This is a genomic window from methane-oxidizing endosymbiont of Gigantopelta aegis, from assembly GCF_016097405.1.
GTDB lineage: Bacteria > Pseudomonadota > Gammaproteobacteria > Methylococcales > Methylomonadaceae > Methylomarinum.
Genome location: NZ_JAEHGD010000002.1, coordinates 477,574 through 535,244, shown reverse-complemented (window position 1 = coordinate 535,244; position 57,671 = coordinate 477,574). Strand labels below are relative to the sequence as shown.

51 protein-coding genes, 3 tRNA genes and 6 pseudogenes (2 of these 60 only partly in view) are annotated in these 57,671 nt (G+C 45.9%); 19 read left to right on the top strand and 41 right to left on the bottom strand.

Annotation, left to right across the window (positions count from 1 at the left end; all coding sequences use genetic code 11):
* The 3 genes from JEU20_RS15390 to rpiA all read left to right on the top strand — a co-directional run.
* A protein-coding gene (locus tag JEU20_RS15390) for an IS630 family transposase (RefSeq protein ID WP_245395261.1) crosses the window boundary here: on the top strand, nt 1-31 show its final stretch. It extends 620 nt beyond the left edge of the window; 31 of the gene's 651 nt are visible here — the last part of the coding sequence; its start codon lies beyond the left edge, outside the window; its stop codon occupies nt 29-31.
* A 134-nt stretch (nt 32-165) separates the two neighbouring features.
* Nucleotides 166-633, top strand: coding sequence for a peroxiredoxin (locus JEU20_RS13475; RefSeq protein ID WP_198246734.1), 468 nt, complete (start codon nt 166-168; stop codon nt 631-633).
* Complete coding sequence (rpiA, locus tag JEU20_RS13470; protein ID WP_198246646.1) at nt 630-1,307, top strand: ribose-5-phosphate isomerase RpiA; 678 nt, start codon at nt 630-632, stop codon at nt 1,305-1,307. Before JEU20_RS13475 ends, rpiA begins: the two co-directional genes overlap by 4 nt.
* A 4-nt stretch (nt 1,308-1,311) precedes the next feature.
* Here rpiA and JEU20_RS13465 read toward each other — a convergent pair whose 3' ends face one another.
* The 12 genes and pseudogenes from JEU20_RS13465 to JEU20_RS13410 all read right to left on the bottom strand — a co-directional run bounded on the left by JEU20_RS13465 (nt 1,312) and on the right by JEU20_RS13410 (nt 13,848).
* Nucleotides 1,312-1,566, bottom strand: coding sequence for a LapA family protein (locus JEU20_RS13465; RefSeq protein WP_198246645.1), 255 nt, complete (start codon nt 1,564-1,566; stop codon nt 1,312-1,314).
* A gap of 22 nt (nt 1,567-1,588) precedes the next feature.
* Nucleotides 1,589-1,894 carry an integration host factor subunit beta gene (locus tag JEU20_RS13460; protein ID WP_198246644.1) on the bottom strand — a complete coding sequence of 102 codons (306 nt, stop codon included), beginning with the start codon at nt 1,892-1,894 and terminating at the stop codon, nt 1,589-1,591.
* A 57-nt stretch (nt 1,895-1,951) separates the two neighbouring features.
* Nucleotides 1,952-3,619 (bottom strand): 30S ribosomal protein S1, encoded by a 1,668-nt coding sequence (gene rpsA, locus JEU20_RS13455; protein WP_198246643.1) that lies wholly within the window; start codon nt 3,617-3,619, stop codon nt 1,952-1,954.
* Nucleotides 3,620-3,721: 102 nt separating this feature from the next.
* Complete coding sequence (gene cmk, locus JEU20_RS13450; RefSeq protein ID WP_198246642.1) at nt 3,722-4,402, bottom strand: (d)CMP kinase; 681 nt, start codon at nt 4,400-4,402, stop codon at nt 3,722-3,724.
* Entirely contained in the window at nt 4,399-5,703 is a 1,305-nt protein-coding gene (gene aroA / locus JEU20_RS13445; RefSeq protein WP_198246641.1) for a 3-phosphoshikimate 1-carboxyvinyltransferase, read from the bottom strand. Before aroA ends, cmk begins: the two co-directional genes overlap by 4 nt.
* A gap of 2 nt (nt 5,704-5,705) precedes the next feature.
* Nucleotides 5,706-6,581, bottom strand: coding sequence for a prephenate dehydrogenase (locus JEU20_RS13440; RefSeq protein ID WP_198246640.1), 876 nt, complete (start codon nt 6,579-6,581; stop codon nt 5,706-5,708).
* A complete protein-coding gene (hisC, locus tag JEU20_RS13435) occupies nt 6,574-7,683 on the bottom strand; it encodes a histidinol-phosphate transaminase (RefSeq protein ID WP_198246639.1) in 1,110 nt (369 codons plus the stop codon). Before hisC ends, JEU20_RS13440 begins: the two co-directional genes overlap by 8 nt.
* Complete coding sequence (gene pheA, locus JEU20_RS13430) at nt 7,683-8,768, bottom strand: prephenate dehydratase (RefSeq protein ID WP_198246733.1); 1,086 nt, start codon at nt 8,766-8,768, stop codon at nt 7,683-7,685. The genes hisC and pheA overlap by 1 nt, the downstream gene beginning before the upstream one ends.
* Nucleotides 8,769-8,772: 4 nt before the next feature.
* Complete coding sequence (gene serC, locus JEU20_RS13425) at nt 8,773-9,852, bottom strand: 3-phosphoserine/phosphohydroxythreonine transaminase (protein WP_198246638.1); 1,080 nt, start codon at nt 9,850-9,852, stop codon at nt 8,773-8,775.
* Nucleotides 9,852-12,428, bottom strand: coding sequence for a DNA gyrase subunit A (gene gyrA / locus JEU20_RS13420; protein WP_198246637.1), 2,577 nt, complete (start codon nt 12,426-12,428; stop codon nt 9,852-9,854). The genes serC and gyrA overlap by 1 nt, the downstream gene beginning before the upstream one ends.
* A 414-nt stretch (nt 12,429-12,842) precedes the next feature.
* A pseudogene (locus JEU20_RS13415) lies at nt 12,843-13,509 on the bottom strand (IS5 family transposase); the annotation flags it as partial.
* A 262-nt stretch (nt 13,510-13,771) separates the two neighbouring features.
* Nucleotides 13,772-13,848: transfer RNA gene (locus JEU20_RS13410), tRNA-Met, on the bottom strand.
* A gap of 337 nt (nt 13,849-14,185) precedes the next feature.
* On the opposite strand from JEU20_RS13410, the pseudogene istA reads away from it, so the two are divergent.
* A pseudogene (istA, locus tag JEU20_RS13405) lies at nt 14,186-15,729 on the top strand (IS21 family transposase).
* Nucleotides 15,686-16,455: pseudogene (gene istB, locus JEU20_RS13400) on the top strand (IS21-like element helper ATPase IstB). The pseudogenes istA and istB overlap by 44 nt, the downstream one beginning before the upstream one ends.
* Here the strand turns inward: istB and JEU20_RS15985 are convergent.
* Nucleotides 16,425-16,747 (bottom strand): annotated as a pseudogene (locus JEU20_RS15985) (hypothetical protein). The pseudogenes istB and JEU20_RS15985 sit on opposite strands and share 31 nt — an antisense overlap.
* Nucleotides 16,748-16,811: 64 nt before the next feature.
* Between JEU20_RS15985 and JEU20_RS13390 the strand changes: the two are divergent.
* A pseudogene (locus tag JEU20_RS13390) lies at nt 16,812-18,367 on the top strand (IS3 family transposase).
* A 51-nt stretch (nt 18,368-18,418) separates the two neighbouring features.
* Here JEU20_RS13390 and JEU20_RS13385 read toward each other — a convergent pair.
* The 15 genes from JEU20_RS13385 to JEU20_RS13320 all read right to left on the bottom strand — a co-directional run bounded on the left by JEU20_RS13385 (nt 18,419) and on the right by JEU20_RS13320 (nt 28,835).
* Complete coding sequence (locus tag JEU20_RS13385; RefSeq protein ID WP_245395260.1) at nt 18,419-18,859, bottom strand: DDE-type integrase/transposase/recombinase; 441 nt, start codon at nt 18,857-18,859, stop codon at nt 18,419-18,421.
* Nucleotides 18,796-19,125: a helix-turn-helix domain-containing protein gene (locus tag JEU20_RS15385; RefSeq protein WP_245395259.1), complete on the bottom strand. Its 330-nt coding sequence runs from the start codon at nt 19,123-19,125 to the stop codon at nt 18,796-18,798. Before JEU20_RS15385 ends, JEU20_RS13385 begins: the two co-directional genes overlap by 64 nt.
* Nucleotides 19,079-19,609, bottom strand: a complete 531-nt coding sequence (locus tag JEU20_RS13380) for a transposase (RefSeq protein WP_198246635.1) — start codon at nt 19,607-19,609, stop codon at nt 19,079-19,081. Before JEU20_RS13380 ends, JEU20_RS15385 begins: the two co-directional genes overlap by 47 nt.
* A 33-nt stretch (nt 19,610-19,642) precedes the next feature.
* Nucleotides 19,643-20,191, bottom strand: a complete 549-nt coding sequence (locus JEU20_RS13375; RefSeq protein WP_198246634.1) for an SAM hydrolase/SAM-dependent halogenase family protein — start codon at nt 20,189-20,191, stop codon at nt 19,643-19,645.
* Complete coding sequence (gene ttcA / locus JEU20_RS13370; protein WP_198246633.1) at nt 20,191-21,084, bottom strand: tRNA 2-thiocytidine(32) synthetase TtcA; 894 nt, start codon at nt 21,082-21,084, stop codon at nt 20,191-20,193. The genes JEU20_RS13375 and ttcA overlap by 1 nt, the downstream gene beginning before the upstream one ends.
* Before the next feature lie 69 nt (nt 21,085-21,153).
* A tRNA-Pro gene (locus JEU20_RS13365) sits at nt 21,154-21,230 on the bottom strand.
* A gap of 75 nt (nt 21,231-21,305) precedes the next feature.
* On the bottom strand, nt 21,306-21,659 hold the full coding sequence (locus tag JEU20_RS13360) for a MerR family transcriptional regulator (protein ID WP_198246632.1): 354 nt from the start codon (nt 21,657-21,659) through the stop codon (nt 21,306-21,308).
* A complete protein-coding gene (ihfA, locus tag JEU20_RS13355; protein WP_198246631.1) occupies nt 21,643-21,939 on the bottom strand; it encodes an integration host factor subunit alpha in 297 nt (98 codons plus the stop codon). The genes JEU20_RS13360 and ihfA overlap by 17 nt, the downstream gene beginning before the upstream one ends.
* Before the next feature lie 5 nt (nt 21,940-21,944).
* Nucleotides 21,945-24,317, bottom strand: a complete 2,373-nt coding sequence (gene pheT, locus JEU20_RS13350) for a phenylalanine--tRNA ligase subunit beta (protein ID WP_198246630.1) — start codon at nt 24,315-24,317, stop codon at nt 21,945-21,947.
* A 14-nt stretch (nt 24,318-24,331) separates the two neighbouring features.
* Nucleotides 24,332-25,351, bottom strand: coding sequence for a phenylalanine--tRNA ligase subunit alpha (gene pheS / locus JEU20_RS13345; protein ID WP_198246629.1), 1,020 nt, complete (start codon nt 25,349-25,351; stop codon nt 24,332-24,334).
* A 186-nt stretch (nt 25,352-25,537) separates the two neighbouring features.
* Complete coding sequence (rplT, locus tag JEU20_RS13340; RefSeq protein WP_198246628.1) at nt 25,538-25,900, bottom strand: 50S ribosomal protein L20; 363 nt, start codon at nt 25,898-25,900, stop codon at nt 25,538-25,540.
* Nucleotides 25,901-25,918: 18 nt separating this feature from the next.
* Nucleotides 25,919-26,116: a 50S ribosomal protein L35 gene (rpmI, locus tag JEU20_RS13335; RefSeq protein ID WP_198246627.1), complete on the bottom strand. Its 198-nt coding sequence runs from the start codon at nt 26,114-26,116 to the stop codon at nt 25,919-25,921.
* 135 nt (nt 26,117-26,251) lie between these two features.
* Nucleotides 26,252-26,776 carry a translation initiation factor IF-3 gene (infC, locus tag JEU20_RS13330; RefSeq protein ID WP_198246732.1) on the bottom strand — a complete coding sequence of 175 codons (525 nt, stop codon included), beginning with the start codon at nt 26,774-26,776 and terminating at the stop codon, nt 26,252-26,254.
* 21 nt (nt 26,777-26,797) lie between these two features.
* On the bottom strand, nt 26,798-28,705 hold the full coding sequence (thrS, locus tag JEU20_RS13325; RefSeq protein WP_198246626.1) for a threonine--tRNA ligase: 1,908 nt from the start codon (nt 28,703-28,705) through the stop codon (nt 26,798-26,800).
* A gap of 53 nt (nt 28,706-28,758) precedes the next feature.
* Nucleotides 28,759-28,835 (bottom strand) — tRNA-Val (locus tag JEU20_RS13320).
* Between the two features lie 556 nt (nt 28,836-29,391).
* On the opposite strand from JEU20_RS13320, the gene JEU20_RS13315 reads away from it, so the two are divergent.
* From JEU20_RS13315 to JEU20_RS13305, 3 genes and pseudogenes are all read left to right on the top strand, one after another.
* Entirely contained in the window at nt 29,392-29,562 is a 171-nt protein-coding gene (locus JEU20_RS13315; protein ID WP_198246625.1) for a transposase, read from the top strand.
* 66 nt (nt 29,563-29,628) lie between these two features.
* Nucleotides 29,629-30,386, top strand: a pseudogene (locus JEU20_RS13310) (IS1 family transposase).
* Nucleotides 30,379-31,041 carry an IS5 family transposase gene (locus JEU20_RS13305; protein WP_198246624.1) on the top strand — a complete coding sequence of 221 codons (663 nt, stop codon included), beginning with the start codon at nt 30,379-30,381 and terminating at the stop codon, nt 31,039-31,041. Before JEU20_RS13310 ends, JEU20_RS13305 begins: the two are co-directional and overlap by 8 nt.
* Before the next feature lie 152 nt (nt 31,042-31,193).
* On the opposite strand, the gene JEU20_RS13300 is transcribed toward JEU20_RS13305, so the two are convergent.
* Together JEU20_RS13300 and JEU20_RS13295 are read right to left on the bottom strand one after the other, a co-directional pair.
* On the bottom strand, nt 31,194-31,556 hold the full coding sequence (locus tag JEU20_RS13300) for a hypothetical protein (RefSeq protein WP_198246623.1): 363 nt from the start codon (nt 31,554-31,556) through the stop codon (nt 31,194-31,196).
* A gap of 20 nt (nt 31,557-31,576) precedes the next feature.
* On the bottom strand, nt 31,577-31,777 hold the full coding sequence (locus JEU20_RS13295; RefSeq protein ID WP_198246622.1) for a hypothetical protein: 201 nt from the start codon (nt 31,775-31,777) through the stop codon (nt 31,577-31,579).
* Between the two features lie 231 nt (nt 31,778-32,008).
* On the opposite strand from JEU20_RS13295, the gene JEU20_RS13290 reads away from it, so the two are divergent.
* On the top strand, nt 32,009-32,758 hold the full coding sequence (locus JEU20_RS13290; RefSeq protein ID WP_198246621.1) for an IS5 family transposase: 750 nt from the start codon (nt 32,009-32,011) through the stop codon (nt 32,756-32,758).
* 91 nt (nt 32,759-32,849) lie between these two features.
* On the opposite strand, the gene JEU20_RS13285 is transcribed toward JEU20_RS13290, so the two are convergent.
* On the bottom strand, nt 32,850-34,517 hold the full coding sequence (locus tag JEU20_RS13285; RefSeq protein ID WP_198246620.1) for an alkaline phosphatase family protein: 1,668 nt from the start codon (nt 34,515-34,517) through the stop codon (nt 32,850-32,852).
* 241 nt (nt 34,518-34,758) lie between these two features.
* Between JEU20_RS13285 and JEU20_RS13280 the strand changes: the two genes are divergently transcribed.
* Nucleotides 34,759-35,313 carry a hypothetical protein gene (locus JEU20_RS13280; protein WP_198246619.1) on the top strand — a complete coding sequence of 185 codons (555 nt, stop codon included), beginning with the start codon at nt 34,759-34,761 and terminating at the stop codon, nt 35,311-35,313.
* A gap of 34 nt (nt 35,314-35,347) precedes the next feature.
* Here the strand turns inward: JEU20_RS13280 and lpxB are convergent, their stop codons facing one another.
* From lpxB to JEU20_RS13265, 3 genes are read right to left on the bottom strand one after another with little or no spacing between them, the layout of a single operon-like run.
* Nucleotides 35,348-36,502: a lipid-A-disaccharide synthase gene (gene lpxB, locus JEU20_RS13275; protein ID WP_198246618.1), complete on the bottom strand. Its 1,155-nt coding sequence runs from the start codon at nt 36,500-36,502 to the stop codon at nt 35,348-35,350.
* Nucleotides 36,503-36,505: 3 nt separating this feature from the next.
* Nucleotides 36,506-37,597: a DegT/DnrJ/EryC1/StrS family aminotransferase gene (locus tag JEU20_RS13270; RefSeq protein WP_198246617.1), complete on the bottom strand. Its 1,092-nt coding sequence runs from the start codon at nt 37,595-37,597 to the stop codon at nt 36,506-36,508.
* A complete protein-coding gene (locus JEU20_RS13265) occupies nt 37,594-38,544 on the bottom strand; it encodes a Gfo/Idh/MocA family protein (protein ID WP_198246616.1) in 951 nt (316 codons plus the stop codon). The genes JEU20_RS13270 and JEU20_RS13265 overlap by 4 nt, the downstream gene beginning before the upstream one ends.
* A gap of 181 nt (nt 38,545-38,725) precedes the next feature.
* On the opposite strand from JEU20_RS13265, the gene JEU20_RS13260 reads away from it, so the two are divergent.
* The 5 genes from JEU20_RS13260 to JEU20_RS13240 all read left to right on the top strand — a co-directional run bounded on the left by JEU20_RS13260 (nt 38,726) and on the right by JEU20_RS13240 (nt 47,340).
* Nucleotides 38,726-39,085, top strand: coding sequence for a hypothetical protein (locus JEU20_RS13260; protein ID WP_198246615.1), 360 nt, complete (start codon nt 38,726-38,728; stop codon nt 39,083-39,085).
* Nucleotides 39,086-39,262: 177 nt separating this feature from the next.
* Nucleotides 39,263-40,552, top strand: coding sequence for a TolC family protein (locus JEU20_RS13255; RefSeq protein WP_198246614.1), 1,290 nt, complete (start codon nt 39,263-39,265; stop codon nt 40,550-40,552).
* Nucleotides 40,553-41,761 (top strand): efflux RND transporter periplasmic adaptor subunit, encoded by a 1,209-nt coding sequence (locus JEU20_RS13250; protein WP_198246613.1) that lies wholly within the window; start codon nt 40,553-40,555, stop codon nt 41,759-41,761.
* Between the two features lie 12 nt (nt 41,762-41,773).
* On the top strand, nt 41,774-44,905 hold the full coding sequence (locus JEU20_RS13245) for an efflux RND transporter permease subunit (protein ID WP_198246612.1): 3,132 nt from the start codon (nt 41,774-41,776) through the stop codon (nt 44,903-44,905).
* A gap of 128 nt (nt 44,906-45,033) precedes the next feature.
* Nucleotides 45,034-47,340: a heavy metal translocating P-type ATPase gene (locus tag JEU20_RS13240; RefSeq protein WP_198246611.1), complete on the top strand. Its 2,307-nt coding sequence runs from the start codon at nt 45,034-45,036 to the stop codon at nt 47,338-47,340.
* A 15-nt stretch (nt 47,341-47,355) separates the two neighbouring features.
* Here the strand turns inward: JEU20_RS13240 and JEU20_RS13235 are convergent, their stop codons facing one another.
* On the bottom strand, nt 47,356-49,503 hold the full coding sequence (locus JEU20_RS13235) for a cation:dicarboxylate symporter family transporter (RefSeq protein WP_198246610.1): 2,148 nt from the start codon (nt 49,501-49,503) through the stop codon (nt 47,356-47,358).
* 331 nt (nt 49,504-49,834) lie between these two features.
* On the opposite strand from JEU20_RS13235, the gene JEU20_RS13230 reads away from it, so the two are divergent.
* Entirely contained in the window at nt 49,835-50,761 is a 927-nt protein-coding gene (locus JEU20_RS13230; RefSeq protein WP_198246609.1) for a glycoside hydrolase family 17 protein, read from the top strand.
* Here JEU20_RS13230 and JEU20_RS13225 read toward each other — a convergent pair.
* Nucleotides 50,751-52,305 (bottom strand): IS3 family transposase gene (locus JEU20_RS13225; protein ID WP_198246608.1). Its coding sequence is split into 2 segments (ribosomal slippage): nt 50,751-51,347 and nt 51,349-52,305, totalling 1,554 coding nucleotides; the frame shifts between segments, so codons are not numbered across the junction. The two genes, JEU20_RS13230 and JEU20_RS13225, sit on opposite strands and share 11 nt — an antisense overlap.
* Between JEU20_RS13225 and JEU20_RS13220 the strand changes: the two genes are divergently transcribed.
* Nucleotides 52,281-54,101, top strand: a complete 1,821-nt coding sequence (locus JEU20_RS13220) for a glycosyltransferase family 2 protein (protein ID WP_198246607.1) — start codon at nt 52,281-52,283, stop codon at nt 54,099-54,101. The two genes, JEU20_RS13225 and JEU20_RS13220, sit on opposite strands and share 25 nt — an antisense overlap.
* A 139-nt stretch (nt 54,102-54,240) precedes the next feature.
* Nucleotides 54,241-55,629 (top strand): OprO/OprP family phosphate-selective porin, encoded by a 1,389-nt coding sequence (locus JEU20_RS13215; RefSeq protein WP_198246606.1) that lies wholly within the window; start codon nt 54,241-54,243, stop codon nt 55,627-55,629.
* Between the two features lie 43 nt (nt 55,630-55,672).
* On the opposite strand, the gene JEU20_RS13210 is transcribed toward JEU20_RS13215, so the two are convergent.
* From JEU20_RS13210 to JEU20_RS13190, 5 genes are all read right to left on the bottom strand, one after another.
* Nucleotides 55,673-55,957 (bottom strand): GIY-YIG nuclease family protein, encoded by a 285-nt coding sequence (locus tag JEU20_RS13210; protein WP_198246731.1) that lies wholly within the window; start codon nt 55,955-55,957, stop codon nt 55,673-55,675.
* Nucleotides 55,958-55,969: 12 nt separating this feature from the next.
* Nucleotides 55,970-56,242: a hypothetical protein gene (locus JEU20_RS13205; RefSeq protein WP_198246605.1), complete on the bottom strand. Its 273-nt coding sequence runs from the start codon at nt 56,240-56,242 to the stop codon at nt 55,970-55,972.
* An 85-nt stretch (nt 56,243-56,327) separates the two neighbouring features.
* Entirely contained in the window at nt 56,328-56,777 is a 450-nt protein-coding gene (gene rnhA / locus JEU20_RS13200) for a ribonuclease HI (protein ID WP_198246604.1), read from the bottom strand.
* Nucleotides 56,774-57,487 (bottom strand): class I SAM-dependent methyltransferase, encoded by a 714-nt coding sequence (locus JEU20_RS13195; protein WP_198246603.1) that lies wholly within the window; start codon nt 57,485-57,487, stop codon nt 56,774-56,776. The genes rnhA and JEU20_RS13195 overlap by 4 nt, the downstream gene beginning before the upstream one ends.
* Nucleotides 57,488-57,576: 89 nt before the next feature.
* Nucleotides 57,577-57,671 carry the final stretch of a TIGR02647 family protein gene (locus tag JEU20_RS13190; RefSeq protein ID WP_198246730.1) on the bottom strand. The gene runs 136 nt beyond the window's last position, so 95 of the gene's 231 nt are visible here — the last part of the coding sequence; its start codon lies off the right edge, out of view; it ends in the stop codon at nt 57,577-57,579.

The window sequence follows — 57,671 nt, the reverse complement described above, 5'->3', positions numbered from 1 at the left end:
AACTGAGAATTTTCAAATTATCGGTGCATGATGGTTTGCTCTATTTTCATGTGCGGAGAGTATATCCTGCAGTTCCTGATAGATTCCCTTGCAAGTTTATGGTTTATTTTCAGAGCCGCATCGGTAATAATCAAACCGAAGCTCCATCATCCCGAGGAATACATCATGTTAAAAAAAAACCAGCCTGCTCCTGATTTTAGCTGCCCTAATCAACACGGCGAAGTTGTTCGTTTATCTGACTTTAAAGATAAACACAATGTCGTTCTTTATTTTTATCCTAAAGATGACACCCCAGGCTGCACCATTGAAGCCAATGATTTTACCGCCCTGGCTGATGAGTTTGCCGCGACAAATACTGTAATTCTAGGCGTCAGCAAAGACTCTTGCGCCAGTCACGTTGATTTCATCAAAAAATATGGCCTTAAAGTAGACTTATTGTCTGATGAAAGCGGTGAGCTATGTGAAAAGTATGATGTTTGGCGTGAAAAGGAAAAAAATGGCGTTAAAAAAATGGCTATTTTACGCTCCACCTTTATTATCGATAAAAACGGCAATATCGTAGATGCACTGTACGGTGTTTCGCATGAGGGCCACGCCAATGAAGTTCTGGATAAAGTCAAAAAGCTTCAATGAATAACAAACAACGTGTCGCCAGACACGCGCTTCAGTGGATAACAGACAATATGATAATAGGGCTTGGCACAGGCTCTACAGCCGATTGCTTTATCGAAGCACTAGCGCATAAATACAAACAGGAAAATGTGCATATCCATGTCGTTGCCAGCTCGATTGTCAGCATGATCAAAGCACGCGACTTAGGACTGCCACTGGTATCGTTAGAACAACTCGAACATATTGATATTTATGTAGATGGGGCCGATGAAGTAGCGCCAGATAATACCTTATTAAAAGGCCAGGGCGCTGATCTGGTTAGAGAAAAACTCTTGGCCACCGCAAGCCATCAATTTATTGCACTGGTCGATCAGAGCAAACAAGTACCTTCTATCGGTAACAAATTCCCGATTCCTATCGAAGTCATGCCCTTTGCTTGGCAAATGGTTAAATACCAACTCGAAAAACAGGGTGCAAAAGGAAAGCTTCGTCAACAAGGTAATGGATTGGCCGTATCATCCTACGGCAGCTTGATTCTTGATATGAAATTTCCTGAGCAAGTAGACCTTCAAAAGATTGAACATATTTTGAATACAACGCCGGGAATCATAGAGCATGGTATTTTTTCGCCCCAAGCTGATATTGTCGTACTTGCAACAGAAAACGGCGTGCAGGAAATACAAAAGCCGTCCTGAAATCCTATTCAGCGTGTTTTTCTTTAGCCAATTGACGACTCAACTGACTGTATTGAGCTTTCAGCTTCATGATATTAACCATGGCAACCAAATAGCCAATAATGATGCCACCAAATAATTCTACGGTCAAAGCAACCGTCAAAGGTAAGGAAATCTTAAAGAAGTAGAGATTGATCTCTACGCTTTGAAAATTAAGAACAGAAAATACCAGCGCAACAAAAAAGATTGAAATAAATACAAGTGTTGCCAATAATTTCATACGTTTTGCTGCGCCAATAAAGTTAATCGATTATTTTGTATTTCTCACGAGAGGCATCGACTCGATCACGCAATTCCTTGCCTGGCTTGAAGTGTGGCACAAATTTTTCAGTTAACGAAACAGACTCACCCGTTTTGGGATTACGCCCAATTCGTGGTGGCCTGTGATGTAACGAAAAACTGCCAAACCCGCGAATTTCAATCCGTTCACCACTTGCTAATGTTTCACTCATCTGATCGATGATACATTTTACGGCCAATTCCACATCTTTCAATGCCAAATGTGGTTGTTGTCTGGCAAGTGCTTCAATTAATTCTGATTTTGTCACAGTCTATTCCGAAAAAAGAAAAAGAGGTATGACTTAAGCCATACCCCTTTCCAGGCATTATTTTTCGATCTGTTGCTTGAAAAGATCACCTAAAGTCGCTGAACCAGCCGCAGCTTGCTGACTGTAATCCTTCAGTGCATTCTTTTCTTCTTCCTGATCTTTGGCTTTAATTGACAAAGAAATCGTTTTGTTTTTCTTATCGACACCGATAAATTTAGCTTCGATTTCATCACCAACATTCAACAACGTCCGTGCATCTTCAACACGATCACGCTGAATTTCAGATGCTCTCAGGTAGCCTTCAATATTGTCACCGAGTTCGATAACAGCTCCTTTGGCATCAACCTCTTTAACCTTACCTTTAACCAGGCTGCCTTTTTCATGCGCTACAATAAAGTTCTGGAATGGATCTTGCTCTAACTGTTTAATCCCTAAAGAAATACGCTCACGCTCTGGATCGATGGCCAGAATGACCGTTTCGACTTCATCACCTTTCTTGTATTTACGAATGGCTTCTTCGTCGCTCTCATTCCAGGAAATATCAGAGGTATGAACCAAGCCGTCAATACCGCCTTCCAGACCAATGAAGATACCGAAATCGGTGATTGATTTGATTTTGCCAGTGATTTTATCGCCTTTTTTATGCAATGCAGCAAATTCATCCCATGGATTCTGGCGACACTGTTTCATACCCAGTGAAATCCGACGGCGTTCTTCGTCAATTTCCAAAACCATGACTTCAACTTCGTCACCCAGTTGGACTACTTTAGCAGGATTGACGTTTTTGTTTGTCCAATCCATTTCAGAAACGTGAACCAGACCTTCAACACCTTCTTCAATTTCAACAAAGCAACCGTAATCGGTCAGGTTGTTGACCTTGCCGAATACACGGCTGCCAGCAGGATAGCGACGGGCAATATTTTGCCATGGATCTTCTTCCATTTGCTTCATACCCAGTGAAACACGGGTTTTTTCTTTGTCGAATTTAAGAACCTTAACTTCGATTTCCTGGCCAATTTCCACACACTCGGAAGGATGACGCACACGACGCCATGCCATGTCGGTAATGTGTAACAGACCATCGATGCCGCCTAAATCAATGAATGCACCATAGTCGGTCAGGTTTTTAACGATACCTTTAACGACTGCACCATCTTCCAGCGTTTTCATCAACTCTTCGCGCTCTGCACTGTATTCTTTTTCAACAACAGCACGACGTGACAATACGACATTGTTACGTTTTTGATCGATTTTGATGACTTTAAATTCCAAGTCGCGACCTTCCAAGAAAGAAGTATCACGAATGGGGCGTACATCAACCAGAGAGCCTGGCAAGAACGCACGCAAGGCGCCAACAGCGACGGTAAATCCACCGCGCACTTTTCCGTTGATACGCCCGACAACAGTTTCGTCATTTTCAAAGGCTTTTTCCAACTCAGCCCAGGCTTTGTTTTTCTTCGCTTTATCACGGGAAAGAATGGTTGACCCCAATCCATCTTCAAACAAATCGAGCGCAACCTCAATTTCGTCGCCGACTTCAACTTCCAGTTCACCATCCGCATTCAAAAACTGCCATTTCGGAATGATACCTTCCGATTTAGCCTGAGTACTGACAATAACGTACTCATTTTCGATATCAATTACGGTACCTTTTAACATTGCACCAGGACGCATTTCCGTCTTGGCCAAACTCTCTTCAAATAATTCTGCAAAGCTTTCGCTCATTGTTTCTTTCCCAAACCCGTTTTAAAGCAAACAGGCTTTAATCAAATATATAAAGTTAAAAAAAAGCAGCCTGGAGCGTCCAGACCTCCCCAAAAGTCAGTCTCATTCAATTGCTGAGCCTGACTGACGAATCAAATCCATTACCTTCGCAATAACCTGCTCTATCGTCAGGCCAGAAGAATCAATACATAACGCATCTTCAGCTGGCCTTAACGGCGCAGTTGCGCGTTCTCGATCACGACGATCACGCGCCTCTATCTCACTGGTAATCTGACAAAGGTTAGCATCTATTCCTTTTTCAATCAACTGTTTATATCGCCTTTTTGCCCGTTCCTCAGCGCTGGCCGTTAAAAATACTTTAAACTCAGCATCGGGAAATACGACCGTTCCCATGTCCCGGCCGTCGGCAACCAAACCCGGCGCACGCTTGAAATCCTTTTGCTTTTGTAGTAGCACAGCACGAACTTCGGGATAAGCGGCAATAATAGAGGCCGTATTACCGGTCGTTTCCGTCCCGAGTTGGGCAGAAATATCTTCGCCATTCAAGTTGACCTGCAAGTCATCATCTTCGCAAATAAATTGCAATTGAATATGGCCTGCAAGTTCAGTAATGGCGGCAATATCATCCAATTTCAAGCCTTGCTTTAACACTGCAATAGCCAATGCTCGGTAAATTGAACCGCTATCGAGATAATGCCAACCTAACTTTCGAGCAATAGCACGACTCACCGTTCCTTTACCTGCCCCGCTTGGCCCATCTATGGTTAAAACAGGGATATTCATGTCAGATTCAGACCTAATTCTGTGACCAATGTTTTAAATTCAGGAAATGATGTATTCACATTTTGGCAATCCTGAATCGTAATCGTATCGTTAGCACGCAGCCCGGCGATAGAAAACGCCATCGCGATTCTATGATCACCATGCGAATCAACCGTACCGCCACCTATTTCAGATTGGTTAATAATCATGCCATCCTCAGTCGGCGTCGCATCCACACCCAGGGCCTGCAGGCCATCGGCCATCACCTGAATCCGGTCAGACTCTTTAACCCGTAATTCTTTCGCCCCGGTCAAACGAGTCTGCCCTTCGGCACAAGCCGCTGCGACAAATAATACCGGAAATTCATCGATAGCCAGCGGCACCAGTCGCTCAGGAATATCAATACCTTTTAGCTGGCTTGATCGAACACGAATATCGGCCACAGGCTCTCCGCCCACCGTCTTTTCGTTGAAGACTTCGATATTCGCCCCCATCATTTTCAAAATATCGATGACACCGGTGCGCGTTGGATTGATACCGACATGACGCAAGGTGACATCGGAATTAGGTGCAATACTGGCACCGACCAGAAAAAATGCGGCCGAAGAAATATCGCTAGGCACATCGATATCACAGGCTTTCAAGCGACCATTGGAATCGATAATCGCTTTATTGCCTTCCCGTTTGACCGGATAAGAAAAACCATTTAGCATGCGTTCGGTATGGTCGCGAGTCGGCGCCGGCTCGGCAACGACGGTTTCGCCTTCGGCGTACATTCCGGCCAGCAACAAACAGGATTTCACCTGCGCGCTAGCAACCGGCATATCATAATGTATCCCCTTCAGTTTGCGGCCGCCTTTTATTTTCAATGGTGCAGTGCCATCTGCCTGGGTCTCGATTTCGGCCCCCATTTTAGCCAAGGGTTCAGTCACCCGCCTCATCGGACGTGATTCCAACGATGCGTCGCCGGTTAAAATGGTATCGAAATCCTGGCCCGACAATAAACCGCACAACAAACGCATGGAAGTTCCGGAGTTGCCCAGATATAACGGACCTTCCGGCTGTTTCAAGCCATGCTTGCCGACACCATGAATCGTGACTTCGCCGTTTTCAGGGCCTTCGATTTCAACACCCATGGCACGAAACGCTTTCAGCGTCGCCAAGGCATCTTCGGCTTCCAAAAAACCTTTGACATGTGTGGTGCCGTCGGCAATCGATCCCAGCATAATGGAACGGTGAGACATGGATTTATCGCCTGGCACACGGATACTGCCATTAAGGCTACCACCGGGTTGTACTGTAAATGTAATTTTTTGAGTCATTTCTATGGTTTTAACTGATCAAGAAAACGTTGCCTTGCCTGATTGGCATAGGTAAAAATTTCGGCGAGCTGCTGACCATCGTCGTCAGCCAGCAATTTTTCTATTTCGCCCAATTCAAGCTGTAGCTGTTGAATCAGCGGTATAATATGTTGTTTATTAGCCAGACAAATATCTTGCCACATCGTTGGATCGCTAGATGCTATGCGAGTAAAGTCCTTGAAACCACCAGCTGCATAGTTAAAAATTTCTTCCTGCTCATCCTTTCTGCCTAACAAATCGACCAGCGCAAAGGCTAAAATATGCGGTAAATGGCTAGTGGCCGCCAACACTTTGTCATGATGATCCACATCCATTTCAGACACATCGGCGCCCAAGCCCTGCCAAAAACGACGCACTTTATCGATCGCCCAGTCTGCGTTATTCGGCAGCGGCGTCATAATGACACGTTTGCCGTTAAATAAATCGGCGCGACCGGCATCGACCCCGCTGTTTTCAGCACCGGCAATAGGATGGGCTGGAATAAAATTAGCCGGCACGGTGTTGAATACATTTTCGGCAGCCGCAACAATATTGCCCTTGGTGCTACCGACATCGGTGTACACCGCATTTTCATTCCAAACCGATTTCAATGCTGTTAATACAGCTTCAACCGCCCCGACCGGTGTTGCAATAATGACACAATCGGCAGCATCGACGGCTGTTTTTATATCGGTGGAAAACGCATCAATCACGCCCAGTTGTTCCGCGCGTTGTAAATTGCCCTGATCCTGCTCTCGGCCAAATGCCACGATGTGCTGACACAGACCATTCTGCCGCGCAGCCCTCGCTACAGAACTGCCAATCAAGCCAACACCGATGAGGCAAAGCTTATCAAACATGATTTAGAACGTCTCTTAACGCTTGAATAAAAAAGCGATTTTCAGCGTCGGTGCCGATACTGATGCGTAAGAAAGTCGGCATACCATAATTAGCCACAGGTCGGACAATCACACCTTTTTTCAGTAACGCCTGATAAATCGGCTGGGCATCACGGCCAAAATCGACCGACACAAAATTACCCGCCGATGGAATCGGGCTTAATCCCAGTGTATCAAAAACCTCTGTCAACAGCTGCATACCCGCATTATTGGTGGCGACGCTATGTTGTAAATAATCTTGATCCTGTAAGGCCGTTTCTGCCGCGACCAGCGCTAGCGCATTATTATTAAACGGCTGCCTGACCCGATTTAACAAATCACTCATTTCAGCCGAAGCCAGACCAAATCCGACTCGCAAACCGGCCAAACCATAAGCTTTTGAAAAAGTCCGCGTAATCAGTAGATTGGGATAACGCGCTAACCAGGCGATAGAATCCGCGCGTTGTGCAGGATCAACATATTCATAATAGGCCTCATCCAAAACACAAATAACATGTGCCGGCAAACTGGCAATAAATTCTTCCAGTACATCGGCCGTCAATAAGGTTCCTGTCGGATTATTGGGATTAGCGATAAACACCAGCCGTGTTTTATCGTTTATATGCGCCCGCATCGCGGTCAAGTCATGCCCATAATTACGCGCCGCTACCTCTTGCGCCTGTGCACCGACAGCCTGCGTGACCAACGGATAGACGGCAAAAGCATGTTGAGAAAAAACGACATTTAAGTCCGGCGTTAAAAAGGTTCGTGCCACCAACTCCAGTATCTCGTTCGAACCATTCCCCAGGGTAATCTGGTTAAGCTCTACACCATATTTTTCAGCCAGTACGGTTTTCAGCTTAAACCCATTACCATCAGGATAGCGTGTTATTTCAGGTAAGGCTTGCTTAATCGCATCAGTCACCCGAGGACTTGGACCTAATGGATTTTCATTCGAGGCAAGTTTGATGATTTCACTTAAGCCCAGCTCCCGCTCCAGTTCTTCAATCGGCTTTCCTGGCGTATAGGGAATCAATTTTTGTATGCCCGGCAAGGCCAGGTCGAACACGCTTGAGGTTGTCATTAAATTGCTGCCTTAGGGTATGACCCCAAAATCTTCAACACCTGTACATTGTCACGTAACTGCGCCAATGCTTTTTTGACCGAATCATCCTGTTGGTGGCCATTGATATCCATAAAAAATACATACTCCCATAATCCTTGTCGTGAAGGACGCGATTCAATATGTGACAGACTGATACCATGTTCGGCAAATGGCCGGAGTATTTTATATAAGGCGCCGGATTGATTACCCGTCGAAACCAGAATTGAGGTTTTATCATAACCTGTAGAATCCGGCTGCAAGGTGCCGATGATAATAAAACGCGTAGTATTGTTACAATCATCCTCAATATTCTTTTCCAAAATATTAAGTTGATAAATTTCTGCCGCCACCGAACTGGCGATAGCCGCTTTGCCTGGCTCGAGACTGGCCAAGCGGGCCGCTTCTGCATTGCTGCTGACCGCCGTACATGGCACACCGGGTAAATTGGCCGACAACCATTGCCGACATTGCGCCAACGATTGCTGATGAGAATAGACCTCGGTAATCTGCGCCAATTTTTCCATCTTGCCCATCAGATTATGATGCACGCGTATTTCAACTTCCCCGCATATCTTCAATGAGGAGCCCATAAACCGATCCAGCGTGTGCGCAATGACGCCTTCGGTAGAATTTTCGACTGGCACTACACCAAATTGGTAATGCCCGTTTTCTACCGCATTGAAAATCTCACCGATGGTAGCGACAGGAATATCTTTGACCGCATGACCAAAATGCTTAAATGTCGCTTGTTGGGTAAAGGTGCCTTCCGGCCCTAAGTACGCCACTTCCAGTGGTTTTTCCAAGGCTAGGCAGGCCGACATGATTTCACGAAAGAAATATTTTGCCGTGTCATTGGATAACGGCCCCGGATTGAGCTGTTCGATCCGGCGCAACACCAAAGCCTCTCGATCTGGACGATAGAAACTACCGGTTTCGCCTTGCGCCAACTTGGTTTTAGCAACTTCCATCGCACACTGCGCACGCTGATTGATCAGTGTCAGAATCTGCTCATCCAATTGGTCGATTTTCTCGCGTAATTGTGAAAGCGGGATAATATCCGTCATCGGCTTAATGCGTTCTCTCAAATTCCTGCATGAAATCAATCAAGGCATCGACACCCGCTTCGGGCATGGCGTTATAGATACTGGCACGCATACCGCCAACCGAACGATGACCTTTTAAGCTGCTTAACCCGTTTTGCTCGGCCAGGGCCAGAAATTCTTGATCTAGACTACTATCGGCCAAAACAAAGGGGATATTCATCCGCGAACGATAAGCCTTATCCACCGGATTACTATATAAGCTGGACTGATCGATAGCTTGATAAAGCTTATCGGCCTTACGACGATTGATTGTTTCCATTGCCGCAATACCACCTTGTTGCTTCAACCATTTCAAGACCAGACCGACTAAATACCAGTTATAAGTCGCTGGCGTATTCAGCATGGAGTCATTGTCGATTTGCTGCTGATAATTAAACACCGGCGGCACACTGTCGCGAGTACGGCCCAATAAATCTTCGCGCACAATTACAACCGTCACCCCCGCAGGCCCCATGTTTTTCTGCGTGCCGGCATAAATCAGACCAAAGCGACTAACATCGACCGGGCGGGATAAAATATTGGACGACATATCCGCCACCAAGGGTAAATCACCGACATCGGGAATATCCTGAAACTCGACACCATGAATGGTCTCATTACTGGTGTAATGCAAATAACCGGCATCGGCAACCTGTTCCCAATCGGCGACATCCGGAATCGTTGTATAATTACTGTCCTTAGCATCGGCAACAACGGTTACATCGCAAAAACGTCCACCGTCTTTAATCGCTTTTTTAGACCATGCACCGGTATTGACATAACAAGCTTTGTTTTCATCGCCCAAAATATTCTGCGGAATAAAGGAGAACTGTGCTGTCGCACCGCCCTGTAACAAAGCGATTTTATGACTCTCTGGAATCTGCATTAAATCACGCAAATCCTGCATCAGCTCTTGTGCGATTGACATAAACTGTTTGCCGCGATGACTCATTTCCATCACCGACATACCGGTTCCACGCCAATCCAGCATTTCTTCCTGTGCTTGTTTTAAAACGGCTTCCGGCAAGGTTGAAGGGCCGGCGCTAAAATTAAATATCCGCGACATTAGTCATGTTCTCCGTCGTTGCTTTCATCAGGTTGTTCTGTTTCATCGTCAGGCAAGGCATCGATGCGATCAACACCGACCACTTTCTCGCCTTTATCCGGTTTAATGACGGTAACTCCCTGTGTATTTCTGCCCATCACTCGAATTTCGCTCACCCGAGTTCGAACCAGCGTACCACCATTGGTAATCAGCATGATTTCATCATCGTCATTAACCAAAACCGCACCCACAACCGCGCCATTGCGCTCAGAGGTTTGAATCGCAATCAAACCTTGTCCACCGCGTTTATGTAAGGTAAATTCCTCCAGTCGCGTACGCTTGCCATACCCATTTTCAGTGACAATCAGTACAGTACCTTCGCTAGCGACAATCAGGGAAATTACTTTTTGCCCCGGCTGTAACCGAATGCCGCGAACACCGGCGGCTGTCCTGCCCATTGAGCGAACATCACGTTCATTAAAACAAACCGCCTTACCATCGCTGCTAAACAATAAAATATTCTGTTTGCCATCGGTAATGTCAACCCCCACCAGCGTATCATTCTCGCGCAAATCAATGGCAATCTTGCCATTCGCGCGCTGCCGTTCAAACTCCTTTAATGGTGTCTTTTTAACCGTACCCGCGGCCGTTGCCATAAAGATATATTTATCCGCACTATATTCCCGCACTGTCAACATGGCATTGATTCTCTCGCCTTCTTCCAGTGGGAGTAAGTTGACAAATGGTTTGCCACGAGACGAGCGGCTGGCCACCGGCAACTGAAAAACTTTCAACCAATACACCTTACCGGTCGAGGAAAAACACAAGATGGTATCGTGGGTATTGGCGATAATCAGTTTTTCAACAAAATCCTCTTCTTTCGTTGCCGTCGCCGATTTACCGCGCCCACCCCGCCGTTGCGCTTTGTAATCATCTAATGGTTGAGACTTCACATAACCTTCATGAGACATCGTCACGACCATGTCTTCTTCGGTAATCAAGTCTTCGGCCGTCAGATTCAAATAATCCTGAATGATTTCGGTGCGACGTTCATCACCATATTTCTCCCGCACCTCTTCTAGCTCTTCGCGAATGACTTCCATCAAACGCTCATCACTGGCCAGAATATGCAGATATTCATCAATTTGTTCTAGCAGTTGCTTGTATTCGTTGATGATTTTATCTTGTTCAAGACCTGTCAAACGATGCAGCCGCAACTCCAGAATCGCCTGGGCTTGAGCTTCAGATAATCGATACAAGTTATCGACCAACCCAAACTCGGCCGGCAAATTCTCAGGCCGGGAGCGCGCAGAATCGGCTCGATCTAGCAATGCTGATACCAGGCCGGGTTCCCAATTTCGCGCTAACAAACCCTTTTTGGCTTCGGCCGGCGTTGGTGATGTTTTGATCAACTCGATCATTTCATCGATATTGGCTAAAGCGACCGCCAGCCCTTCTAAAATATGCGCACGCTCCCGTGCCTTACGCAAATTATAAAGGGTCCGCCGCGTGACAATTTCACGCCGATGATCAATAAACGCAACCAGAATCTCTTTCAGATTCATTAAATGTGGGCGGCCATGATGCAAAGCCACCATATTGATACCGAATACGGTTTGCAATTGGGTTTGCTTGTACAAATTATTCAGAATGACTTCGGGCACTTCCCCACGCCGTAATTCAATCACCATGCGCATGCCGTCTTTATCGGATTCATCACGCAGGCCGGAAATACCCTCGATTTTGCCCTCTTTGACCATTTCGGCGATTTTTTCCAGCAAGCGTGCCTTGTTAACCTGATAAGGCAGCTCGGTCGTAATAATCGCTTGTCGACCATTACTACCGATTTCTTCAAAATGGCAGCGTGCGCGCACATAAATTTTGCCACGGCCAGTGCTGTAGGCATCATAAATTCCGGATGCACCATTGATAATACCGGCTGTCGGAAAATCTGGCCCAGGAATGATGTTAATCAGCTCAGCAATGCTTAAATCCGGATTTTCAATCAGCGCCAAACACGCCGTAATCACTTCTGTCAGATTGTGAGGTGGAATATTGGTCGCCATACCGACTGCAATACCGGATGATCCATTGGCTAACAAGTTCGGAATCCGGGTCGGCATAACCGCAGGTTCTGTCTCCGAGTCGTCATAGTTGGGAATAAAATCGACGGTTTCCTTGTCTAGATCCGCTAGCAACTCATGCGCAATCTTTGACATCCTGACTTCGGTGTAACGCATCGCGGCGGGCGAATCGCCATCGACCGATCCGAAATTGCCCTGTCCGTCGACCAGCATATAGCGCAACGAAAAAGGCTGCGCCATTCTGACAATGGTGTCATAAACCGCCGTATCACCATGCGGATGATATTTACCAATAACATCACCCACCACACGGGCCGATTTTTTATACGGTTTATTCCAATCATTGCCCAGTACATGCATAGCATATAAGACACGCCGATGAACCGGCTTCAATCCATCCCTGACATCTGGCAATGCCCGGCCAACAATGACACTCATGGCATAATCCAGATAAGATTGCTTCATCTCATCTTCGAGATTTACAGGTACAATTTCTTTTGCGAAATCCGACATAACTCCGTGGCATCCAAAAACAGACATAAACGCTTAACGCGCAAAACACCTCATGCAACCCAAGTAAAAGCCAATAGTGTTGAATCTGTTCGTTCAACACCCTGTACAGGGCGTCCTTAAAACACCTTGACAGCTACGCTAAGGCCTCACTCGCTCACATAGAAATAGGGTAAAAAATCCTTTTGATTGTACCAAATTTTGCCACTTTAGTCGAAAACAGAACATGACTTTAATCCTGACACTAGAGCACGCTTACGGCGCATGCCACAAATAGCTTTTAATGCGGCTCAAAAGAGTATATTGGTGCGCACTATACGCCTTAGAGATAATAGTTACGCTTATTGACAATCGCTTAAAATCGTTATGGCCTACTAGGGGCTGTTGCCATTTCACATAGGTAACCATAAAAAGGCGCATCGCTCTGAAATGCTTAAGTCTTGCAAACACATTTTCAACGAGATGGCGATATTTGTAGAGACACCAATCCATTTCATCATTTCCCCGAGTTGAATTCTTTTCTTGGGATAACAGGAACAGCCCCTTTGTCTTTAATTTGAAGACGTAATGCTTCACTGTCATAGCCTCTGTCAGCAACTATATAGTCACCTTTTGGGAGCTCTGCAACTAATTTCGGTGCTTCTTTACAGTCATGAACTTCGCCGCCTGTCACTGAGAAATGAATAGGAAGACCACAGGCATCAACGGCCATATGAATTTTACTGGTGTTCCCGGCGACAGATTTCCCTATCGCTGTTTCTTGTTCACAGGCCGCACCACTACTATGCTGATGTGCTTTCACAATACTCCCATCAATAAATTCCCATTCCAGGTCTGGATCAACAACCAAGGCGTTAAAAATACCCATCAGTTTTTCTTTACGAGACCAGTCATTGAATCGTTTATATACCGCATTCCAATTACCAAAAGCCGTGGGTAAATCTCTCCAGGGACAACCTACTCGCAAGCGATAAAAAATACCTTCGACTGTTTTTCGAAGACAAGGTTTGTCATAAATTCCCATTTTCAACATAATTATCTTCAGTTTCTCCCAAAGTTCATCCGTAAGCATTTGTCGGGGCATAGTTTGCTTGTTTTTGAGTCAAAATAAACAATCTATGTGGCGGAGTTATTGAATTTCAAGGGGATTTTCAAAACGGCAACAGCCCCTAGTTTGTATGCAAATGTTACCTAGAAACTGGAGTTTACATGAGGCCGAAGAATTTCGAACATCCGCCAAGCATAAATGGCCGTGCTGCGGTCGATCTTGAATACGATCTGAATAACAAAACATTGAGGCAATAAAAAGCCTGGTTCCTATACGATAAGAACCAGGCTTTAAAATTTGGTAGCGGGGGCAGGATTTGAACCTACGACCTTCGGGTTATGAGCCCGACGAGCTACCAAGCTGCTCCACCCCGCGATTGATTCGAGTATTATAACCCTTTTTTTTAATTTGGCAAGGTTTTTGCGTAATTTTTCTCAACGCCGATCACTCAAACCATTTATGGTATTTACGTTTGATTTTGGCGATATCAACCTTCGGCTCTGGAAATGACATGTCCAGACTCTCCAAAGTTTCGACAACAATCCTTGATATTGCAAGATTACGGAACCATTTATGATCGGATTGTTAATGGCCATTTAAACTGAGCCAAAACTGGCCATTAATATTGAGCCACTTTTCCAGACTTTCTTTTTTATATTAAAGCTGTAACAGTCCCTCTATTTATCTAGGGAACGTTATGAAGGAGTGGATCGTGATTCATCAGATCAAAGCATTACACAATCAAGGCAATGGTTTATCGAAGCGTAAGATTGCCAAACAATTGGGTGTTTCTCGCAATACCGTCAGTAAATATCTCAACATGCCAGAAACAGAAATTACTGAGATATTGTCCGATACCGATAGAACTAAGAAACTAGATGAATATCGGGACTACATTATTCAACTGCTGCAAACCTATCCCGATTTATCAGCGGTTAAAGTGTTACGTAAACTGAAGGCCAAGGTTGAAACACTGAGCGTGTCAGATCGTTCTGTCAGACGCTATATTCAAGCACTGAAGCAAGAAATCAGTTTTAAGCAAGCCCGTTACTATGAGCCTGTCATAGATATGGTGCCTGGCGAACAATGTCAGGTTGATGGCGGTGAACTGCGTGGCGTGATGATTAATGGTGTTGAAACCACCGTTTATTTAATGGTCTTCGTATTGTCTTATTCTCGTTTAATGCATGTATCTTTATCAAATAAGCCGATTAATACCGAGATGTTGATCAAACAGCATGATGTCGCCTTCCGTTATTTTGGCGGCATGCCTGAGGAATGTGTTTATGATCAAACTAAACTGGTGGTTATCAGTGAAACCTTCAGGGAATTAAACCTTAATCAGCTTTTTTCAGTATGCAACCGCCGCTGGATTTCGTATTCATGCCTGTGAAGGCTATGACCCAGAAAGCAAGGGCAAGGTTGAAGCAGGTGTAAAGTATGCCAAAAACAATGGGCTCTATGGTGAAAGCTTTGCCAGCTGGCATGAATTAGAACAGTATTTTTCTGACTGGTTGGATAATACCGCTAATCAACGTGTTCATGGCAGCACAGGTAAAAACCCAGAGAATATTATGATCAGTCAGAACAGGCTCATATGCAGCCTTATTTGACACCTTCCTGTATAGCGTCTTATTCAGCAAGTACTGTCGCTACACGTAAAGCCGATAAAACAGGACTTATCGCTTGGCAATCAATAAATACTCCGTGCCGATGGCCTATCAAAGTGCCCGTGTCGGTGTCAAAACCGAAACAGGTCAGTTAATCATCAGTGATTTAGAAACAGGTAACAAAATTGCTGAACACCTGATCAGCATCGAGAAAGGTCAAGTCATCAAGAACACCGATCATTACCGTGATAAAGCCCAGAGGATAAAAGACTTAGAAGCTGAGCTTTTACACATTTTAGGTGACACAGAGCAGACTCAGGCTTTATGCGCCTTACTTAAAACGACCTCACCCAAAATATATAAAGACCAGCTTTTGGGCGCTAAACAAATAGTCAGCGCGTATTGCAAACAATATGGTGCTATTGAAGCAGAACATTTATCACGATTGATCAATACACCGCGCTTAACAGCAACAGGGTTAAGAGAACGTCTGCTGGCTTTCCAACAAAACCCAGAGAAAAATAACGACTCACAGAGTCAGCAAGTCACACAGGATCAAGTTAATCAGGGTAATAGTGCATTAGCGCATTATGCTGCGCTAAATGGCCACCCTGGCGGTCAAGGAGAGAGCCATGTCATCCATTGATCAGGTCACCCAGAAATTCCGAAGCCTACGCATGTCAGCCATTGCAGAACATCTTGAGCCGTTATTAAGCCAAGCTGAGGCAAATGAAAGTTCTTATCTACAGTTTGCACAAAGTCTGGTTGAGTATGAAGAAAATCAACGCAACAGTAAACGTATTGAACAAAACAGACGGCGATCAGGTTTTCCCTTGCATAAAAGCCTGGAAGAGTTTGACTATCGCTTTCAGACCACGATCAGCAAGCGTGAAATGAATAGCCTGTGTGACTTTAACTTTATTGATAATCGAGATAACGTCGTCTTTATCGGGCCGCCAGGTGTGGGTAAAACGCATCTGGCTATTGGTCTGGGGCTTAAAGCGATTGATGCAGGCTATAAAGTCAGCTTCAACACGGCTTTGGCTCTTATGGAAATATTGGAATTAGCTGAACTCAAAGGCGAGTTGAAAAGAAAATCAATCAGCTACTCAAATTTGATGTGTTGATCATTGATGAGCTCGGTTATCTACCGATGAATAAACAAGGTATGCACAACTTGTTTCAATTGATCAATGCGCTCTATGAATACCGCTCAATCATCCTGACAACCAACAAAGAATTTACGAATTGGGGTGAGTTCTTTTTCGACAACAATGTGGCCGTGCCGATTGTAGATAGGCTCATCCATCATTCACACATTTTTATGCTGGGAGGCGAAAGTTATCGACTGAAATCTAAACTTAACAAATAACTATTTCTCTGGAAAAGTGGCTCAATATTAATGGCCGAAACTGGCTCAATTATTTTGGCCGTTGACACGGATGGAATAACAAACCAAGGCGCTTGCACTGAACTACAGTGCTGTAAGGCATCTTGATAGGCTTGTTGATAATCTGCCCAGTATTGCCGTTCGCTATAATCCGATTCACTTATTTTCCACCAACGATTAGGGTCTTGCAGGCGTTTTTGAATCGATTGAGTTGCTCTTCGGGACTGATGTGTAGAAAAAACTTTAATATAATCGTGTTATTTGTTACTAACAACGCTTCAAATTCCCCCTATGTCAACATACCTGTCGCCTAGGAAATTTTAAATCAGGAGACAAAAATGAGCGTATTTAGCCAAGAATTTAAAGTACAATCAGTAGAAAAAGCATTATCCAGAAGACCAGAACAATCGCTAAAGCAAATTGCAGTTACTTTAGGTGTGGGTTACTCCACACTTCAAAAATGGATTCGGTTAGCTAAGAAAAATCAACTCGAAAAACAGAGTCAAACATGTCAAAAGAAAAAGCCCTCAAGATTGGAATACAGTAGAACGTTTTGAAGCCATTGTTCATTGTCATCATCTCACCGATGATCAGGCTAGCGCCTATTGTCGTGAACAAGGCATCTACTTACATCATCTAAATACCTGGAAAGCGGAATTTTGTCAGAATCTAAATCAACAGAATCCGTATATAAACAGGCGCAAACAAAACTCAAACAAGAAAACAAGCGTTTGCATAAGGAGCTAAACCGCAAAGAGAAAGCGTTATCAGAAACAGCGGCTTTACTGGTGTTATCAAAAAAGTGCCAAGCGATCTGGGGGGAAAAGGCGGCCGATTAATCGCCTACTCAGATCGCCAACACTACAGCGCACTCATTGATGAAGCCGTTGACAATGGAGCGCGGCAGAAATTAGCCTGTGAACTGGTGGGTATATCAGCTCGAACCTATCAGCGTTGGAACCGGGGAGAAGGACTCTCAGAAGACCTACGACTGCACAATACAGCGCCTGTGCACAATCAATTATCCGAGGCCATCAAGCAAGAAATCATCACCGTGATTAATAAACCGGAATACAGCGCTTTAACGCCGCATCAAATCGTTCCGAGGTTATTGGATTTGGGCTGCTATCTCGCATCAGAATCAACCTTTTATCGTGTCATGAAAGCCCACAACCAGCTTAAGCACAGAGCTAAAGGAGCCGCAGGTCAGCATAATAAACCGCAGTCACTCAAAGCCACACAGGCCAATCAAATCTACTCGTGGGATATTACGTATTTATTAAGCCCCGTCAAAGGGCAGTATTTTTACCTCTACATGGTGATGGACATCTATAGTCGGAAAATCGTAGGCTGGCAAGTTCATGATGCCGAATCAAGCGCACACGCTGCTGATTTGATCGAAGATATCGCTCGCCGGGAAAACATCGACAAAAAGCAATTGGTGATACATTCTGACAACGGCAGTCCGATGAAAGGCGCAACATTAAGGGCCAAATTGGTCGATTTAGACATTGCCACGTCGTTCAGCAGACCTCGTGTCAGTAATGATAATCCTTATTCAGAATCGTTATTTAAAACAGTCAAATATCATCATACCTTTCCAGAAAACCCTTTTAAAACATTAAGCGAAGCCAGGAACTGGGTTGAAGCTTTCGTTTGTTGGTTCAACAATGAACATCAACACAGTGCGCTCAAGTTTGTAACACCCAACCAACGCCATAACGGCTTAGACAGCGCCGTACTCGAAAAAAGAAAACGAGTCATCGAGCAAGCAAAAAGAGACAATCCAGAGCGATGGAATGGACGACAAACACGAAATTTAACGCCCATTGGCCATGTTTATCTTAATCCGGATAAGGAAAATTTCAACACAACAGAATGTCAAGCAGCTTAATAAAATTCATTTCGTAAATTATTGCAAAAAATGCGACAGGTTGGTTGACATTTAGCGCCGACTGAGTGAAGTCGCTACCCCCAGTTTTTGCAAGGTTGCCAGCATGGTTGCGCCTTTCATTGGGCTACCGTTGTCAGAATGCAAAACCACCTGCTCGCGTTGAATGCATTCACGTTGGCAGATATCGGTGATGACATCGGCCGCATACTGACTGCTTTCTTCCTGGTAGACCTGCCAGCCGACAATTTTACGGCTAAAGATATCCATAAACAGGTACAGATAAAAGAACTGTCCTTTGACTTGCGTTGCCAGATAGGTGATATCCCAAGTGTAAATCTGATTGGGCGATGTTGCGGTCAAGGCTTTCGGTTTGCTGCGCGAGCTAGGTGTCCGACTGGTATGCCGGTGTGATAATTGATTGGCCTCCCTTAAAACTCGATAAAAACTGGATTCTGAAGCAATATATTGACCACGCTCGGCCAATATCGGCACGATTTGATGCGGCGTACAGTCTTTAAATTCGTCCGAATTAGCGATAGCAAGTATCTCGGCTCGTTCCTCGTCACTGAGCTTATGGCTCGGGGTAAACTGACGCTGTGTCCGGCCATCGACGGATAGCGTTTCAGTTTTTGCCAACGCTGCAAAGTGCGTAAGCTGATGCCGATGATCTCGGCGGCTTTTGATTTTCTTGCGCCCAGGCCGACGGCTTCATCAAAATATTCCAACCATTGTTCGCGTTCTGCAAGAGAAATCATCACGCCTTTTCCTCCCAGAACGCTCGGCACTTTTTGGAGCACCAATAAGGCGGCGGCTTCTGCCAAGGCCTTTTCCTTGCGATTTAATTCTTTTTTCCAGTTGTTTTATCTCATCCCGTAAAGACTTGTCTGATCGGGATTTTCCTGATTGTTCTGCTTTGTCGGTTTTCTTGATAAACTCGTCTTTCCAAACATCAAGATGATGCGGAAATATACCGTGTTGACGGCAAAAGGCATTTAACGCCTCACCTTCTAAAGCGACGCTTTCCATTAATAAAGCAAAACGCTCTGCCATTGACCAGTCAGCTGGGCGTTTATTCATCGGGGTGTCTGTCATAGGCGTTGTACGAGGTTTCTTTAGCCAGTTTTTAAGGGTAAACAAGTTTACATTCAATTCATCAGCGATACACTGTATCGTTTTATCACCACGTTGCAATACTTTTGATATGGCTTGTTCTTTAAATGCTTTACTATAACGTTGGGACATCGTTTTATTCCTCTGTTTTAATAGAGGCGACAACTAGTCTGACACAGGGGGGTATCGAATCCCGGTCATCGCATTGCCATAATGATCAAAATAGATAATTTTTTTCAAATCGTCGGGATAAGCTGAGCAATCGGGCGGCACAACAGGCCGCAACAGACCATCGCTTTGTTGACAGGCAATCTTCGCTGCTACCGGCGCAAAAATATCCCTACCATGAAAACTCAGTGAACAATATTCAGGCCGATAAATAATTTCGAACCATCGACAGCTTTTAGCCTGCTTGGCCACTCTATTGAATAAGCCATTATCTGGACCGACAAAATACTGATTATCCGCTTTAAGCACAAGCGCCCGTCTATTGCCACCTACACCAGGGTCGACCACACACAAAAATACCGTTTTTTTAGGGAACTGTCGACATAAGGCACACAATAAATAAGCGCTTAAAAAAGGGTTGGTTTTAGGGGCATTGTTCAGTAACGATATCACGCGCACATCAGGCGCAATCGTATCGATCACCGCTTCCATCTGCCCTGTATAAATACCTTCTGATCCAAAATCAGTAAACAGGGCGATCGCCATTATTGCTCCAAAATATCCAGCCCCGTCTGATCCGTAACGGGAATATAGGAATCAACTTCCTGCTGCGCATCAAATGCATAGGGTTTACGTTCACCAGAACGATCGATTTTAAGATTTTTAAAATCGAATAAAGCATTATCAGCCAGTTGCGAAGGCGCAATATTTTGAATTGCCGAAAAAATAGCTTCGGTGCGCCCGCCTTTTTTATCCCACTCTGCCAGCATAGCCTTAATCGCCTGCCGCTGCAGATTTTGCTGTGAACCGCAAAGATTACACGGAATAATCGGAAATTCCATCAAATCGGCAAACCGTTTAATATCCTTTTCTCGACAATAGGCCAGAGGTCGAATAACGATATTACGCTTGTCATCGGATAATAATTTTGGCGGCATAGCCGATAATTTAGCCCCATAAAACATATTCAAAAACAAGGTTTCCACAATATCGTCTTTGTGATGACCCAAGGCTATTTTGCTAGCGCCAATTTCCTCAGCAAACGAATACAAGGTTCCGCGCCGCAAACGTGAACACAAACCGCACGTCGTCTTACCTTCAGGAATCTTGTCCTTGACGATGGAATAGGTATCGCGATTGATAATATGGTATTCGATACCTAAACCTTGTAAATATTCAGGTAACACATACTCAGGAAATCCCGGTTGCTTCTGATCCAGATTTACAGCAATAACATCAAATGAAATGGGCGCACTTTTCTTAAGGCTCATCAAGATATTCAGCAAGGTATAACTGTCGGCACCACCAGAAAGGCACACCATCACCCGGTCACCAGACTCAATCATCCTGTAATCTTCGATTGCTTGACCTGTTTGCCGACGCAAGCGTTTTTGCAGCTTATTGAAATTATATTTCGCTGAACCGGATAGTGTTTTCATGGATACAAAATGACTGAAACATCAATGATGTTTAGTAAAGAGAGGTCTATTCAACTTAACCCAAAAAATTGGTCGGGACGGCGGGATTCGAACCCACGACCCCTACACCCCCAGTATAGTGCGCTACCAAACTGCGCTACGCCCCGAGTTGAATAGGATACAACGGCATCGTACGTTGCCGAAGACGCGGAATAATAGCATATTATTCCGCTGTTGTCAGATTACTTGAGCAATTCCAAGATATCTTCTAGCTCACCTATCATCTGATGAACCAGTTGCCGGGTGCGAATAGAGTCTTCTTTGGCATTATCGCTGGATAAATGCGCGCGTGCGCCACCGATGGTATAACCTTGCTCGTATAACAAAGCGCGAATCTGCCGGATCATCAGCACATCATGTCGCTGATAGTAACGACGATTGCCGCGCCTTTTAACTGGCTTCAGTTCGCTGAATTCCTGCTCCCAATAACGTAAAACATGGGGCTTTACCGCGCACAACTCACTGACTTCTCCAATGGTAAAATAGCGTTTTGCCGGTATCGGCGGTAATTCGTTATTATTACTGGGTTCCAGCATAAGACTCCACCCTGGCTTTAAGTTTTTGACCCGCTCTGAATGTTACCACGCGCCGCGCGGTAATGGGAATCTCTTCCCCTGTTTTTGGATTCCTGCCGGGACGACTGGCCTTGTCGCGTAATTCAAACTTACCAAAACCGGATATTTTCACCTGCTCGCCTCTTTCCAGGGAAGCTTTTATTTCTTCAAAAAAAAGCTCCACCATCTCTTTGGCTTCACGCTTATTCAATCCTAATTCATCAAACAATCTTTCTGAAAAATCGGCTTTTGTTAATGCCATATCTGTTAGTCCCTCAGCTTCGCGTTCAATTTACTATTTAACGATTGCAACACGCCGTTAAATATAGCATCAATTTCAGAATCTGTAAGTGTTTGATTAAAATCTTGTAAAACAATACTCAATGCCACGCTTTTATAGCCAGGCTCGACGCCTTGTCCTTGATAAATATCAAAAATATGCACATCCCGAAGTTTTTCGAAACCTGCCGACATCACACAATCAACAATGTCCGAGGCTTTAACGCCTTCTTCAACCAATAACGCCATATCGCGACGCACCGATGGAAACTTGGACAGCGCTGTAAACCGAGGCACTTTTTTGTGCTGCAAGCTATCTAAATCCAGCTCAAACAAAAACACCTGGGTATCGAAGCCAAATTTTTTCTCCAACTCTGGATGCAACATACCCACCCAGCCGACAGCCTGGCCATCCGCTGTGGTGATTCGCGCGGTTTGCCCTGGATGTAATGCAGGATGCTGATCTTTAAGCCATTTAAACTCAAACCCTGTCAATGCAAACAAGGCTTCAACATCGGCTTTCACATCGAAGAAATCCAGCTTACGGCTCTTTTCGCCCCATTGTTCAGGTAAAACGGACCCTAAAGCAATGCCAGCTAATTTAGGCTTTTGCACAATAGACTCGGCATTGATAAAACTCAGGCCGGATTCAAACAGGCGCACACGATTTTGCTGGCGTTTCGTGTTATAGGCTGCAGCATTCAACAGACCACACCAAAGCGTTGTCCGCATCACCGCCAAATCCTGCGAAATCGGATTTTGCAACCGCACAGGCACTTCATCTGGCATCAATAACTTCAGTTGTTCTTCATCAACAAAACTGTAGGTTATCGCTTCCTGGTAATCCAGATCGACTAATAAGTCTTTCAGCCTATCAAGCGGCAACTTGGCTTCTGGCGCCGCCCCCAATGCAGAACGCATCAACAAGCGGCTATTCGGTAAATTGTTGTAGCCATAAATACGGCCAATTTCTTCCAGTAAATCCGCCTCTATACTGATATCGAAACGAAAACCGGGCGGCGTAATGCGCCATCCTTCCGCATCAGATTCCAATTTCATACCCAAACGGGTAAAAATATCTTCGACCTGATCGTCGGGCATTTCAATACCCAGTATTTTCTGAATCCGTTGCGGCCTAAGCAGAACAGGTTGACGTTGCGGCAAAAATTGCTCATGCACGACTTCAGTCACCGGCCCGACTTCTCCACCGGCAATGGCAACAATCAACTGTGTCGCTCGTTCGATCGCTCTGTGTTGTAAAGTAAAGTCGACACCTCGTTCAAAACGATGCGAAGAATCAGTATGCAAGCCATATTGACGAGCTTTCCCGGCGATGGCGACTGGATTAAAGAAAGCACATTCCAAGAAAATATTCTGTGTCTGATCAGAAACGGCCGAATCCTGCCCACCCATAACGCCTGCCAGCGCCAAGGCATGTTTGCGATCGGCAATCACCAGCGTATCCGCATCCAGCATAATCTCCTGATCATTCAGCAATGCCAGCTTTTCATCCGCCTGGCTATCACGAACGACAATTGCCTCGCTGATTTTATCAGCATCGAACGCATGTAACGGTTGCCCCATTTCCAGCAACACATAGTTTGTTACATCCACCAAAGGCCCTAAGCTCCTCAAGCCTGAACGGCGCAAGCGTTCCTGCATCCATACCGGTGTTTCAGCCTGAGCCGAAACATTTTTGATAACGCGGCCAAGATAGCGCGGACATTTTTCCGGCTGCTCGACCTCGACCACAATCGTATCCTGATGAGAAACCGGAACAACTTCAAATACTTTCGGCTGCCAATCTATTTTGTTCAACACCGCCACTTCACGGGCAATTCCTTCCACACTAAGGCAATCGGCGCGATTAGGCGTTAAATCCACTTCAATACATTGATCATCTAAGGCCAGATATTCACGTATATCCATACCAACCGGGGCATCGTCAGCGAGCTCCATCAAACCACTAGCATCATCGGCCAGGCCCAGTTCTTTTTCAGAGCACAACATGCCCAATGAAACTTCGCCCCGCAATTTGGATTTTTTGATCTTAAAATTGCCCGGCAAAACAGCACCAACTAACGCTGCAGGAACTTTCAACCCCTCTCGTACATTGCTTGCGCCACAGACAATCTGAATAGGCGCCTTATCACCGACATCGACCTGACAGACTTTTAATTTATCAGCATTAGGGTGTTGTATCAGTGACACCACCTCGGCCACGACAACCTTACTAAATTCAGCCGCTGCTGGCTCCACCGAATCGACTTCCAGGCCAGCCATAGTAATCTGCTCGACTAATTCGTCCGTACTGATAGGCGGATTAACCAATTCCCTCAGCCACGCTTCACTTATTCGCATTTTTCTTCTCCGCCTTAAGCAAACTGTTGCAAAAACCTGAGATCATTTTCAAAAAATAACCGCAAATCATTGATGCCATAGCGCAGCATCGCAAGACGCTCAACCCCCATACCAAAAGCAAAGCCTGTATATTGTTCGCTGTCGATTGCAACCGCCTTAAATACTTCAGGATGAATCATGCCGCAACCCATCACTTCCAGCCAACCGGTTTGCCCGCAAACGCGGCAACCTTGCCCGTCACACATCACGCACTCGATGTCGACTTCGGCTGAAGGCTCGGTAAACGGAAAATATGAGGGCCGAAAGCGCACTTGAATATCTTTTTCAAAGAATGCTCTAAGAAATTCATACACAACGCCTTTCAAATCCGCAAAACTGACATCCTCATCGACTAAAAAGCCTTCAACCTGATGAAACATAGGCGTATGCGTCAGATCGGAATCACAACGATAAACGCGGCCTGGCGCAATAACCTTCAATGGCGGTTTTTCTGCTTCCATCACCCGAACCTGCACCGGCGAAGTATGGGTTCTGAGTAAGGTATGTGCATCGAAATAGAAGGTATCGTGCATGGCTCTGGCAGGATGATGCGCCGGGATATTCAAGGCCTCGAAATTATGATAGTCATCTTCGATTTCTGGCCCTTCCACAACCTTGAAGCCGACAGCAGCGAAAATTTGTGCAATTCTGCGCAAAGTCGTGGTAACCGGGTGCAAACCTGCCACCCCATGCCCACGCCCCGGCAATGTCACATCGACGGCTTCAGCCGCCAGCCTTTTAGCCAATTCGGCTTGCTGTAGCGCCGTTCGCGCTTTTTCCAATGCTTGTTGCAGTTGATTTTTAGCTTGATTGATTATCTGTCCGGCTTGTTTGCGCTGCTCGGGTTCCATTTTTCCCAAGGTTTTCATTTGCAGCGTAAAAAGGCCTTTTTTGCCCAGATAATCGACTCTGATTTGATCCAGCTGTTTTAAATCCTGGACATCGACAAGCGCATTCAAAGCCTGCCTGAGAATTTCTTCGATGTTAGCCGACACAGCTCAGCCTACTTTGTTGTTGTTGTAAGGAACAGGGATTACAAAGAACAAGGAGGCTGCTGGATTATGGATAATTCTACTCGTCTTATGACGAAGCCCATGACCCGACAGCCTCCCGGCAATCCCGAACACCCCCTTTTGTGAAAAAGGAGGAAGTCTTGAATCAACGACCGTTATCGCGTCGTTTTAAGGTTGACTTTGATTTGCTTTCGCAATTTCAGCGATTTTAGCAAACGCATCCATATCGCGAACAGCTAAGTCAGCCAATACTTTACGGTCGATTGCCACATTCGCTTTGTTCAATCCATTGATCAGGCGGCTATATGACGTGCCGCACAGACGTGCTGCAGCATTGATACGGACAATCCATAATGCACGAAATTGACGTTTTCTTTGTTTACGGTCACGATAAGCATATTGCCCAGCTTTGATGACCGCTTGTTTGGCGACGCGATAGACCCGGCTGCGTGCACCGTAATAGCCTTTCGCCTGCTTTAAAATCTTTTTATGTCTTGCTCTGGCAGTGACGCCACGTTTTACTCTGGCCATTTTCTCTTCTCCAACCTGTTAACTGTAAGGAATCATCCGCGACACCAATTTGGCATCTGATGCATGAAGAGTGGCCGCTTTACGAAGCTGACGTTTTCTTTTGGTCGACTTTTTAGTCAGGATATGACGTCTGTGCGACTGATTACATTTGATTTTACCACTGCCGGTTTTTTTAAACCGTTTGGCAGCACCACGATGGGTTTTCATTTTAGGCATTTGTTTTCTCCAATAATCGTTATAAAACACATCCTTTTGAGAAAAACCCGACAAGGCAAAATGCAAGGCCCGGCCGAATTATCTGCGCATCTGCGCGACATAATGCATCCTGCATTATCAACTAAGGCTTGCGCCTTATTTTTTCTTTTTAGGCCCCATGACCATGACCATCTGACGCCCTTCCATTTTCGGAAACTGCTCAACGACAGCAATTTCTTCTAAGTCTTTTTCCACCCGCTTTAACAACTCCATACCAATTTCACGATGGCTCATTTCGCGGCCTCGAAAGCGAATGGTGATTTTGGTTTTGTTCCCTTCATTCAGGAATTTAGTCAAATTCCGTAATTTAACCTGATAATCGCCTTCTTCCGTTCCCGGCCTAAATTTGATTTCCTTAACCTGAATTTGTTTCTGTTTCTTCTTAGCGGCTTGTTGCTTTTTATTCTGTTCAAATAAAAACTTGCCGTAATCCATGATTTTACAAACCGGAGGATCTGCATTCGGTGAAATTTCAACCAAATCCATGCCCGCATCAGCCGCTAACTGTTTAGCTTCAGTCAATGAAATAATGCCGAGCTGTTCACCTTCTGCGCCAATTACCCTAATCCGTCTTGCGGTTATGGCGTCATTCAAGCGCGTTGTATCTTTTTTAGAAGCGATGTTCTAATCCTCCAGTCTAAGTTATTTTTTTTGATCTATTTCATCCCGCATGCGTGCAGCTAAATCATCAATCGCCATGCTACCAAGGTTATCCCCTTTTTGGGTGCGAACGGCAATCGTTTTTTCGTCCAGCTCCTTATCACCAATTATAAGCAAATAAGGCACACGTTGCATGGAATGCTCGCGAATTTTAAAGCCTATCTTCTCATTTCTCAAGTCTATTTTTGCTCTAAAGCCTTGTTTTTCTAATTCCTGAACAATTTGCCGGCAATATTCAGCTTGTCTGTCGGCGATATTCATCACCACAACCTGAACGGGAGCCAGCCATAATGGAAAAGTGCCGGCATGATGCTCGATCAGAATACCAATAAAGCGTTCCAACGAGCCTAAAATAGCCCGGTGCAGCATGACCGGTGTCTGCCGGGAACCATCCTCGGCGATATAGGTGGCATCCAGCCGCCCTGGCATGGAAAAATCAACCTGGATCGTGCCACATTGCCAAACCCTGCCCAGACAATCTTTCAAGGAGAATTCAATTTTCGGCCCATAAAATGCCCCTTCGCCGGGCTGCAATTCCCAGTCCAGTTTTTTGGCATTCAATGCCTGTTCCAATGCCTGTTCTGCCTTATCCCAGACAGCATCATCTCCAACCCGGTTTTCCGGACGGGTTGATAATTTGATAATGACATCCTCGAAACCAAAATCCTTATATACCTCAAACAACAAATCGATAAATGCCGAGACTTCATCTTGTATTTGCTCTTCAGTGCAAAAAATATGTGCATCATCCTGAACAAAATTTCTGACCCGCATCAAACCATGCAAGGTGCCTGAAGGCTCGTTGCGATGACAGGAACCGAATTCTGCCATCCGTATCGGCAAATCACGATAACTTTTAAGCCCTTGGTTATAAATTTGAATATGGCACGGGCAATTCATCGGCTTGATGGCATAATCACGGCTTTCCGAGTGGGTGGTAAAAATCATCTCACCAAATTTGTCCCAGTGACCGGATTTTTCCCACAAGCTGCGATCTACGACCTGCGGCGTTTTTACTTCGCCATAGCCATTAACACGCAGTTTATTGCGGATGTATTGCTCGACCTGCTGATAAATCGTCCAGCCTTTATCATGCCAGAACACCATGCCAGGCGCTTCTTCTTGCGAATGGAATAAATCCAGCGCCTTGCCCAGTTTACGGTGATCCCGCTTCTCGGCTTCTTCTAAACGGTGCAGGTATTCTTTCAGCGCTTTTTTATCGCCCCAGGCCGTGCCATAAATGCGTTGCAGCATTTCATTGTTGGAATCACCCCGCCAATAGGCACCGGCAATTTTCATCAGCTTGAAGGCTTTCAGCTTACCCGTAGACGGCACATGCGGGCCACGACACAAGTCGGTAAAATCACCCTGGCTGTACAACGATAATTCTTCATTCGATGGGATGGACTCGATAATTTCAGCCTTGTACTCCTCACCTAAATCTTTGAAAAACTCAACAGCCTCATCCCGGCTCATTACCGACCGTTTGACTTGCAGATTTTCGGCAACCAGTTGCTGCATTTTTTTCTCTATCGCCTTTAAATCTTCCGGCGTGAAGGGCCGCTCATACGCAAAGTCATAATAGAAGCCATTTTCAATCACAGGACCTATCGTGACCTGCGCTGATGGAAACAGCTCTTTAACCGCTTGCGCTAATAAATGTGCGGTTGAATGGCGAATTACCTCAAGCCCTTCATCATCCTTGTCGGTAATGATTTGCAGACTGGCATCAGCATCAATAAGCGTACTGGCATCAACCAGTTTTCCGTTTACCTTACCGGCGATTGTTGCCTTAGCCAGACCGGAGCCAATTGATTGAGCAACATCAAGAACGGTAACTGGCTGCTCAAATTGACGTTGAGAACCATCAGGAAGCGTAATTACAGGCATTATTTTTTGTTTCCACAATAAAAAAAAGCATCACGATGGATGCTTTTTAAGTTTGGTAGGCGCGAGTAGATTCGAACTACCGACCCCCACCATGTCAAGGTGGTGCTCTAACCAACTGAGCTACGCGCCTGTCGTATTCGAAGCGGTTATTATGCCAACTTCCTGCGGCTTATGCAAGCCCTAACGCGGAAATTTCATAAAAAATGGGCAAACTCTTTGTGTTTTTTAAAATTCAGTCACTTATTTACTGATGTTACGCAGCGGCTCTTCAATCTAATTCCCATAATCTATCTTCCATTCACCATTACTGTGAAAAAACTCTCTGGCCTCTAACTTTTATCAAAACAGAGATCACAGAGCACACCGAGTTATAGTTTGTATCGTTTAATTCCATTGACTGATCTGGATTCATTCGGTTATTAACGACCCTGTAGAAACATTATTCTCTGTGTTCTCAGTGGCCTGAAGTGTCTATTCATTAGACCCATTCGAGCCCGATCATCACCGCTTAATGTGACTTCGCTTTTGATAATCCGCTTCAATGACTCTGTTTTCCAGTCCTTGACTTCCAGAAAATCCCGCAAGCGGTGGGCTACCCGCTTTTCCCCAACCGTCATCTTAACCAAAACATGACGATTTAAAGCGGCTTTGTTGCATAAATCATAAGGATCCCCATATTATAGGGCATGGACAAGAAAAAGAAACAACGCTACAAACTAAAGAATTGGTCGAATTACAATCAAGCCTTGATCAATCGAGGTTCATTAACGCTATGGTTCGAAGAATCCATGATCAAGCAATGGCATCAGCCTGAAAAGACAGGCTATAGAGGAAGCCCGATGACGTATTCTGGGTAGTGGGTTAAATCTGTATTTATGCTAGGAACAGTAGAATAAGAAAGTGATTTATTGCATAATTCCCTCATGAAATATTATCAAGCAATCGCCTGCCCAAACTGTACTAATACTCAACTGATGAAATCAGGCAGAAGCGATGGTGGTGTACAGCGATATCGTTGCCAGACTTCAGACTGCCCAACCAACACTTTCATGTTGGAATATTGTTACAAAGCCTGTGAATTTGGAATCCAAGAAAAAATTGTCGAAATGGCTATCAATAGTAGTGGCACTCGAGACACAGCACGGGTTCTTAAAATCAATAAAAACACAGTGACCCGCACTTTAAAAAATAAAGAAAACAGTCTTGTTCAGGTGAACCCTCTTTTCAGACCTTTGATCAAGGGAAACCATTGGAGGTCAGGTTAGAGCAGGTCTGCTGTGAAGAGGCCGAAGTGGATGAACAGTGGTCTTTTGTAGGCAATAAAAGCAATCAACGCTGGCTATGGCACGCTGTTGATCATAAAACCAACACGGTACTCGCTTATGTTTTTGGCAAGCGTAAGGACATTGTTTTCAAAGAATTAAAAGCGTTACTTAGCCCTTTAAATATTGGCCGTTATTACACCGATGACTGGGGGCTTATGAGCGTCATCTTGATGCTGAGATACATGAAATAGGGAAGAGAAATACCCAAAAATTGAACGAAAAACCTGAATTTTAGAACATGGATCAAACGATTGACCCGTCGAACAATCTGTTTCTCTAAGCTAGAAAAAATGCATGATATTGTGATTGGTTTGTTAATAAATAAGGTAGAATTTGGCAGAAACATCCATGCATAAACACAGATTTAACCCACTCCCTCTGGAGGTTCGGCTGCCTCGTTCAAGCAGTCGAACGCCAAGACACTTAGTCGTCGATTCGACCGGCTTAAAAGTCTACGGTGAAGGCGAGTGGAAAGTTCGCAAACATGGTGCCAGCAAGCGCAGAACCTGGCGTAAACTCCATATCATGGTTGATGCACAAACGCAGGAAGTCGTGGCAGTTGAGATGACGGCTAATTTTGTTGGTGATTCCGAAGTCTTGCCGGATTTATTAGAGCAGCTGGATGAACACGACCAAGTTGCCAGTGTGGCGGCGGATGGCGCTTATGATACGATCCAGTGTCATCAGGCGATTCGTAACAAAGGCGCCGATGCATTGATACCGCCGCGGGAAGGGGCGGTGGAATGGCCGAGTGATGAAGATGGGAGAACTCATCCAAGAACAGCGATTGTTCAACGTTGCGCTGAAATCGGGAGAAAGGCATGGAAACAAGAAAGTGGTTATCATCAACGCAGCCTGGCTGAAACGGCTATGTTTCGCATCAAAACGCTCTTTAGTGGCCAATTAAAAAACCGGACCTTTGCGGCTCAGATGGTTGAGGCGTATCTCCGCGTCGGCGCAATGAATAAAATGACAGGCCTGGGTATGCCTGAAAGTTATTCTGTTTCATGAATAAAGACTGGAATTTAAGAAAAGAGTACGCTGTGGATTATTTATGCAACAAAGCCATTTAAAGCCGGAATAATTTCAGCCATGAATAGCCTCACAACCGACTTCACTGCGAGGCTGTTTTATGAAATGATTAACTTGACGATTATATCAAGCTAATGAGAATGCCCACTTTTCAACTCATGGCCCTCTGCATCATAAAAACCACTGGCACCATGTGATACGAAGCCTAAGTGAATAAGCTTGCGCAGAAAAGGGTCTGACTCGTTGTCGCCGATATCAATATAATCTGTCGTTTTATAAGCGGCACGCTGATTAAAAGCCTGTTTAACTCGATCCGCCGCCGTGACCATTTCCTCAAGCTGCCAGATTTCATGCCTATCTTGGATTTTTACGCTGTAGCGCATAGGTAATTTTAAGGCCACATTCCAGTCTAAGCTGGCCTGACGTTTTTGGGAGCTCATTACCCGCACCTGTGTCAGCGAGCAGCCTTCGCCCCGAGTCGCCTCAAGCGACATCGCCTGCACTGCCGAATCCGCTATAATCTGCCACTTTTCAGCCCAGTGTTTTGGACCCGCACGTTTTCCAAGGTCTTCAGGCATATACTGATACCTTGCTTATCCTTATCAAACCAGGTCGTCAGATGCAAACTACCGTGACCAGAACGCTCCCATTGTTCGGCAAGACCCTGGTCGGGATAGACATATAACACCCGGTTACCATCACGCCACAGCTCCATATGTCGTGTCTTCGTTGTTTTTTCTGTAAATCAACGACCGTCTGTTGATAACGGACACCCATGAGTTCCGGAGATTCCGTACATACTTCCGAAGCATTAACAATACTTACCAGCATCATCAGCAATATAAAAGTATACGAGATTAGGGGCTGTTGCCGTTTTGAAAATCCCCTTGAAATTCAATAACTCCGCCACATAGATTGTTTATTTTGACTCAAAAACAAGCAAACTATGCCGCGACAACTGCTTACGGATGAACTTTGGGAGAAACTGAAGATAATTATGTTGAAAATGGGAATTTATGACAAACCTTGTCTTCGAAAAACAGTCGAAGGTATTTTTTATCGCTTGCGAGTAGGTTGTCCCTGGAGAGATTTACCCACGGCTTTTGGTAATTGGAATGCGGTATATAAACGATTCAATGACTGGTCTCGTAAAGAAAAACTGATGGGTATTTTTAACGCCTTGGTTGTTGATCCAGACCTGGAATGGGAATTTATTGATGGGAGTATTGTGAAAGCACATCAGCATAGTAGTGGTGCGGCCTGTGAACAAGAAACAGCGATAGGGAAATCTGTCGCCGGGAACACCAGTAAAATTCATATGGCCGTTGATGCCTGTGGTCTTCCTATTCATTTCTCAGTGACAGGCGGCGAAGTTCATGACTGTAAAGAAGCACCGAAATTAGTTGCAGAGCTCCCAAAAGGTGACTATATAGTTGCTGACAGAGGCTATGACAGTGAAGCATTACGTCTTCAAATTAAAGACAAAGGGGCTGTTCCTGTTATCCCAAGAAAAAAAGAATTCAACTCGGGAAATGATGAAATGGATTGGTGTCTCTACAAATATCGCCATCTCGTTGAAAATGTGTTTGCAAGACTTAAGCATTTCAGAGCGATCGCCACGCGATATGACAAACTCAAACGAAATTTTGAAGGCTCTATCGCTCTGGCTTGCGCCTTTTTATGGTTACCTATGTGAAATGGCAACAGCCCCTAGTCGTCGATTAAATCGGAAAACAGCGGGGAGCACAATGCACCCCGCTTTGATATCCGCTTTTTGAAAAACGGTATCAGTCATCATTCCTACTCCATGCTGTCAACTTATCCCATCTGCCTTCGTCTCTACGATGCATAGCTTCTCCGGCCTTCTCTTCCAACTTCGCCGCTGCATTCATGACATGAAAGATAATGTTTTGCTCTTGCGTACCGCCCAACAAATGTGCGCCCGGCCCTTTACCATAAATCACCACATCTTCGCCCGCATGCGTTTCTGAACTGCGTGGAATCAACGCTTCCTGATGAAAACCCGGTGCTTCGGTATCAACATCAGTCAAATCCACTCGGCCTTCAGTAATCGGTAAGCCATAACCCACATCGGCATTTGTTTCATCACCTAAGTCACGAAAACCACGGCCGTTGGTATAACCCAATGTGGTATAGGGAAGATCATCTGCTGCCAACGCTGGTTCAGTTTGGCCAACACTGACCAATTTACCCAGAATCGGATTGCCACGCTTCGGATATCCAGCGATTGTAAACACATGGCTATGATCGGCCGTAACCAGAATCAAGGTATCCTCCATATCTGCCGTATCGACAGCCGCCTGCACGGCTTTTGCCAATTCTATAGTATCGGTCAGTGCGGTATAAGCATTGCCTGCATGATGACCATGATCGATTCGACCCGCTTCAACCATCAAAAAATATCCTTTCCGGTTATTATCAAGAATCCGGATGGCCTTTTCAGTCATTTCTGTCAGCGATGGTTCACCGGCAACATCATTACTGCGGTCAGCCTCATACTGCATATGCGATTCGTTGAACAGCCCTAATACCTTCGAGGTAGACTCAGGATCAATATTGTAAAACCCAGATTGCTCATAAACATAAACACCATCAGAATAGCGTGTTTGCCACTCCTGAATCAGGTTGCGCCCATCGGTACGATCTCCTTCGACTGCACTACGGGCATCAGGACTGTTAAATGCCGCATCCTTAGGTAAAAAATGCCGACGCCCACCGCCCATAGCAACGTCAATACCATCAATATGGCGCGCGCGAGGAAAACGCCTTTTCAACATGCTTTCAAAATCGACCAGCTGTGCAGCAATATCAACACAGCCTGCTGCAATCGCATCGGCCGGCATATCCGAATTGTCTTCCCAATTACGTTCGACTGATTTAGCATAAGTCGCTGCAGGGGTGGCATGGGTGATACGCGCTGTCGTCACCACACCGGTTGATTTCCCGGCAATTTCAGCCAATTCCAGCGCGGTAACCAATTCATGCCCAAAACTTGAGCGACAATCACCTCGGCTGACATATTCATCCACACCTAAGACTCCGATATTGGTTTTCACACCCGTCATAATTGCCGTCATAGTCCCGGCAGAATCAGGTGTTTGTGCATCGACATTATAGGTCTTCGCCATCGCAGTATATGGAAACAAGTCGAAGCTGAGCATATTTTCTTCACCCGGCTGGCCTTTAAGTTGGCCTTCGAGAATACGCGCGGCAGTAATCGTCGACACCCCCATACCATCACCGACAAACAGGATGATATTTTTGGCTTTTTTACGTCTATACATCTTCGGCCGATGTTTAATGACCTCAGCGCCTTCTACAAACCAGTGATTTGTCGCCTGATAGGCAGGGACAATACGATTTCTATCGGCTGACGCGTCACTGATAAAGGCCAGCATCAGTGTGCCGGCCAAAGCAGTAAAATTGATTTTCATGATTTTTTCCCGATTATATTTTGTTAGTGTTATGCAGCATCAGCGGTTATTTTTTAATAGTCCACTGACTAGGCTGATTATCCAGCGATGCCATGACATTTATATGACACATCTATGACAAACCGGTGACAACACAAAACACCCCTCTATCCAGGAAAAAACATGATCTGTTCAGATATCCTTAAGGAAACTTGTCCTAGAATGGCGGTTTGAACTAACACATTGACTGAGGGTATAAAAAATGAAAACCATAAACCTCTTAATTGCTGCATCGCTCGGACTTTCTTTAACCGCTTGTGACAAAGCACAAGAAGGCGAGCAGACTGCGACAAATAATACGCCATCTGCTGCAGAACAAACCCAAGAAACGGCTAACAATGCCGCATCTACTGTTTCCGATTCATTAGTCGGCAGCTTGGAAAAGGCTAAAGAAGCGGCGGCAAGTGCAGCAAGCGCAACATCTGACGCAGCCACCAATATTACCGAAGCCGGCCAGGATGCGGTCGGTTCTGCAGCTGATGCGGCTAAAAATGCTGCATCCACAGCTGTTGACAGTGCAAAACAAATGGCTTCTGATACGACAACTGCCGCCAGTGATGCCGCTACAGCCGCTGTCGAATCAGGTAAACAAGCGGTAAGTGATGCCGCAGACAAAACAGCCACAGCGGTGACTGAAAAAGCCGCCTCTCTAACAGAATCAGTCAGCAAACCAGTTACTGATACGGCCACAAAAACGTCAGAAAAAGCAGCCGCTGTGAAATCAGCAGCCGATGCATTAAATGGTTTGACACAATAGCTTTTCAGCTGATAAAAGCAAGGGGGTGCCTGAGTCAATCATCGGGCATCTCCAACATCTCACAGGCTAGGCGCGCCATATTTTCAGATCCACCACCCTCCCCCAATTTTGCCTTCACCTCTGCTAAATCATGCAATATCCTCTGCCGATAATCTGCATCCTGCAACAGGCGCCAGGTTTCATCGGCCAGGGCTTTAGCATTGGCATCAGTCTGAATCAGTTCTTTAACCACCTCGCGACCGGCAATAATATTGGGCAGGCCAATAAATGGAATATTCACCAACATTCTACCCAGCCAATACGTCAACATCGACAACTTATACACAATCACCATAGGCACCTGAAGCAGTGCAATTTCCAATGAGGCGGTTCCTGATGCTGTCATTACTGCATCAGCACATTGAATGGCATCATAAGGTTGCGATTTAATAACCTTGATATCGAGATCACAGGCTTCAAGATAAGGCACTAACACCGTATCGGCAATGGAATCGGCTTGCGGTAACACAAACTGAATATCAGGAATACGCTGTTTTAATAACACCGCCGCCTCCAGCATCAGCGGCAACAAGCGCCGAATTTCATTGATTCGGCTCCCGGGCAACAAGCCAACCACAGGCTTTTGTGCATCCAGTTCAAAGACATCGAAATCCTCTTCCCGGCTCCGCAACGGTTTCACCTTATCGACGGAAGGGTGGCCGACATAACGCACCGGCACACCGTGCTCTTCGTAATAAGGCGTTTCAAATGGGAATATCACCGCCATCATATCAATCGCTTTACCATAGGTTACAACACGTCCCGGACGCCAGGCCCAAACCTGCGGGCTGACATAAAACAAAACCTTGATACCGATCTGTTTGGCAAAGCGTGCTAATTTCAGATTAAACTCCTTATAATCTACACACACCAGTAAATCCGGTCGTTCATCTTGCAACAACCGCTTCATCGCGACCAATGCCGCGCGAATTTCACCATAATGGCGCAGAATTTCAACCAGACCGATGACACCAATAGCCGATGAATCCACCCTGACATCGATGCCGGCCTCACGCATTTTTGCCGCCCCCATGCCTAAGCCTTGAACGGCAGGCAAATGCTGTTTTAAATGCTTGAACATGCTGGCGGCATGTTGATCACCCGACGACTCGCCGGCGCTGAACAAAATTTTGACCGGTTTCTGCGTCATCGATCAGGCAACCGTTTTAATCACATTGACAATGTCATGAATATTCTCCTCACTCAACATCGGACAAATTGGCAAGGAAAAACAACGCGCCGCGACCTTTTCTGTCACCGGCAACGATACCCCGGCATAATCGGCTTTGAAGACATTTTGCCGGTGCAACGGCACCGGATAATACACCGCACAGCCAATTTGTTCGGCTTGCAAGGCTTCAATAATCCGGTCGCGATTGTCCGACAGCAACGTATATTGATGATAAACATGCTCGCCTATGCCATCTTCATAAGGCGTCTCCAGCGGCAAATCGGCCATCAACTCCGAATACAAATGTGCTGCCTTGCGCCGTGCCTGGTTGTACTGATCGATACGTTTCAATTTAGCCCGCAATACCACAGCCTGCATCTCATCCAAACGACTGTTATAGCCAATGACATCATGGTAATAGCGCTCTTTCGAACCATGATTACGCAGCATTCTCAGCATGTCGGCAATTTCATCCGACTGCGTCACCACCAGGCCGCCATCACCAAATGCACCCAGGTTTTTACTGGGAAAAAAACTGTATCCAGCAGCATCACCAACCGCTCCGGTTTGCTGACCATTGACACGGGCGCCAAATGATTGCGCACAATCTTCAATCAATTTTAAACCATATTGCTCGCATAAGGCTTTAATCGCCATCAAGTCAACCGGCTGACCAAATAAATGCACCGGCATAATGGCTTTGGTTTTTTCGCTGATTGCAGCTTCGATCGTTTCTGGCGTAATATTGAAGGTTTTAGCATCAATATCCACAAATACGGGGTTAGCACCAACATATTTAATCGCTTCTGCCGTTGCGATAAAGGTAAAAGCCGAGGTAATCACCTCATCACCTTCGCCAATCCCGGCCGCTCTCAGAGCTAAATGCAAAGCATCGGTGCCCGAGGCACAGCCTATCGCATGTTTAACACCCAGATAATCGGCCGCTTCCTGCTCAAAAGCTTGCACATTCGGGCCTAAAATAAATGTACACTGCTCAATCGTTTGCGCCAGCCCTTGCTCGACTTCCTTTTTGATTTCGGCATACTGGGCTTTCAGGTTGACCATGGGTATCATGTTTTTTCCTTATCCGTTTGTAGTAAATTGGTGATTTCAATCGCTGTCGCTAACGCCTTGCGGCCAGCTTCCCCTGAAACCAATGGTTTTTTGCCGGTTTGAATACAATCAATAAAATGTTTAATTTCTTCCAATAAGGCATCGCCATTTTCAAATACCGATTCCTCAGTCAGAATTTCAGGAATACCCGGAAACATTTCCTCATCACCGGTACGATGCTTGGTCAACACCCGGTTCTGAAAATCAACCGCTACATACGAACAGGGTTTGAACATGCGCATTTTGCGCTCCATTTTCATACTGATACGACTCGCCGTCACATTCGCCACACAACCATTTTCAAACGTCAGTCGCGCATTGGCGATATCGATGCCTTGCGTCAGTACCGCTGTACCACAGGCTTCCATTCTGTCGATATTTGAATCGACCAATGACAAAATAATATCGATATCATGAATCATCAGATCCAGCACCACACTGACATCATTGGCACGGGGATTAAATGGCGACAGCCTATGTGATTCGATAAAAATCGGCTGACTATCCATTTCGCCTAAGCCCATAATGGCCGGATTAAAACGCTCTAAATGCCCTACCTGCAAAATACGTTGATTTTGCGCGGCAACCTCGATCAACTCATCAGCCTGCTCAACGGTCACCGTAATGGGCTTTTCCACCAATACATGACTGCCCGCCTGTAAAAAATCCTTAGCGACCGCATAATGCAAACTCGTGGGAACAACAATACTCACCGCATCGACCTGCCCCAACAAAGGCTGATAGTCAGTCAATGCCTGAGCGCCCCATTTGTCGGCCACATCTTTGGCTGTTTCTTCATTGATATCGACAACCGCGACTAACTCACAATCATCCAGACCTGCATATTTTTCAGCATGAAACTTGCCCAGATAGCCCGTTCCAATCACTGCACATTTCAGTTTTGCCATATAAAAACTCGATTGATTTCACGATACAACGTCATGCAGAACCTCAGTAAACCAACAATTGCCAGAGCTTCACTTAGCTCTCGTGTGCCTGCATAACGCCCCTCAATTTTTATTGTATCATTAGCCTTACATTGGAATTAAGCGCAAGTGAATAATTGAACTTTCAGCATTTCTTGTTATCATGTCAGGTATGAAACGGGTAACGATCTATTTTTTGGCTTTTCTGACATTCTGGCTCTCCACATGGATGGTGACAGATATTCACGACTGGACAAAAAGCAACAACGCCCAGGGCCATCCCGTTTTCAGCCTGGAATCGCATACATCTATTGATGATGCAGACCTGTTCGATACAGCGGATACGCATAATCACTGTACCGGCGTCTGTAGCTATGATCATGGCGGCCATACTGGCCACAGCTTCCCACCACTGAATTTTTCAACCTTTATGGTTAACATTGCGCGTGGCATTCAGGCTACCGAATCCTATTCGTATTATTATCATCACGATAGTCCTGCATTAAGACCCCCTATCGTTTAAACTTCCTCGATCCCTCAGACTCCTTTAAACCTCGATCACGATCGCCTGTGCTTTTGTACGCCATCCTGTTAAAGCAGATGGCCTGACAACTGTTATTGCACAACCTAATGTCATAACAGCAGGCATTCATTAGTGATCTGTACTCAATCACAATAAAATAAACTTTACGGAACCATCATGCTTAAATATTCTGTTTATTTACTGTTATTCGTGTTTTTCAGCCTTACCGCAAGCGCACAAACCGAAAGCAACCGTATCACCGAGCCTGAAGCAGAGCTCACGCTTAATCAGGCGCTGAACCTGGCGATAACGTACAATCCCGAGCTTTCAGCTTATCTGGCCGATATCAATGCCAAACAAGGCTTATCCTTACAAGCCGGCCTGTTACCCAATCCTCAACTCCAGGCCAGCGCCTCCAATTTTGGTAACAACAAATTTAAAGGTTATGATGGCACAGCAATAACGCTCGGGCTCAGCCAGTTAATTGAATTAGGCGGCAAACGATCCGCGCGCAGCAAAGCGGCACAACTTGATCAGCAACTGGCGATCCGCCGTTATGAAAACAAACGCCTGACCTTAATGGCACAAACCGCTGAAGCCTTTATCCGTTTGTTAGCAGCGCAAAAAAATGTCGAACTGCAGAAAGACCTGCTAAAACTGTCCAAAAACGTCGTCCATATCGCCGATGTTCAGGTCAGAGTCGGCAATGTTTCGCCATTACAAGCGACCAAGGCCCGAATTTCTCTGAGTTCAGCACAGATTGCCCTGCGCCAGGCAGAGCGGCAATTACAAAACAGCCGCAAGCAATTAGCCGTATTCTGGGGCAATCCATCGCCTCACTTTTCCCAGGCTACAGGCCAACTAGAAAAAATTCAAGCACTGCCAGAACTGACCGAATTATTGAAGCGGCTAGATAACAACCCCGACTTAAAACAAGGCCTGACCGAAATCAATAAACGCCGTGCTAACATCGAAGTCGAAAAAAGTAAAGCCATACCGGATGTTACCTTAAATGTTTCCGGCAATAATTATGTCAATAGAGATGATTACAACATCAACGCCGGCTTTAGTATTGATTTGCCGGTATTTGACCGCAACCAGGGTAATATTCAATCGGCCACCCACGGGCTGACCCAGGCCAATGCGCAATACAGTGCTATTTTAGCCCGCGTTCAGACCGAACTGAAAAACAACTATCAAACGCTAACTACCACTTGGCAGGAAATCAAGACCTTAAAAGACGATGTCATTCCCAATGCCGAACAGGCTTTTCAAGCCGCGCAAAAAGGCTATCAGGTCGGTGAATTTAATTTCCTAACCGTCCTCGATGCGCAACGCACCCTGTTTCGCGTCAAATCACAATATCTGAATGCGTTGACCGCATATCATGTCAACACCATTCGTATTGAAAAATTACTGGGACATCAGTTTGCAAGCCGCACAAACAGCCTATCTGGGAGTTTATAAATGATTCGTAACTATTTAAAATTATTACCCCTTCTCACAGCGGTTACTTTATTCAATTCAAGTTACCTCAACCCGGCCTACGCCTCTGAAGAACACGCCGATCATGGTGAACAAGAGGGCCATGAACATCACGACGAAGAAGCCTTAAAACTTAGCCCGCAACAACTCAAAGACTTCTCTATCCAGTTATCACAAGCAGGCCCCGGCGTTATTCGCAAAACATTAGACTTAACCGGTGAAGTCATCGTCGAACCCGACAGGTTATATCATGTCGTCCCGCGTGTTGCCGGTGTCGTGCAAAAAGTCTACAAACAACTGGGTGATGAAGTTAAAGCCGGTGAATTGCTAGCGCAACTGTCCAGCCGTGAGTTGGCGAATGCCAAAGCCGAATTTGTCGCTACCGATAGTTTATTGAAACTGGCAAACAGCAACCTGCAACGGGATAGGCAATTGTACCGAGGAAAAATCACCTCCCGCCGGCAGTATCAGGCCGCTAAACAAGCACAAATTGAGGCGGCTATCCGGCAAAAAGCAGCTAAACAACGTTTGCAGGCCTTAGGTTTAAGTCTTGAAGAAATTGACAAACTGATCAAGGATCAAGATAAAGACCTGACACTTTATGCCTTAAAAGCACCGGCTGATGGGGTGATTATTGCCAAACATGCCAGTCACGGTGAATTACTAGACACCACAACCCGCAGCTTCACCATCGCCGACCTATCCCGTGTCTGGGTTAATCTAACGCTGTATCAAAAAGACTTAAACCTGGTTAAAACCAACCAGAAAGTCTTTATCAATAACCGTTTTAGCAAGCAATCAGACGTTACTGCACAATCTCATATCAGCTGGATCAGCCCGGTACTTGATATAAAAACCCGAAGTGGTATTGCCCGGGTTATCCTCGATAACAGCCAGAATCTTTGGCGTCCCGGTGCATTCATTTCAGCGCGTGTCGTGCTCTCTGAAACACCGGCCAAAATTGTCATCCCATTGACAGCATTACAAAACATTGATGGCAAACACGTTGTTTTTGTACAACATGAAGACGGTGACTTTGAGCCACAGGAAATCATAACTGGCAAACGTGATTTCAATCAGGTTGAAATCCTCTCAGGACTCAAACCCGGCCAGACCTATGTCAGCCGCAACGCCTTCACCTTGAAAGCTCAGGCCCAAAAAGGCGCTTTTGGACATGGCCACAGTCATTAACGGGATTACAATATGAATAAATTATTTGATTTTGCCTTACGCAGTCGCCTACTGATTTTAACCCTGGCGATACTGATGCTTGCTGCAGGTTATAAGAGCTATCGGGAATTACCCGTCGATGCCTTTCCTGATGTCTCCCCTAATCTAGTACAAATTTTCACCATCACCGAAGGACTTGCGCCCGAAGAAATCGAAATGTATGTCACTTATCCGGTGGAAGCGGCCATGACGGGCCTGCCGGATATTGAAAAAATCCGTTCGGTGTCAAACTTCGGCCTGTCGGTGGTAAATGTCTATTTTTCCGATGATGTAGATATTTATTTTGCGAGGCAACTGGTCAACGAACGACTACAGGACGCGCGTAACCAGATTCCAGCCAGTTTCGGCAACCCGCAAATGGGTCCGATTTCTACCGGCATGGGCCTGGTTTTATTTTATTATCTGAAAGACAGTAACCATCTCTACAGTTTGGAAGAATTACGCACACTACAAGACTGGGTGGTTAAATTCAATCTACAAACGGTTCCAGGCGTCACCGAAGTATTGGGAATTGGCGGCTTTCAGAAACAATTTCAAATCATCGTTAAACCTGACGCCTTGCTGCGTTACAAGGTCAGTCTGCAGCAACTCATCGCGCGGGTGCGCGCCAATAACCTGAATGTCGGTGCCCAATATCTGGAAAAGAACAGTGAACAATTCATTATTCGTTCTCTAGGGCTTGCCACAAACATTGATGATTTGCGTCAAATCATTGTCAAAACCGTTGACGGTCGTCCGATTTACCTAAGCGAACTGGCAGACATAAAAACCGGCGGTGCAATCCGGCGTGGCTTACAAACCTATAACGGTAAAGGCGAAGTGGTCGCCGGCATGGTGATTAAACTGTTCGGAGCCAATGCCTCCACCGTTATCGCCCGAGTTGAAGACAAAATTGCCGACATTAACAAAACCCTGCCTGGCGGCGTGGAAATCGTCCCCTATTATCAACAAAAAGACATTGTCAGTGCCGCCGTTTCAACCGTAAACAATGCCCTAATCCAGGGTATTATCCTAGTCGCCCTGGTGTTGTTTGTTTTTATGGGTGGCTTCCGGCCTAGCCTGGTTGTCGCGCTGGCTATTCCATTTTCCGTCATGTTTGCATTTATCGCCATGCGTTATTTGGGCATGTCGGCCAATCTAATGTCGCTCGGTGGTCTAGCCATCGCAATAGGTATGATGGTCGACGGCACGATCGTCATGGTGGAAAATGTCGACCGCCTAATGCACCAGTCTTCAGACGATGAACCTCGGCTGCATATTGTCGCACGTGCTTGCCGCGAAGTCGGGCAACCGATTTTGTTTGCAATCGCCATTATCATCATCGTCTTTTTACCCTTGTTCACTTTGGAAGGGGTTGAAGGCAAAACCTTCCGCCCTTTAGCCTATACCGTAGCCTTAGCCATGCTAGGCTCGCTCATCTATGCACTGCTGCTAGCGCCGGTGTTATCCGACCTGCTGATGCGGAAAAAACCCAAGCGTGACCAGAAAGACTTCGATGAGCGCATTCTCGCCGCCTTGCTCAAACCCTACCGGCCAGTGTTGCACTATTTTGTCAATCACCGCAAATTTGCCATTGCAACAGCCGTTGGGCTATTGTTTGTGGGTGTACTCATCTTTCCATTCCTCGGTTCAGAATTCACCCCTAAATTACAGGAAGGTACTATTGTTGTCCGCCTAACTATGGCCCCATCCATTGCCATTAGCGAAAGCAAACGGAATACACTGATTGTTGAGCGCAAGCTGCTAAAGATTCCGGAAGTGACCGGCGTCACTAGCCGAATCGGCCGAGGCGAAGTCGGAGCCCATGCCGACCCTATCAACTCGGCAGAAATGTATGTACTGTTAAAACCCAAAAGCGAATGGCGCGACCCGGGCAACCAGGCCTTGATTGAACATGATATTCGCCAGGCCGTCGCTGAATTACCCGGCATTCAGGCCAACCTGACCCAACCGATTGAAATGACTGTCGATGAATTGCTTGAAGGTGTACGTGCCGAACTAGCGATTAAATTATTTGGCGAAGATTTAGCCTTACTCAAACAAAAAGCGGATGAAATCTCGGCGCTTATTCAACAAGTTCCAGGTGCTGCTGATGTGCAGGTAGACCAGGTTTCCGGAACGCCACAGCTGGTCATCAAGCCTGACCGACAAGCTATTGCCCGGTATGGATTGAACTTGCAGGATGTGCAGGAAATCATCCGCAGCGCTATCGGTGGCGTGTCTGCGGGCCAAGTGTTTGAAGGCATTCGCCGTTTTGATATTCTGGTTCGCTATCGCGAACAAGACAGAAATACGGTTGAAGCGATCCGGAATTTACTGATTACCGGCCCGAACAATATTCAAATTCCGCTGGCACAAATTGCCAGTATTGAAGAAATTGTCGGGCCGCGTCAAATCACCCGGGAAAACAATCAGCGTTTTATTACCATTCAGGCCAATGTCATCGACCGGGATATTGTCTCCTTTGTTGAACAAGCGCAACAAAATATCGATGATGCCATTCAACTGCCTCCAGGCTATTTCACGACCTGGGGTGGACAATATCGTCTGCAACAAGAGGCTAATAAGCGCCTGGCTTTTGTGATTCCTGTCACATTGCTGATTATCACTCTCTTGTTATACAGCAGTTTTGGCTCTCTCAAAAATGCGGCGTTGATTCTGCTCAATATCCCACTGGCTCTAGTGGGCGGTGTGATTGCCTTATGGATTACAGGCCAAAATCTATCTGTTCCGGCCTCAGTTGGTTTTATTGCCTTATTCGGCATCGCACTAGAAAACGGCATGGTGTTGGTCACCTATCTAAATCAACTGGTGAAAGAAGGCTTAACCGTCGATATTGCCTCGATTAAAGCCGCCTGCCTCAGATTGCGCCCAGTGTTAATGACAGCGGTCACCACAGCATTAGGGCTGATTCCGTTATTGCTGGCTTCAGGAACAGGCTCTGAAGTACAAAAACCCCTGGCAACCGTGGTCGTCGGTGGTTTGATAACCTCAACCCTGTTAACGTTATTGGTGATTCCGGCGCTGTATAAATGGTTTATTCCCGAGCATCTGTTAACGCCGGACAACGATATTGAAAAGCTGCATCACTCATCAGGAGAGTAATGGAGCAAACTGTGAGGGGTGTCATGTGCGCCCCTCACATAAAAAAATGCGAGCTCAACCCAACTTTACCGTCAACAACATAAGTTCTTGATAAAAAGATTTAACCCATTACCGCCAGGAGGACTCTCATGTCTGATCATCACCCTAACACGCCGCACTCCTGTTGTTGCAGCGACAACGGCAAACAAGAGGAGGCTTCACCTTCTGAGCATAAAGGCGGCAAAATCTTCAAAATCGAGGGACTCGATTGTGTTGAAGAGGTATCCATTTTAAAATCGGAAATCGGACCGCTGGTTGGTGGCGAGGAAAACCTGGCCTTTGACGTTATCAATGGCCGCATGACGGTTTTAGATACAGCCCTTCCGATTGATGATCAAAAATTGATCAAGGCCGTCGCAGCAACCGGCTTGCGCGCAACGCGCTGGCACCCGAACGACTCGTCTGAACCACAACGTAAAAACACTCAAACACTTTACGCCAGTTTAAGCGGCTTGATGATTTTAGCCGGCATCTTGATTCATCTAGGATTATCCGGCGCCTATCAGGACGCCTGGCAATGGCTATCACTGCCCGAACAAGGGTATTTTTCCGGGCGTGACTTCATCGCTTATCTAGAACGGCTGCTGCTCAAACACGAAACCTTACCACTGCCAATGCCTGAAAAAGCAGCCTACGGTCTGGCCATTTTATTTGGCCTACGCCATGTCATCGTCAAAGCATTTTATGCTCTTAAACGATTTCGTCCGGATATGAACTTGTTGATGGTGATCGCCATTACAGGTGCATTGGTGATCAATGAATGGTTTGAAGCCGCAACGGTCAGTTTTTTGTTTGCCTTATCGCTGGCGATCGAAAGCTGGAGTATTGGTCGCGCACGCCATGCGGTTGCCGCATTGCTGGATCTTGCACCCAACGCGGTCATCGTCAAAACTGATGATGGCCAGGAACAAACCTTGCCCGCCGCCGAGATACAGCCTGGTACGATTTTTGTGGTACGACCAGGTGATCGCATCGCCTTAGATGGTATTGTTTCGATTGGCGAAGGTAGCGTCAATCAGGCGCCGATCAGCGGTGAAAGCATGCCTGTTTTCAAACAGCCCGGTGACGAAGTATTTGCCGGCAGCATCAATATAGACAGCCTATTGCAGATCAAAGCCACAAAAGCGGCCACCGACACCACCCTGGCTCATATCATCCGGCTGGTGGAAGAAGCTCATAGCAGACGTGCCGAAACCGAACAATGGGTGGAAAAATTCGCCCGCGTCTATACGCCGCTGGTCATGCTGCTGGCGTTGGTGGTTTTTCTGATTCCGCCACTATTGTGGCAGGCCGACTGGCAGCAATGGCTGTACCGAGCCTTGGTATTACTGGTCATCGCCTGCCCTTGCGCACTGGTAATCTCTACCCCCGTCAGCATTGTGGCGGCCTTGGCCTCAGCTGCTCGTCATGGCATTCTGATCAAAGGCGGTATTTATATTGAACAACCCGCACACCTGAAAGCTATTGCCTTCGATAAAACTGGCACCTTGACGCAAGGTAAGCCTGAGATTACAGGCATTTATCCTTATAATAACCATAGCCTTGAAGAAGTCATCAGCCGTGCCGCAGCCCTGGAGTCGGGCAGCCATCACCCTTTGGCCAATGCCATCGTCGCTTACGCACAACAACACGGTATTCAGGTTGAAACAGCCAGCACCATCGCCGCCATTGCCGGCAAAGGCATCACCGGCCGTATCCAAGACACTTTCTTCTGGCTCGGTTCCAGCCGTTTTCTGAGTGAGAAATCGCCTTCTGCAAGCGATATTCTGCAGCATGCTCAAGCCCTGGAACAACAGGGGCAAACGGTGATTGCGGTTGGCAATGATCGCCATGTGTGCGGCCTGATTGCTTTAGCCGACCAACCGCGCCCCCATGTCAAACAAGCTTTTCAAGATTTACGCAAAGCCGGTATTGCGCACCTGGTCATGCTAACCGGCGATAACAAAACCACAGCAAAAAATATTGCCCGCCAAATGGGGCTAGATGAAGTCTATGCCGAATTGCTACCACAGGATAAAGTAACCCGCGTTGCCGAGTTGACTAAACGTTATGGCCATGTCGCCATGGTGGGGGATGGCATCAATGATGCTCCTGCATTGGCTCGTGCGAGTGTAGGTATCGCCATGGGAGCTATGGGCTCCGATGCAGCCATCGAAACCGCCGACATCGCCCTGATGAGTGATGATTTACAGAAACTGCCCTGGCTGATCGGCCATTCGCGCCGAACGCTGGCTATTATCCGGCAAAATATTGTCTTTGCCTTAACCGTCAAAGCCGCCTTCGCGGTGTTAGCTTTCGCAGGGCTCGCGACATTATGGGAAGCTATCGCTGCGGATACCGGCGCATCATTATTAGTGGTGGCCAATGCATTACGTTTACTACGCAGTCGATTGTAATGTGCGCAAACGATTTTAGTCATTTTGTTTGATGTTGCCCTGTATCCAATAGTCAAACAACGCATCGATAACGCCATCCGTTTGCTTGATTTTAATCCAAGTGCTAAGAAAGTGTTCCAGAATCAAATCTTCATGTCGAACCGCGATGACTAATGGTGCGCCCTGGCGATTTTTAAAAGGATTTACGACGACATATTCAGGATAGCGTAAAGTCCAGGCTGAACCACCTTCTGCCGTGGTCAAAAAAACCTCGCAGTGGTATTCATTCGATTCAAAAAAATCTGCCTCTGTATTTAATTCCTTGACTTCAAAATTAGGAAATAGCTGACCGATGCGGTTAGAAAAAGTACTCTCTATACGCACACAAGCCCGAACATTTTTAAGTTTTTTTATCGCTTTGATATCGCGAAATTTTTTACGGTCATAGTCGGGTACCACTAAAGCTAGATGCACATCGAGATAGCTAGTGGTGTATAACATCCGTGATGCGGCAATTAAATCCAAATCAGGGGTAATCCCTGAAACAGCAATATCGAAATAATCTTCTTCCAAATTTTGCAGCAAATAGCCACTTTCATAGGGTATAAACTCGACAGTGACCTGCAAATCCTGAGCAAGATGTAGCATCAATTCAATATCAAAGCCGACCATTTCACCATGGGCATTATAAAAAGAAAACGGCAGGCTATCTTCATCGATGCCAATTCGAATGCGCCCCGTCTTTCGGATTCTGTCAATTAAATGTTGACCTGGCTTGAGTGCAACAGGGTTAGGTTGAGAAAGAGTTGAAACGGTGTAAGGTGGAAATGTTTCCAATAAACGCATTTTCAACAGCGGTGATTGCTTCGGCTGGCCGAGTGCCGCTTCTGTCAGCGCTGCGCGAATCATTAACGCAACACAGAGAAACAGCCCTAAACAAATCAATAGATTTTTTGCCAACACTCGCTTGTTGATTTTAAACACACCCGTCATCAATGCTGTCGTCAAAATAGTAAAGGTCATTAAATGCATAGTGCCTGCAACATCGGCAACCCGCCCACAAACAACCCCTACCGCCATAAACAAATTAAACACATCATCCGGAATATGGTACAGATTCAGTAGAAAGGGCAAGGCCGTCACGAGCTTACCAAAACTTAAAAACAAACCAATCGTCAACATGACAGGATAATCAAAAGAATCCAGAGGTTTGTTATAAAACCAGGCGGCAAAAACAATAAATACAAAGCTCAGTATCTTACCCATATCAGGGAATGGATAAGCGAGCGGCAAAACGAGATCGGGTATGCGTGCCTTTTCATGTTCAGTGGTAACATGGGAATGAAATAAACGCGTCACCACCTTAATCAGCAACGGAATAACGACAAACACACTACCGACAACAAAGACGGTTAATAAAACATTTCTTGATTCACGAATAATCTGGCGATAACCAAATGGTGTACAGCTGGCAATGAGCAATGGCAGTACCACAAAACTCACCAGAAGAACCGACCCTATCAGCATAAACACATAAGCTTGAACCTGGCCTATTTCATTAAGAGTCAACACCCCTGTGGTACTCGCTGCGATACCAAAAACACCGATAGGCGTTAGCATGACGACAAAACTATTGACTCGTAACAACACCTTCGCGATATGATCACAAATTTCCAACAAGGATTTACGGTCTTTATAACCAATACACGCCGTCCCAAATAGCAAACTGAACAAAACGATGGCAGGTATTGCGTTTTCCGCCAGCGACCGAAACAAGTTGGCCGGAATAAACAGGGTTAGGAAATCAACCTGAACCGGTTCAGACACTAGCAAAGAACTAAAAAAAGCACCTTGTTCGATATCAGGCAAAGTAACCGACATCCCCCATACCATCAATCCACCAATGAGCCATAACACAGCTAACACCAATACACCTTGTCGCATCAACACTGTCGCTTCCAAATAACTGAGTCGCCCAATATTGGCAATCAGGGAAAATAAAATATAAGGCACGACAGTCATTTGCAGTAGGCCGACATAAATATCCCCTAAAATCTGCAACTTACCCGCCGATTCCCCCATCCAAAAGCCAACACCAATCCCCAGTAATAAACTGCCAATGATGTAGTAAGTAAAATTTAACGTACGGTTATGATGTTCAATCTTTAACAGTTTATCGAGCATAATAAATGCATTGGTCCTGTTGCCTAAAAAGTGTCAATACTAAGCCACCCCTCAAGTAAACGGGTATGGACTTAATTCATGGCGCCTATTGTAGATGACCTGCGGTATTTTTTCTCTCTAGGCCTCATACATGCCTTCATGCCTTCAGGCTTCCGGCTCATCATTCAATGCAACAAACCTAAGCTGCTTCATCGAGGTTTAAGCTACGTAAAAGCGTAAAAGGGGTCAGAGCCTTTTGTAGCTAACGCCTAACCCGACTTACTCTTCATTTCATCTTTTTTTAAGCTTGACCGGGTATAGTCGCTTGCCATCATAGATGGAGTAAACGACGATGAGAAACAGCATTCTTTTTTCAAGCATTCTAGCTTTGTTGATGCTGAGCAATTTTGCGTTCTGGAGCTGGTTGAATAAGCCACATTCCGCCCAACCCTGGAATGGCGTCATTACCGGCCTATCATTCAATCCAATGCGCCTTGAACATGATCCTTCGAAAAATAGCTTTCCTTCGAGCCAGGAGATTGAACAAGACCTGGCCTTGCTGCAAAACAAAGTCCATGCCGTCAGAACTTACAGCGTCAGTAACGGCTTTGAAGTGATACCTGAACTGGCGAAACGCTATGATTTGAATGTCAGCCTGGGCGCCTGGATTGGCAAAGATGCGGAAGCCAACCAGCAGGAAGTCGATCGACTGATCTCCTTGAGCCGGCAAAACCACAATAACATCGTTAGAACCCTGGTCGGTAATGAGGCCTTGTTGCGTAAAGATGTTTCGCTAGAAGAACTGATTGGCTTTATCCGCCAAGTCAAACAACATACCTGGCGACCAGTCAGCACCTCGGAAACCTGGGATACCTGGTTGAAATATCCCGAACTGGCGGAGGAAGTCGATTTCATCGCTGCCCATATTCTGCCTTATTGGGAAGGCATCTCGGTCGATAATGCGCTGGATTATGTTTTTCAGCGTTATTATCAACTGCAACGCACTTTCCCGGACAAACCGGTGGTGATTACCGAAGTCGGCTGGCCATCTAATGGCAAACCGATCAAACAGGCGCAGGCTTCATTAGTCAACCAGGCCCGTTTTTTACGCGCCTTTTTTAACCGCGCCCATGCCGAAAATATTACTTATTACACCATCGAAGCTTTTGATCAACCCTGGAAAATGACTGAAGAAGGCTCGGCGGGTGCTTATTGGGGCTTGTTCAATGCCGGTAAATGTCAAAGTAACTGTCGCCAAAAGTTGAAAATTAATGAATGATATTGGGCTTGTTGACTGAGCGCGAATCATTCGGTTTATCAGGATTTAGGCAGACGTCAGATTGCCAATCCCAGTTTCGGGTATGTTGACTCCATCGTTTGGGGTTTTGAGCTTTAGCGGCCTCATAGACCGCTTTACGCTGGATTAATATCGCCTGATCTTTAGCCTCATGGCGTTGGGCCGGTGTGACAAATTGAATACCACTATGCCGATGCTGGTGATTGTACCAGTCCACAAAGCCTGCGACCCATTCCCTGGCAGCCGCTATTGTCTCAAAGGGCTGTGAAGGATATTTAGGCGTATATTTAAGCGTCCTGAATAGGGATTCGGAATAAGGATTGTCATTACTCACCGCTGGCCGACTGAGTGAAGTCGCTACCCCCAGTTTTTGCAAGGTTGCCAGCATGGTTGCGCCTTTCATTGGGCTACCGTTGTCAGAATGCAAAACCACCTGCTCGCGTTGAATGCATTCACGTTGGCAGATATCGGTGATGACATCGGCCGCATACTGACTGCTTTCTTCCTGGTAGACCTGCCAGCCGACAATTTTACGGCTAAAGATATCCATAAACAGGTACAGATAAAAAGAACTGTCCTTTGACTTGCGTTGCCAGATAGGTGATATCCCAAGTGTAAATCTGATTGGGCGATGTTGCGGTCAAGGCTTTCGGCTTGCTGCGCGAGCTAGGTGTCCGACTGGTATGCCGGTGTGATAATTGATTGGCCTCCCTTAAAACTCGATAAAAACTGGATTCTGAAGCAATATATTGACCACGCTCGGCCAATATCGGCACGATTTGATGCGGCGTACAGTCTTTAAATTCGTCCGAATTAGCGATAGCAAGTATCTCGGCTCGTTCCTCGTCACTGAGCTTATGGCTCGGGGTAAACTGACGCTGTGTCCGGCCATCGACGGATAGCGTTTCAGTTTTTTGCCAACGCTGCAAAGTGCGTAAGCTGATGCCGATGATCTCGGCGGCTTTTGATTTTCTTGCGCCCAGGCCGACGGCTTCATCAAAATATTCCAACCATTGTTCGCGTTCTGCAAGAGAAATCATCACGCCTTTTCCTCCCAGAACGCTCGGCACTTTTTGGAGCACCAATAAGGCGGCGGCTTCTGCCAAGGCCTTTTCCTTGCGATTTAATTCTTTTTCCAGTTGTTTTATCTCATCCCGTAAAGACTTGTCTGATCGGGATTTTCCTGATTGTTCTGCTTTGTCGGTTTTCTTGATAAACTCGTCTTTCCAAACATCAAGATGATGCGGAAATATACCGTGTTGACGGCAAAAGGCATTTAACGCCTCACCTTCTAAAGCGACGCTTTCCATTAATAAAGCAAAACGCTCTGCCATTGACCAGTCAGCTGGGCGTTTATTCATCGGGGTGTCTGTCATAGGCGTTGTACGAGGTTTCTTTAGCCAGTTTTTAAGGGTAAACAAGTTTACATTCAATTCATCAGCGATACACTGTATCGTTTTATCACCACGTTGCAATACTTTTGATATGGCTTGTTCTTTAAATGCTTTACTATAACGTTGGGACATCGTTTTATTCCTCTGTTTTAATAGAGGCGACAACTAGTCTGACACAGGGGGATGCCGAACGCCAACCCAAATTTGCCATGCAGGGGGAAGTGGAAAATCTGCCGCAATGGCCATTCTGGGCATTTGCCGCTGTCAGCCTCGGTCTGCTAATCACATTGTTATTTCTCGCCAATCATCAACGCCTTAAATTATCAGGCATTCTGTTTTTCGGCCTGATAGTCAACCTGGCTGCCTCGATGCTGGCATGGACTGCCGCATTGGGTGTCCATCAATACCAAACGCTGTTCAGTGCCACACTTTGGGGACTCTTATTATTGATGCAAGCCCTGGCGATTCTGGTTCTGCTGGTGGAAAGCCTGGAGTTGGTGGAGGTGCTCTGGAGCCGAAACAATACCCGCCAGTTTCGTCCGGTTACCCCGCCTGATAATTATCGTTATCCCAAAGTATCCCTGCATGTACCGATTCATAATGAGCCTCCGGAAATGGTCGTACAAACACTGACTGCATTAGATCAATTGGATTATCCCAATCTTGAAGTGCTGGTTATCGACAACAACACCACCGATGCCGCCGTCTGGCGCCCGGTGGAACGACATTGCCAAAGGCTCGGGCCACATTTTCGTTTTTTCCATCTGGAAAACTGGCCGGGCTACAAAGCCGGAGCCTTAAACTATGCCTTAACGCAAACCTGTGAGGATGCCGAGATCATTGCCGTTATCGACAGCGATTACCAAGTCTCTCGCGACTGGCTGAAAAAAATGATCCCGCATTTTGACAATCCCAGCGTCGGCTTCGTCCAGTCGCCACAAAACTACCATGACTGGCAGCAGAGCCTGTTCAAAACCTGTTGTCAGTGGGAGTATGCCGGTTTTTTCCATATCGGCATGGTACAACGCAATGAGCATAATGCCATTATTCAACACGGCACCATGACCATGATCCGCAAATCGGCACTTGAAGCAGTTGGCCAATGGGGGGAATGGTGTATTTGCGAAGACAGTGAACTGGGGCTGAGGCTCTATAAAGCCGGTTACGATTCCGTTTATGCACCGGATACCTTCGGCAAGGGGCTGACGCCCGATACCTTTTCCGGTTATATCGGCCAACGTCATCGCTGGGTTTACGGCGCCATGCAGATTTTAAAGCGCCATGCCCGCAGCCTGTTCAAGCCGGGTAAAACCGAGCTGACAGCCGCACAACGCTATCATTTTATCGCCGGCTGGTTACCCTGGTTTTCCGATGCTCTGGCTTTGTTATTTACCCTGGCCAGTCTGATTTTAACCGGCTTGGTCTTGCTCGATCCCGAACATCGGGAGCTGCCGGTCATCGCTTTTATATTACCGATACTGGGACTGTTCGGATTTAAAATACTCCGCAGTTTCTGGCTTTACAGCCAAAGAGTACGTTGTGGTTTTTTTCATACCCTGGGCGCGACCCTGGCTGGCCTGGCGCTAACCCACACCGTCGCCATCGCCCTCTGGCAAGGTTTATTCACTTCCGGCAGGCCCTTTTTAAGAACCCCCAAATGCGAACAGGAACGCCCTTTTTTTGCCGGTTTGATGACCATCCGGCAAGAAATCTTGCTCCTGCTGTCGCTTTGGGCAGCCGCCTTTTTACTGTCTCAACAGGCCAGCTATGACAATTTGAGTGGTCATTTGTGGATTGTTGTGTTATTGATCCAATCTGCACCCTATTTGATGACATTACTCATCTTTCTTATCAATGTGATACCTAACCTGTTACCTTTTCTGCCCCGACAAAGCTTTAACACAACACCTATGCAACAGATAAAATAGATAACTGTTCATAACGCCTCCTCAAAAAGATCATGTCATGTAAAAGTCATTTGATTGTCACATTCCTGTAACATTTGCTTTGTATCCTGTGCGCAGTTTTACAACAACTGTGACTTTTTAACCACTAAGGGTACATTGAATGAACAAGAAAACAACACTGTTGGCGCTGGGCATCACCACTGCCTTAGGTAGTGTCAGTGCACAAGCGGCTGATAAAGAATTATTAGATATGTTGTTACAAAATGGAGCAATCAATCATAAACAATATAACGCTTTATTGAAGAAATCTTCTTTAAGCAAAAGCGACATCAGCGATGTTAAAGTCAAGCTAGGTAAAAAAGGTTTGCAATTTCAAACGGCTGATAAAAATTTCAAACTGAAAATCGGTGGACGTTTACATGCCGATGCTACCTTTCATAGCAATGACAACCTAACCAAAAAAGCCGATTCCGGCACTGAAATTCGTCGCGCGCGTATCCACTTGAAAGGCACCATGTGGAAAGACTTTTTCTACAAATCACAATTTGATTTTGCCGAAAACAAAGTGGGTGTTAAAGACTTATATATAGGTTATAAAGGCATAAAAGGTTTTCAGGTTATTGTCGGTAACCAAAAACAACCTGTCAGTGAAGAACTGCAAGAAAGTTCAAACGACATCATGTTCACCGAACGCTCCTTGCTGACGGCGATGAGTGAATCGGCTTTTGACCGTGCTATTGGTATTAACACTAAAGCCTATGGCAAAAATTGGCATGTCCAAGCCGGTGTTTACGGTGATGCTGTCGGCCATAATGCTAAAAATGCAGGTGAAGAAGGCTGGGGGGTCGGTGCACGTGCCAGTTTTGCACCGATTAACACCAAAACCCAGGTTGTTCATTTAGGCGCTTCTGTCGGTTATCGTGAAGTTGCTCAAAGTGGTGGTTTGTATAAATCAAATAACAACTATGCGCAATTCAAAAACGAAACGGCGCATATGACCAATCTGTTTTTAACCGACACCGGCAAGATTACCGATGCAAAAAGCTTTACCGTAGCCGGTGCAGAAGCCGGTTATATGCAGGGCCCGTTCTCCGTTCAAGCTGAATACATGCGTGGCTGGGTAGACCGTACCGCTCAAAACCCTACATTAGAATTTGATGGTTTTTATGTACAAACAGCTTGGACATTGACCGGCGAATCTCGTAGCTATAAAGGTAAAGATGGTAAATTCAAACGCCTAAAACCATCACAACCGTTCAGCTTTAAAAATGGCGGCATAGGTGCGATTGAGCTGGCGGCACGCTATGACCAGATTGACCTAAGCTCAAACGGTTGGACAGCACCGATAATAAATGGAAAAGGAGGTGAAACCGGCGGCCATCAAAAAGGCGTTACCATGGCGGTTAACTGGTACTTGAACGAGAATGTTCGTTTAATGGCTGACTATCGTGTCGCTTTCGATGTGAAAGGTTCACCTGTCACTACCGCAGCGGGTGGCCGGGTGCCTGATCAGGACATCGTCACACTGCGTGCACAATGGGCCTTCTAAAGCCTGACCGATAAAGACTTCTCCAAGGTCTTGGGAGCCGGCGTTATGCCGGCTCTTTTTTGCCTGCAAGAAAATGACTTTCCTCTGCTTGTTTCAATAAACGCCATTTCCCTCTGCGATCCAGTTTTTTTATCGCACTTTCACGTTTAAGCGCCGCCGCCCGATCCAGGCCGGATTCTTGATAAACAATTTTCTCAGGCTTTCTGCCACGAAAATATTTTGCCCCCTGGCCGTTTTGGTGTTGTTTGAAACGCCGGGCCACATTGTTACTTATGCCGGTGTAAAGCGTGCCATCGCTGCATAAAATCATATACACCGACCATTCCATCACGGTTTAGTCCTATTTTTTACCGGCAAATTTGAGATTGTAGAACACGGCACAAACCGATGCGACGACAATAAAACCATAACGAGTAATATACATTAACAACTTGCTTTGGCTGTGTATTGCAGCGTCTTTCAGACTTGGCGTCACAAACCAGGTCCAGGACAAGGCAACGATAAAATAAATCACCAACCCGACAATTGCCCAGTTGACAGGATCCCGGCCGGTTTTTTGGGCGGTAAAGTAATACCAGACGGCAAAAGCCGCCGCAACGATTGAACTCAGCATAGTTGTTCTCCTCTTTGTGTTATTATTTTTTCACCTGAACCAATGCGTAGGTTGGGTTAGCGTAGCGTAACCCAACGCAGCCTGATCAACGAGTCAAAAATTCCTCAACACCTTTATTGGCTAATTGATCGGCTTTTTCATTGCCGGCGTCGCCGGTATGGCCACGCACCCATTGCCATTCCACCTGGTGCCGTTGTAAGGCTTGGTCAAGCCTACGCCATAAATCTTCATTTTTAACCGGTTTTTTAGCTGCCGTTTTCCAGCCGCGTTTTTTCCAGTTTTCCATCCATTCGGTAATGCCTTGCAAGACATATTTGGAATCGGTGTAAAGCTTTACCCGACAAGGCCGTTTCAGCGTTTCTAATGCCTGAATCGCCGCCATCAGTTCCATGCGGTTATTGGTGGTTTCCGCTTCACCGCCGTGCAAACTTTTCTGTTTGTTTTTATAGGAAAAATAGACTCCCCATCCACCAGGGCCAGGATTGCCCTTACAGGCACCATCAGTGTAAATCGTCACAATGTCTTGGTCTGTCATGATAAATCTTTTCGTTGCTCCATGCCTTGTCTTGCCGCTGGAACAAAACGTGCATTGGCCTTTTTGATTTTACCCACCGGAATCAATTTATAGGTCCGTTTGACCGCTTTTAAGCCATAAGCCATAGCGGTCAACGGTTTAATCCCCCATTTAAACTCACCCGGCGTCACCGTAAAAGTATCGACATTGAACTCGACATGATTGAGCATCTCAAAATTCATCAATTTAAGCCAATCCAGCATGCGCCGACGACTAATAAAATGACTCAACCAGGAGTCAGCTAGCCTGATGTCCAGTAAATATTGATAGCGCACCGACAAACTCAACGGGTTAAAATTCAGCACCACCAGCTCGCCACCCGGTTTTAATACGCGTTCAATTTCTCGCAGCGTATAAAAACGATGGGCATCAAATTCTAATAAATGGGGCAAAATAATCAAATCCATCGATGCCGTTTGCATGGGTAAGGCGTAGGCGCGTCCTTGTATTAACAACGCCGATGAACAGCCTTTATGCTCGCGGTCTAGAATCACAAATTGTCGGTATAAATCACAATCGATAAATTCCTGTTCCCAATCCAGCCCCCCTACCTGCAAAATCCATTGTTTGCAACTGACCGTGATCGCCCGCTGTAAATATTGTCCCTCCATGGTCTGGAGCAATTTCCCCCGCGGCGTTTGATACAAATCAAATAAAAAATGTCGTTTCATGTCGGTACCATGCTAAGTTCCTTGCGAATGTTCGTCAACGCAAGAGAATCTGTGATTTATTGCATGATTATCTCACCCAATGCCTGGCACTATTGAAGAACCAACAACAAGCGTTGTAAATGTTCTGCAGATTCAATACCTAAGTCGGTCAAATAACCTCCATCCTGCTGGGTCACAATGCCTT

What these genes read in the sequence shown, in the direction of transcription:
- gyrA (WP_198246637.1), bottom strand. Translation starts at nt 12,428, where the DNA reads ATGTCGGATTTCGCAAAAGAAATTGTACCTGTAAATCTCGAAGATGAG.
- JEU20_RS13235 (WP_198246610.1), bottom strand. Translation starts at nt 49,503, where the DNA reads ATGCTCGATAAACTGTTAAAGATTGAACATCATAACCGTACGTTAAAT.
- rnhA (WP_198246604.1), bottom strand. Translation starts at nt 56,777, where the DNA reads ATGACAGACCAAGACATTGTGACGATTTACACTGATGGTGCCTGTAAG.
- serC (WP_198246638.1), bottom strand. Translation starts at nt 9,852, where the DNA reads ATGTCGCGGATATTTAATTTTAGCGCCGGCCCTTCAACCTTGCCGGAA.
- JEU20_RS13260 (WP_198246615.1), top strand. Translation starts at nt 38,726, where the DNA reads ATGTCAGGTATGAAACGGGTAACGATCTATTTTTTGGCTTTTCTGACA.
- JEU20_RS13295 (WP_198246622.1), bottom strand. Translation starts at nt 31,777, where the DNA reads ATGGAGCTGTGGCGTGATGGTAACCGGGTGTTATATGTCTATCCCGAC.
- ihfA (WP_198246631.1), bottom strand. Translation starts at nt 21,939, where the DNA reads ATGGCATTAACAAAAGCCGATTTTTCAGAAAGATTGTTTGATGAATTA.
- aroA (WP_198246641.1), bottom strand. Translation starts at nt 5,703, where the DNA reads ATGACTCAAAAAATTACATTTACAGTACAACCCGGTGGTAGCCTTAAT.
- JEU20_RS13265 (WP_198246616.1), bottom strand. Translation starts at nt 38,544, where the DNA reads ATGGCAAAACTGAAATGTGCAGTGATTGGAACGGGCTATCTGGGCAAG.
- hisC (WP_198246639.1), bottom strand. Translation starts at nt 7,683, where the DNA reads ATGACAACCTCAAGCGTGTTCGACCTGGCCTTGCCGGGCATACAAAAA.
- rpsA (WP_198246643.1), bottom strand. Translation starts at nt 3,619, where the DNA reads ATGAGCGAAAGCTTTGCAGAATTATTTGAAGAGAGTTTGGCCAAGACG.
- JEU20_RS13375 (WP_198246634.1), bottom strand. Translation starts at nt 20,191, where the DNA reads ATGGCGATCGCCCTGTTTACTGATTTTGGATCAGAAGGTATTTATACA.
- JEU20_RS13300 (WP_198246623.1), bottom strand. Translation starts at nt 31,556, where the DNA reads ATGTCGCTTGAGGCGACTCGGGGCGAAGGCTGCTCGCTGACACAGGTG.
- ttcA (WP_198246633.1), bottom strand. Translation starts at nt 21,084, where the DNA reads ATGAAAACACTATCCGGTTCAGCGAAATATAATTTCAATAAGCTGCAA.
- pheT (WP_198246630.1), bottom strand. Translation starts at nt 24,317, where the DNA reads ATGCGAATAAGTGAAGCGTGGCTGAGGGAATTGGTTAATCCGCCTATC.
- JEU20_RS13230 (WP_198246609.1), top strand. Translation starts at nt 49,835, where the DNA reads ATGAGAAACAGCATTCTTTTTTCAAGCATTCTAGCTTTGTTGATGCTG.
- thrS (WP_198246626.1), bottom strand. Translation starts at nt 28,705, where the DNA reads ATGCCTGTAATTACGCTTCCTGATGGTTCTCAACGTCAATTTGAGCAG.
- JEU20_RS13280 (WP_198246619.1), top strand. Translation starts at nt 34,759, where the DNA reads ATGAAAACCATAAACCTCTTAATTGCTGCATCGCTCGGACTTTCTTTA.
- JEU20_RS13305 (WP_198246624.1), top strand. Translation starts at nt 30,379, where the DNA reads ATGCATAAACACAGATTTAACCCACTCCCTCTGGAGGTTCGGCTGCCT.
- JEU20_RS13360 (WP_198246632.1), bottom strand. Translation starts at nt 21,659, where the DNA reads ATGCTGGAACCCAGTAATAATAACGAATTACCGCCGATACCGGCAAAA.
- JEU20_RS13210 (WP_198246731.1), bottom strand. Translation starts at nt 55,957, where the DNA reads ATGGAATGGTCGGTGTATATGATTTTATGCAGCGATGGCACGCTTTAC.
- JEU20_RS13215 (WP_198246606.1), top strand. Translation starts at nt 54,241, where the DNA reads ATGAACAAGAAAACAACACTGTTGGCGCTGGGCATCACCACTGCCTTA.
- JEU20_RS13250 (WP_198246613.1), top strand. Translation starts at nt 40,553, where the DNA reads ATGATTCGTAACTATTTAAAATTATTACCCCTTCTCACAGCGGTTACT.
- JEU20_RS13475 (WP_198246734.1), top strand. Translation starts at nt 166, where the DNA reads ATGTTAAAAAAAAACCAGCCTGCTCCTGATTTTAGCTGCCCTAATCAA.
- rpiA (WP_198246646.1), top strand. Translation starts at nt 630, where the DNA reads ATGAATAACAAACAACGTGTCGCCAGACACGCGCTTCAGTGGATAACA.
- JEU20_RS13245 (WP_198246612.1), top strand. Translation starts at nt 41,774, where the DNA reads ATGAATAAATTATTTGATTTTGCCTTACGCAGTCGCCTACTGATTTTA.
- lpxB (WP_198246618.1), bottom strand. Translation starts at nt 36,502, where the DNA reads ATGACGCAGAAACCGGTCAAAATTTTGTTCAGCGCCGGCGAGTCGTCG.
- JEU20_RS13285 (WP_198246620.1), bottom strand. Translation starts at nt 34,517, where the DNA reads ATGAAAATCAATTTTACTGCTTTGGCCGGCACACTGATGCTGGCCTTT.
- JEU20_RS13220 (WP_198246607.1), top strand. Translation starts at nt 52,281, where the DNA reads ATGCTTTACTATAACGTTGGGACATCGTTTTATTCCTCTGTTTTAATA.
- JEU20_RS13205 (WP_198246605.1), bottom strand. Translation starts at nt 56,242, where the DNA reads ATGCTGAGTTCAATCGTTGCGGCGGCTTTTGCCGTCTGGTATTACTTT.
- JEU20_RS13270 (WP_198246617.1), bottom strand. Translation starts at nt 37,597, where the DNA reads ATGATACCCATGGTCAACCTGAAAGCCCAGTATGCCGAAATCAAAAAG.
- pheA (WP_198246733.1), bottom strand. Translation starts at nt 8,768, where the DNA reads ATGACGGATATTATCCCGCTTTCACAATTACGCGAGAAAATCGACCAA.
- JEU20_RS13380 (WP_198246635.1), bottom strand. Translation starts at nt 19,609, where the DNA reads ATGTCCCAACGTTATAGTAAAGCATTTAAAGAACAAGCCATATCAAAA.
- JEU20_RS13315 (WP_198246625.1), top strand. Translation starts at nt 29,392, where the DNA reads ATGGACAAGAAAAAGAAACAACGCTACAAACTAAAGAATTGGTCGAAT.
- JEU20_RS13195 (WP_198246603.1), bottom strand. Translation starts at nt 57,487, where the DNA reads ATGAAACGACATTTTTTATTTGATTTGTATCAAACGCCGCGGGGGAAA.
- rpmI (WP_198246627.1), bottom strand. Translation starts at nt 26,116, where the DNA reads ATGCCTAAAATGAAAACCCATCGTGGTGCTGCCAAACGGTTTAAAAAA.
- JEU20_RS13240 (WP_198246611.1), top strand. Translation starts at nt 45,034, where the DNA reads ATGTCTGATCATCACCCTAACACGCCGCACTCCTGTTGTTGCAGCGAC.
- JEU20_RS13465 (WP_198246645.1), bottom strand. Translation starts at nt 1,566, where the DNA reads ATGAAATTATTGGCAACACTTGTATTTATTTCAATCTTTTTTGTTGCG.
- cmk (WP_198246642.1), bottom strand. Translation starts at nt 4,402, where the DNA reads ATGAATATCCCTGTTTTAACCATAGATGGGCCAAGCGGGGCAGGTAAA.
- JEU20_RS13440 (WP_198246640.1), bottom strand. Translation starts at nt 6,581, where the DNA reads ATGTTTGATAAGCTTTGCCTCATCGGTGTTGGCTTGATTGGCAGTTCT.
- JEU20_RS13255 (WP_198246614.1), top strand. Translation starts at nt 39,263, where the DNA reads ATGCTTAAATATTCTGTTTATTTACTGTTATTCGTGTTTTTCAGCCTT.
- rplT (WP_198246628.1), bottom strand. Translation starts at nt 25,900, where the DNA reads ATGGCCAGAGTAAAACGTGGCGTCACTGCCAGAGCAAGACATAAAAAG.
- JEU20_RS13290 (WP_198246621.1), top strand. Translation starts at nt 32,009, where the DNA reads ATGCCGCGACAACTGCTTACGGATGAACTTTGGGAGAAACTGAAGATA.